This window comes from Amycolatopsis sp. NPDC104819 (genome assembly GCF_055583145.1).
The window spans coordinates 498332-556002 of record NZ_JBVJON010000004.1 but is presented as its reverse complement, the minus strand read 5'-3'; the positions used below and the strand labels follow the sequence as shown (position 1 = coordinate 556002).

46 protein-coding genes (1 of these 46 cut by a window edge) are annotated in these 57671 nt (G+C 72.2%); 16 read left to right on the top strand and 30 right to left on the bottom strand.

Features of this window, described 5'->3' with window-relative positions; all coding sequences use genetic code 11:
* The first annotated feature begins 201 nt into the window (after positions 1 to 201).
* The 5 genes from ACZ63E_RS15460 to ACZ63E_RS15440 all read left to right on the top strand — a co-directional run bounded on the left by ACZ63E_RS15460 (position 202) and on the right by ACZ63E_RS15440 (position 6003).
* Positions 202 to 894 (top strand): hypothetical protein, encoded by a 693-nt coding sequence (locus tag ACZ63E_RS15460; protein WP_465336562.1) that lies wholly within the window; start codon positions 202 to 204, stop codon positions 892 to 894.
* Positions 895 to 974: 80 nt separating this feature from the next.
* Positions 975 to 1751, top strand: coding sequence for an ArsR/SmtB family transcription factor (locus ACZ63E_RS15455; RefSeq protein ID WP_465336561.1), 777 nt, complete (start codon positions 975 to 977; stop codon positions 1749 to 1751).
* Positions 1752 to 1949: 198 nt separating this feature from the next.
* Positions 1950 to 3119: an EfeM/EfeO family lipoprotein gene (locus ACZ63E_RS15450; RefSeq protein ID WP_465336559.1), complete on the top strand. Its 1170-nt coding sequence runs from the start codon at positions 1950 to 1952 to the stop codon at positions 3117 to 3119.
* A 74-nt stretch (positions 3120 to 3193) separates the two neighbouring features.
* Positions 3194 to 4351, top strand: coding sequence for a Dyp-type peroxidase (locus ACZ63E_RS15445; protein WP_465336721.1), 1158 nt, complete (start codon positions 3194 to 3196; stop codon positions 4349 to 4351).
* A gap of 29 nt (positions 4352 to 4380) precedes the next feature.
* Complete coding sequence (locus ACZ63E_RS15440; RefSeq protein ID WP_465336558.1) at positions 4381 to 6003, top strand: phospholipase C; 1623 nt, start codon at positions 4381 to 4383, stop codon at positions 6001 to 6003.
* 334 nt (positions 6004 to 6337) lie between these two features.
* Here ACZ63E_RS15440 and ACZ63E_RS15435 read toward each other — a convergent pair whose 3' ends face one another.
* From ACZ63E_RS15435 to ACZ63E_RS15405, 7 genes are all read right to left on the bottom strand, one after another.
* Positions 6338 to 6754, bottom strand: a complete 417-nt coding sequence (locus ACZ63E_RS15435; protein ID WP_465336557.1) for an ATP-binding protein — start codon at positions 6752 to 6754, stop codon at positions 6338 to 6340.
* A gap of 26 nt (positions 6755 to 6780) precedes the next feature.
* Positions 6781 to 7140 (bottom strand): STAS domain-containing protein, encoded by a 360-nt coding sequence (locus tag ACZ63E_RS15430; RefSeq protein WP_465336556.1) that lies wholly within the window; start codon positions 7138 to 7140, stop codon positions 6781 to 6783.
* Between the two features lie 34 nt (positions 7141 to 7174).
* Positions 7175 to 7615 (bottom strand): response regulator, encoded by a 441-nt coding sequence (locus tag ACZ63E_RS15425; RefSeq protein WP_465303295.1) that lies wholly within the window; start codon positions 7613 to 7615, stop codon positions 7175 to 7177.
* Entirely contained in the window at positions 7599 to 9134 is a 1536-nt protein-coding gene (locus tag ACZ63E_RS15420; protein ID WP_465336555.1) for a sensor histidine kinase, read from the bottom strand. Before ACZ63E_RS15420 ends, ACZ63E_RS15425 begins: the two co-directional genes overlap by 17 nt.
* On the bottom strand, positions 9134 to 10327 hold the full coding sequence (locus ACZ63E_RS15415) for a PP2C family protein-serine/threonine phosphatase (RefSeq protein WP_465336554.1): 1194 nt from the start codon (positions 10325 to 10327) through the stop codon (positions 9134 to 9136). Before ACZ63E_RS15415 ends, ACZ63E_RS15420 begins: the two co-directional genes overlap by 1 nt.
* Before the next feature lie 222 nt (positions 10328 to 10549).
* Complete coding sequence (locus ACZ63E_RS15410) at positions 10550 to 11617, bottom strand: DUF6801 domain-containing protein (protein WP_465336553.1); 1068 nt, start codon at positions 11615 to 11617, stop codon at positions 10550 to 10552.
* A gap of 65 nt (positions 11618 to 11682) precedes the next feature.
* Positions 11683 to 12909 (bottom strand): DUF6801 domain-containing protein, encoded by a 1227-nt coding sequence (locus tag ACZ63E_RS15405; protein ID WP_465336552.1) that lies wholly within the window; start codon positions 12907 to 12909, stop codon positions 11683 to 11685.
* A gap of 318 nt (positions 12910 to 13227) precedes the next feature.
* Between ACZ63E_RS15405 and ACZ63E_RS15400 the strand changes: the two genes are divergently transcribed.
* Positions 13228 to 13791, top strand: coding sequence for a hypothetical protein (locus ACZ63E_RS15400; protein WP_465336551.1), 564 nt, complete (start codon positions 13228 to 13230; stop codon positions 13789 to 13791).
* Complete coding sequence (locus ACZ63E_RS15395) at positions 13788 to 14975, top strand: lipase family protein (protein WP_465336550.1); 1188 nt, start codon at positions 13788 to 13790, stop codon at positions 14973 to 14975. Before ACZ63E_RS15400 ends, ACZ63E_RS15395 begins: the two co-directional genes overlap by 4 nt.
* On the opposite strand, the gene ACZ63E_RS15390 is transcribed toward ACZ63E_RS15395, so the two are convergent.
* Positions 14976 to 15578, bottom strand: a complete 603-nt coding sequence (locus tag ACZ63E_RS15390) for a hypothetical protein (RefSeq protein WP_465336549.1) — start codon at positions 15576 to 15578, stop codon at positions 14976 to 14978. It abuts the gene before it with no gap.
* 39 nt (positions 15579 to 15617) lie between these two features.
* Here ACZ63E_RS15390 and ACZ63E_RS15385 point away from each other — a divergent pair, with 39 nt between their 5' ends.
* The gene (locus ACZ63E_RS15385) at positions 15618 to 16148 is read left to right on the top strand and encodes a GtrA family protein (RefSeq protein ID WP_465336547.1); all 531 of its coding nucleotides are present in this window, start codon (positions 15618 to 15620) and stop codon (positions 16146 to 16148) included.
* Here the strand turns inward: ACZ63E_RS15385 and ACZ63E_RS15380 are convergent.
* Together ACZ63E_RS15380 and ACZ63E_RS15375 are read right to left on the bottom strand one after the other, a co-directional pair.
* Positions 16038 to 16748, bottom strand: a complete 711-nt coding sequence (locus ACZ63E_RS15380) for a GNAT family N-acetyltransferase (protein ID WP_465336546.1) — start codon at positions 16746 to 16748, stop codon at positions 16038 to 16040. The genes ACZ63E_RS15385 and ACZ63E_RS15380 overlap by 111 nt on opposite strands.
* Before the next feature lie 79 nt (positions 16749 to 16827).
* A complete protein-coding gene (locus tag ACZ63E_RS15375; protein WP_465336545.1) occupies positions 16828 to 18024 on the bottom strand; it encodes a PucR-like N-terminal domain-containing protein in 1197 nt (398 codons plus the stop codon).
* A gap of 198 nt (positions 18025 to 18222) precedes the next feature.
* On the opposite strand from ACZ63E_RS15375, the gene ACZ63E_RS15370 reads away from it, so the two are divergent.
* The 4 genes from ACZ63E_RS15370 to ACZ63E_RS15355 all read left to right on the top strand — a co-directional run bounded on the left by ACZ63E_RS15370 (position 18223) and on the right by ACZ63E_RS15355 (position 23485).
* Positions 18223 to 19419, top strand: a complete 1197-nt coding sequence (locus ACZ63E_RS15370) for a PucR family transcriptional regulator (RefSeq protein WP_465336544.1) — start codon at positions 18223 to 18225, stop codon at positions 19417 to 19419.
* 339 nt (positions 19420 to 19758) lie between these two features.
* Positions 19759 to 20691, top strand: coding sequence for an alpha/beta fold hydrolase (locus tag ACZ63E_RS15365; RefSeq protein WP_465336543.1), 933 nt, complete (start codon positions 19759 to 19761; stop codon positions 20689 to 20691).
* Between the two features lie 216 nt (positions 20692 to 20907).
* The gene (locus ACZ63E_RS15360) at positions 20908 to 22263 is read left to right on the top strand and encodes a PucR-like N-terminal domain-containing protein (protein ID WP_465336542.1); all 1356 of its coding nucleotides are present in this window, start codon (positions 20908 to 20910) and stop codon (positions 22261 to 22263) included.
* 28 nt (positions 22264 to 22291) lie between these two features.
* Entirely contained in the window at positions 22292 to 23485 is a 1194-nt protein-coding gene (locus ACZ63E_RS15355; RefSeq protein WP_465336540.1) for a PucR family transcriptional regulator, read from the top strand.
* A 57-nt stretch (positions 23486 to 23542) separates the two neighbouring features.
* On the opposite strand, the gene ACZ63E_RS15350 is transcribed toward ACZ63E_RS15355, so the two are convergent.
* The 13 genes from ACZ63E_RS15350 to ACZ63E_RS15290 form a co-directional block, all read right to left on the bottom strand.
* Positions 23543 to 28297 (bottom strand): acyltransferase domain-containing protein, encoded by a 4755-nt coding sequence (locus tag ACZ63E_RS15350; RefSeq protein ID WP_465336539.1) that lies wholly within the window; start codon positions 28295 to 28297, stop codon positions 23543 to 23545.
* Between the two features lie 40 nt (positions 28298 to 28337).
* On the bottom strand, positions 28338 to 28922 hold the full coding sequence (locus tag ACZ63E_RS15345) for a hypothetical protein (RefSeq protein ID WP_465336538.1): 585 nt from the start codon (positions 28920 to 28922) through the stop codon (positions 28338 to 28340).
* The gene (locus ACZ63E_RS15340; RefSeq protein ID WP_465336537.1) at positions 28919 to 29416 is read right to left on the bottom strand and encodes a hypothetical protein; all 498 of its coding nucleotides are present in this window, start codon (positions 29414 to 29416) and stop codon (positions 28919 to 28921) included. Before ACZ63E_RS15340 ends, ACZ63E_RS15345 begins: the two co-directional genes overlap by 4 nt.
* Positions 29413 to 30519, bottom strand: coding sequence for an MCE family protein (locus tag ACZ63E_RS15335; protein WP_465336536.1), 1107 nt, complete (start codon positions 30517 to 30519; stop codon positions 29413 to 29415). The genes ACZ63E_RS15340 and ACZ63E_RS15335 overlap by 4 nt, the downstream gene beginning before the upstream one ends.
* A complete protein-coding gene (locus ACZ63E_RS15330; protein WP_465336535.1) occupies positions 30519 to 31490 on the bottom strand; it encodes an MCE family protein in 972 nt (323 codons plus the stop codon). Before ACZ63E_RS15330 ends, ACZ63E_RS15335 begins: the two co-directional genes overlap by 1 nt.
* The gene (locus ACZ63E_RS15325; RefSeq protein WP_465336534.1) at positions 31487 to 32485 is read right to left on the bottom strand and encodes an MCE family protein; all 999 of its coding nucleotides are present in this window, start codon (positions 32483 to 32485) and stop codon (positions 31487 to 31489) included. The genes ACZ63E_RS15330 and ACZ63E_RS15325 overlap by 4 nt, the downstream gene beginning before the upstream one ends.
* Complete coding sequence (locus ACZ63E_RS15320) at positions 32485 to 33495, bottom strand: MCE family protein (protein ID WP_465336533.1); 1011 nt, start codon at positions 33493 to 33495, stop codon at positions 32485 to 32487. Before ACZ63E_RS15320 ends, ACZ63E_RS15325 begins: the two co-directional genes overlap by 1 nt.
* Entirely contained in the window at positions 33492 to 34508 is a 1017-nt protein-coding gene (locus tag ACZ63E_RS15315) for an MCE family protein (RefSeq protein WP_465336532.1), read from the bottom strand. The genes ACZ63E_RS15320 and ACZ63E_RS15315 overlap by 4 nt, the downstream gene beginning before the upstream one ends.
* Positions 34505 to 35701 (bottom strand): MCE family protein, encoded by a 1197-nt coding sequence (locus ACZ63E_RS15310; protein ID WP_465336531.1) that lies wholly within the window; start codon positions 35699 to 35701, stop codon positions 34505 to 34507. The genes ACZ63E_RS15315 and ACZ63E_RS15310 overlap by 4 nt, the downstream gene beginning before the upstream one ends.
* Positions 35698 to 36516 carry an MlaE family ABC transporter permease gene (locus tag ACZ63E_RS15305; protein ID WP_465336530.1) on the bottom strand — a complete coding sequence of 273 codons (819 nt, stop codon included), beginning with the start codon at positions 36514 to 36516 and terminating at the stop codon, positions 35698 to 35700. Before ACZ63E_RS15305 ends, ACZ63E_RS15310 begins: the two co-directional genes overlap by 4 nt.
* A complete protein-coding gene (locus ACZ63E_RS15300) occupies positions 36517 to 37302 on the bottom strand; it encodes an MlaE family ABC transporter permease (protein ID WP_465303245.1) in 786 nt (261 codons plus the stop codon).
* The gene (locus tag ACZ63E_RS15295) at positions 37299 to 38027 is read right to left on the bottom strand and encodes a hypothetical protein (RefSeq protein ID WP_465336529.1); all 729 of its coding nucleotides are present in this window, start codon (positions 38025 to 38027) and stop codon (positions 37299 to 37301) included. The genes ACZ63E_RS15300 and ACZ63E_RS15295 overlap by 4 nt, the downstream gene beginning before the upstream one ends.
* A gap of 109 nt (positions 38028 to 38136) precedes the next feature.
* Positions 38137 to 39723 carry a DUF6801 domain-containing protein gene (locus ACZ63E_RS15290; RefSeq protein ID WP_465336528.1) on the bottom strand — a complete coding sequence of 529 codons (1587 nt, stop codon included), beginning with the start codon at positions 39721 to 39723 and terminating at the stop codon, positions 38137 to 38139.
* Positions 39724 to 39975: 252 nt separating this feature from the next.
* Here ACZ63E_RS15290 and ACZ63E_RS15285 point away from each other — a divergent pair, with 252 nt between their 5' ends.
* The gene (locus ACZ63E_RS15285) at positions 39976 to 40911 is read left to right on the top strand and encodes an ATP-binding cassette domain-containing protein (protein ID WP_465336527.1); all 936 of its coding nucleotides are present in this window, start codon (positions 39976 to 39978) and stop codon (positions 40909 to 40911) included.
* On the top strand, positions 40908 to 41741 hold the full coding sequence (locus tag ACZ63E_RS15280) for an ABC transporter permease (protein WP_465336526.1): 834 nt from the start codon (positions 40908 to 40910) through the stop codon (positions 41739 to 41741). The genes ACZ63E_RS15285 and ACZ63E_RS15280 overlap by 4 nt, the downstream gene beginning before the upstream one ends.
* Before the next feature lie 3 nt (positions 41742 to 41744).
* Here ACZ63E_RS15280 and ACZ63E_RS15275 read toward each other — a convergent pair whose 3' ends face one another.
* From ACZ63E_RS15275 to ACZ63E_RS15250, 6 genes are read right to left on the bottom strand one after another with little or no spacing between them, the layout of a single operon-like run.
* Positions 41745 to 42248 (bottom strand): GNAT family N-acetyltransferase, encoded by a 504-nt coding sequence (locus ACZ63E_RS15275; protein ID WP_465336525.1) that lies wholly within the window; start codon positions 42246 to 42248, stop codon positions 41745 to 41747.
* A 14-nt stretch (positions 42249 to 42262) separates the two neighbouring features.
* On the bottom strand, positions 42263 to 43369 hold the full coding sequence (locus ACZ63E_RS15270; protein WP_465336524.1) for a glycosyltransferase: 1107 nt from the start codon (positions 43367 to 43369) through the stop codon (positions 42263 to 42265).
* Complete coding sequence (locus tag ACZ63E_RS15265; protein WP_465336523.1) at positions 43366 to 44142, bottom strand: alpha/beta fold hydrolase; 777 nt, start codon at positions 44140 to 44142, stop codon at positions 43366 to 43368. Before ACZ63E_RS15265 ends, ACZ63E_RS15270 begins: the two co-directional genes overlap by 4 nt.
* A complete protein-coding gene (locus ACZ63E_RS15260) occupies positions 44130 to 44420 on the bottom strand; it encodes a phosphopantetheine-binding protein (protein WP_465336522.1) in 291 nt (96 codons plus the stop codon). Before ACZ63E_RS15260 ends, ACZ63E_RS15265 begins: the two co-directional genes overlap by 13 nt.
* A complete protein-coding gene (locus ACZ63E_RS15255; RefSeq protein WP_465336520.1) occupies positions 44417 to 48229 on the bottom strand; it encodes a beta-ketoacyl synthase N-terminal-like domain-containing protein in 3813 nt (1270 codons plus the stop codon). Before ACZ63E_RS15255 ends, ACZ63E_RS15260 begins: the two co-directional genes overlap by 4 nt.
* Positions 48223 to 54036, bottom strand: coding sequence for an SDR family NAD(P)-dependent oxidoreductase (locus ACZ63E_RS15250; RefSeq protein WP_465336519.1), 5814 nt, complete (start codon positions 54034 to 54036; stop codon positions 48223 to 48225). The genes ACZ63E_RS15255 and ACZ63E_RS15250 overlap by 7 nt, the downstream gene beginning before the upstream one ends.
* Before the next feature lie 220 nt (positions 54037 to 54256).
* Between ACZ63E_RS15250 and ACZ63E_RS15245 the strand changes: the two genes are divergently transcribed.
* Both ACZ63E_RS15245 and ACZ63E_RS15240 read left to right on the top strand, forming a co-directional pair.
* Positions 54257 to 55045: an SDR family oxidoreductase gene (locus ACZ63E_RS15245; protein ID WP_465336518.1), complete on the top strand. Its 789-nt coding sequence runs from the start codon at positions 54257 to 54259 to the stop codon at positions 55043 to 55045.
* Between the two features lie 3 nt (positions 55046 to 55048).
* Positions 55049 to 56014 (top strand): aldo/keto reductase, encoded by a 966-nt coding sequence (locus ACZ63E_RS15240; RefSeq protein WP_465336517.1) that lies wholly within the window; start codon positions 55049 to 55051, stop codon positions 56012 to 56014.
* On the opposite strand, the gene ACZ63E_RS15235 is transcribed toward ACZ63E_RS15240, so the two are convergent.
* Positions 56006 to 57671, bottom strand: partial view of a CHAT domain-containing protein gene (locus ACZ63E_RS15235; RefSeq protein WP_465336516.1) — the 3' portion only. 950 nt of this gene lie beyond the right edge of the window; 1666 of the gene's 2616 nt are visible here — the last part of the coding sequence; its start codon lies off the right edge, out of view; it ends in the stop codon at positions 56006 to 56008. The genes ACZ63E_RS15240 and ACZ63E_RS15235 overlap by 9 nt on opposite strands.

The following is a 57671-nucleotide window of genomic DNA, read 5'->3' as shown; positions in this document are numbered from 1 at the left end:
ATGAGAATCGTGGTTCGGCTGTTTTTCGGCGCCGTGGCCGGAACGGTGCTGCTGCTGGCCTTTGCGGGCAACGCCAACGCACAATACACTTCTTCGGTTGGTTTGAAACCGTCGAGCGGTAAGGCCGGAAGCTCGTTCACCATTTCCTGGAGTTTCTATCCGTGCGGCACCCCGATCACATTCTCGTGGAACGGCACCCCGATGTGGACGGGGAACGCGACCCTCCAGCAGACCAGCGGCACGGTCGCGGCGACCGTGCCCGCGGGCGCCCAGCCCGGCACCTACCCGGTCACCGGCACGTGCACCAACGCCCGGACCAAGCAGCCGCTCACCGCGAGCAGCCGCTTCACCGTGACCGGCTCGCCGACCACCACCCCGCCGCCGGTGACGACCACCCCGGTGACACCGCCGCCGGTGACCACCCGGCCGACCACCCCCGGCACCACGACGACCCCGCCGTCGACGACGACCACCGCCCCGCCGACCACCACGACGACCCCGCCGACGTCCACCACCCCGACGACCCCCGGCACGCCGGTGACCACCAGCACCGAGCCGAAGCCGGGTGAGCTGGTGCTCGACCGGCCGAGCATCCAGCCCGGCGACACGCTGTCGGCGTCCGGCAAGGGGTGCGAGCCGAGCCGGATGGTGCGGCTGACCTCCGACGGCGCCGAGGTCGGCTCCGCCTACACCGACAGCTCGGGCGGGTTCACCGCGCCGGTCCAGTTCACCCGGATCGAGGCCGGGCGGCACACCGTGGTCGCCGAGTGCGGGGTGCGGCTGACCGGGGCCGTCGACCAGGTGGTCACCCGGTCCTCCGGCGGGCAGACCGGCACGCTGGTCGTCCTCGTGTTCTTCGTGCTGGCCGGCATCGCGGTGATCCGCTTCCCCTGACGCACCCGGTTGACATGCAGCCGTCCGGCTGCCTATCGTGAATAGGCAGCTGGACGGCTGCATGTCATGGAGAAGACGTGATGGACGAGGTTTTCAAGGCACTGGCCGATCCCAGCCGCCGCCGGCTGCTGGACGCGCTCAACGAGCGCAACGGCCGGACCCTGCGCGAGCTGTGCGCGGGGCTCGACATGGCCCGCCAGTCGGTGAGCAAGCACCTGGCCGTGCTCGAAGCGGCCGGGCTGGTCACGACGACCTGGCGCGGCCGCGAAAAGCTGCACTACCTCGACGCCGCGCCGATCAACGCGATCGCCGAGCGCTGGATGACCCGCTACGACCGCAAGCGGGCCGGCGCGCTGGCCGATCTGAAACGAGCCCTGGAGTCGACACCGATGAACGAATTCGCCTACACCACCTACATCAACACGACCCCGGAGAAACTCTGGCAAGCGCTTACCGACCCGGCTTTCACGAGCCGGTACTGGGGCGTCTCCTTCACCACCGACTGGAAAAAGGGCTCGCCGATGACGTGGGCGGAAAGGGGCGCGGAAACGCGCGACCCCGACCAGGTCGTCCTCGAATCCGACCCGTTCCACCGGCTCGCCTACACCTGGCACACTTTCACGCCGGAATGGGCGAAGAGCAACGGCATCGACGAGGAAACACTGGCGAAACTGCGCTCGGAAAGCCGGACGAAAGTCACGTTCACCCTGGAGCCGCACGGGGAAATGGTGAAGCTGACGGTGCTGCACGACGGTTTCGACGACGGCAGCACGGCGCGCGAGATGTGCAGCCAGGGCTGGCCCGCCCTGCTGTCCAGCCTGAAGACGCTCCTGGAGACCGGCGTCCCCCTTCCGTGAGCGGGACCAACCGGACCAATCGTCCCAAGCAGACAGAACCGGCACAGGGAAACGTCTGAATTCTCCCCCTTTCGTGGGCGCCGGGTTGAAGTCCGGGTGAATTCCCTCCTTTCGACGCCCTCCGGTGCGGTTTTCCGGGCGTTAGGCTCGCATAATCCGTGACCGGTGATGGTCCGATCGAGTGACGGGAGAGTGCGCGTGCCGGGGTCAGTGCGTGCCCGCTGGATCGTGGCGGCCGTGGTCGTGGCCGTCGCGGCGGGAGCCGTCGTGGCGTTCTGGCCGGACAGCGCGGACGCGCAGGATCCCGAGATCGCCGTCTCCCGCTCGGCGTGCGGCACCGGCTGGACGGACCCGAAACCCGGCCCGCAGACGTTCCGCCTGCACAACACCGGCTCGGTGACCGCCGAGGTCGACCTGATCGACCCGGCGACCGGCGTGATCTACGGCGAGGTCGAAGGCCTCGGCGCGGCGACCACCCGGCCGCTGCAGGTCAACCTCGGCAACGGCAGTTACGCCTTCCGGTGCCTGCCCGACGACGCGAGCGCGATCGTCGGGCCCGCGGTGCAGGTCAGCGGCGGGGCCGAGCGGTCCGGGCCGGGTGTCGCGCCGGTGACGCACAACGACCTGCTCGGCCCGCTCAAGGCCTACCAGCAGCACGTCGTGACCGGGCTCGGCGAGCTGGTCGCGAACACCGGCGCGCTGAAGAACGCCGTCCACGGCGGTGACCGCGCGGCGAGCCAGGCCGCCTGGCTGACCGCGCACCTGACCTACGAGCGGCTCGGCGCCGCCTACGACGCGTTCGGCGACTCCGACGGCGCGCTCAACGGCACCACCGACGGCCTGCCCGGCGGCACCGCCGACGCGGGCTTCACCGGCTTCCACCGGCTCGAACAGGGCCTCTGGCACGGCGAGGACCTGGGCGCGCTCGGCGCCGTCGCCGACCAGATCGACACCGACGCCCACACGCTTCAGACGTCCTTCGGCGAGAGCCAGGTCGACGGCAACGACCTCGGGCTGCGCGCGCACGAAATCATGGAGAACACGCTGCAGTTCGAACTGACCGGCCGCACCGACTACGGCAGCGGCACCAACCTGGCCACCGCCCGCGCCAACCTCGACGGCACCCGCGCGGTGCTCGACGTCCTCCGCCCGCTGCTCGCGCCGCGCTACCAGCAGCTGCCGAAGCTGGACACCTGGCTGACGCGCACGCAGACCGTGCTCGACGCCGCCCACCGGCCGGACGGCAGCTGGGTCCCGCTGACGCAGCTCGACCCGAAGCAGCGGCAGAAGCTCAACGCCGACGTCAGCGAGCTGACCGAGCTGCTCGCCCCGATCGCGGCCATCGCGGAGCCGAGGAGGGTTTCGTGACCGAGCAGCCTCGCTGCCCCGTGCCGCACCCGGCCGCGGGCCTGCCCCGCCGGTCGTTCCTGCGCCGGGCCGCCATGGGCGCCGGCCTGACCGTCGCCGCGGGGGCCGGGCTGGGCGCGTCCGCCGCCGTCACCGACAGCACGGCGCCGGTGGTGTTCCACGGCGCCAACCAGGCCGCGATCCTGCGGCAGCCGCCCACGCAGACGATCGTCGCCTCGTTCGACGTCGTCGCCGAATCGAAGGCCGACCTGACCGAGCTCTTCCGCGAGCTCACCGACCGGGCCCGGTTCCTCACCGGCGGCGGCGCGCCGGCCGCGCTCGGCATCACCGGACCGCCCGCCGACTCGGGGGTGCTCGGCCCGGTCGTGCCGGGCGGCGACCTCGGGGTGGTCCTCGGCGCCGGCGCGTCCCTGTTCGACGACCGGTACGGCCTGGCGAAGCTCAAGCCCGCCAAGCTCAAGCCGATGCAGATGTTCCCGAACGACGCGCTCGATCCGGCGCAGTGCCACGGCGACCTCAGCCTGACGCTTTCGGCGAACTCCACCGACACCGTGCTGCACGCGCTGCGCGACATCACCCGCGCCACCCGCGGCGGCATGCAGCTGCGCTGGCGCATGAACGGCTTCAGCTCGCCGCCCCGGCCGTCCGGCACCCCGCGGAACCTGATGGGGTTCAAGGACGGCACGGCGAACCCGGAAGGGTCCGAACTGGACAGTCTGCTGTGGACGAACGGCGGGGGCGAGCCCGCGTGGACGACCGGCGGCAGCTACCAGGTCGTCCGGCTGATCCGGATGCTGGTCGAGTTCTGGGACCGGGTTTCGCTGACCGAGCAGGAGAACATGTTCGGCCGCCGCCGCGACACCGGCGCCCCGCTCGACGGCGCCGACGAGAAGGACGTCCCCCGCTACGCCGAGGATCCCGTCGGCACGGTGATCCCGCTGACCAGCCACATCCGCAAGGCCAACCCGCGCACCCCGGAGACCGACAACAGCCGGATCCTGCGCCGCGCCGTCAACTACGACCGCGGCGTCGACAGCAACGGCAACCTCGACATGGGCCTGCTGTTCGTCTGTTACCAGCAGGACCTCGAGCGCCAGTTCGAGGCCGTCCAGACGCGGCTCGCCGACGAGCCGCTCACCGACTACATCTCCCCGTTCGGCGGCGGGTACTTCTTCGCGCTGCCGGGCGTCACCGGCCCGGACGACCACTTCGGCCGCGCTTTGCTCGCCTGACTGCGAACCCACCACGAAAGGAATCCACTGTGGACACGAGAATCCGCCGCCGTCGGCGCGGCCTGCTCGGCGCCGGGGCCCTGGCCTCGGTCGCCGTGCTGGCCGTCGTCACCGGTTCCGCGGCGAGCACCGCGGAAGCCCAGCCGCTGAACCTGTTCCCCGCCCACTGGATCCCGACCTCGACGCCGATCAAGCACGTCGTGGTCATCTTCGGCGAGAACATCTCGTTCGACCACTACTTCGGCACCTACCCGAACGCGGCCAACACCGACGGCACCCCGTTCCAGGCCGCGCGGAACACCCCGAAGGTCAACGGCCTGGACCACAAGCTGCTGACCGACAACCCGAACGCGTACAACCCGAAGCGGCTCACGCACGAGCAGGCGCTGACCTGCGACCAGAACCACAACTACGGCGCGGAACAGGCCGCCTTCAACGGCGGCAAGATGGACAAGTTCGTCGAGAAGACCGAGACGGACAAGTGCACCGGCCAGCCGGTCCTGTTCGGCGAGCCCGGCCTGGTGATGGACTACTTCGACGGCAACACCGTCACCGGCATGTGGAACTACGCCCAGCACTACGCGCTGAACGACAACTCGTTCGACACGAACTTCGGGCCGTCCACGCCGGGCGCGCTCAACCTGATCTCCGGCAACACCCACGGCGTCCAGGCGGTCGACCCGGTGACGCACGATCCGGTCAGCGACGCCTACGCCGTCCAGTCACCGGACGCGAACGGCATCGGCACGATGATCAACGACCCCGACCCCGCCTGGGACGACTGCTCGGACAAGAACCACACGAGCAAGGACAACCTGGCCACGATGCACGGCCGCAACGTCGGTGACCTGCTCAACCAGCGTCACGTGACGTGGGGCTGGTTCCAGGGCGGCTTCCGCCCGACCGGGTCGGCCAACGGGTACGCGGTCTGCGGCGCGACGCACGCCAACGTCGGCGGCAACGCGTCGGTCGACTACAGCCCGCACCACGAGCCGTTCCAGTACTACCCGTCGACGGCGAACCCGAAGCACCTCCCGCCGTCGTCGGTGCAGGCGATCGGCCAGACCGACCGCGCGAACCACCAGTACGACGTCTCGGACTTCGACGACTCGCTCAAGGCCGGCTCGATGCCCGCGGTGAGCTTCCTGAAGGCCCCGGAGTACCAGGACGGCCACGCGGGCTACTCGGACCCGCTGGACGAGCAGCAGTTCGTGGTCGGGGAGATCAACAAGATCCAGCAGTCCCCGGACTGGAAGTCCACGGCGATCGTCCTGGCCTACGACGACTCCGACGGCTGGTACGACCACCAGGCGTCGAAGATCCTCAACGGCTCCCACGACGCCGCGCAGGACCAGTCGGTGTGCACGGCCAAGCCGACGACGCAGGGCAAGTACGCCGACCGCTGCGGCTACGGCCCGCGGCTGCCGCTGATGGTGATTTCGCCGTACAGCAAGGTGAACCACGTCGACCACACGCTGACCGACCAGACCTCGGTGCTGAAGTTCATCGAGGACAACTGGTTCGCCGGCCGCATCGGCGACACGTCGTTCGACAGCCGGGCCGGGTCGCTGAACGGCATGTTCAGCTTCTGGTGGCCGCAGGCGAAGCGGGTCACGCTCGACCCGAAGACCGGCGCTGTGCAGCACAGCTAGCGGTCTTGCCGACCGGCCTTACAGCGCCCGATGTGGCGTGCGTCCGACGCACACCGCATCGGGGCGCTTCGGTCAGGACCGGACGGCGGTCTGCCACCGATCCGGCCCGACCGACCGCGTCCAGACGCCATGAATGACCCATTCACTTCGTCCAGCGACATGAATGAGTCACTCACGACGTCCGGGCCGCCGCCGGCGCCGCGCCGCGCCCCCGCCAGGTCGACCGGCGGGCTTCAGGACCGGGTCGCTGAACGGCATGTCCAATTTCTGGTGGTCGCAGGCGAAGCGGACCTCGCCGACCGGCGCAGACGCACACCGCATCGGGGCGTTTCGGTCAAGGCCGGACCGGGGCCAGGTCCCAGGCCAAGGTGACCACCGTGCCCGACTCCCCCGACGAAATGTCCGCCCGGTCCGCGCTCGCCCGCAGCAGCATCAGCCCGCGCCCGCGCAGGGAGACCGGGCGGGGGTCCGGGACCGGGGTGCGCCAGCGGCCGTGGTCGGTGATCACCACCTCGAGGCGGTCCTCCAGCAGCGCGGCCTCCAGGTCGACCATTCCCGGGCCCGCGCCGTCGTACGCGTGGTCCGCCACGTTCGCCAGTGCCTCGTAGCTCGCCAGGACGATGTCGCCGGCCCGGACCGGCTCGACGCCCGCCGCCAGCACCCAGGCCATCAGGTCGTGCCGCAGTCTCCGCAGCTCCTGGGGCGTGGCCTGCACCTCGCGACGGCGGAACGGGCCCACGGGTTCGGGCATCGGGGCTCGCCTCTCTCCGGGGGCCGTCACGGGGCCAGCGCTTCGTCGACCGTCGGGTGGATGCCGATCCACGTGTCGAGCCCGGTGGTCTTCAGCGGCCCCGACGTCACGGCGGAGTCGCTCACCACCCGCAGCGCGCGCTCGGCCAGCTTGCGGTGCGCCGCCGCGAGCACCTGCAGCCCCGCCGAGCAGAAGAACGTCACCTCGCGCAGGTCGACGACCAGGGTCTCCGGCTCGTCGGCCAGCACCACCGCGACGACGTCTTCGAACTCGGGCGCGCTGAGCAGGTCGATCTCCCCCGCCACGGCCAGCACCGCGGCCCGCCCCCGCCAGCCGAGCGTGACCGTCAGCTCGGTGGCGGGAAGATCCCGGGGGGAAGAGGTCACGGTCCCTTATCGTGCCCCAATCACCGGGCCGCCGCTACCGGTGCGGGAGCTGGACGACGGTGACCCAGAAGTCGTCGATCTTCCGGACCACCTCGACGAACTTCTCGAAGTCGACCGGCTTGGTGACGTAGGCGTTGGCGTGCAGGTCGTAGCTGCGCAGGATGTCCTCGTCGGCTTCGGACGTCGTCAGCACGACCACCGGGATCGTGCGCAGGCCCGGGTCCGCCTTGACCTCGGCGAGCACCTCCCGGCCGTCCTTGCGGGGCAGGTTGAGGTCGAGCAGGATCAGCCCCGGCCGCGGCACCGTCTCGAAGCGCCCCCGGCGGTTCAGGAACTCGAGCGCCTCGACGCCGTCGCTCACGACATGCAGGGCGTTGCGGATCTTGTGGTGCTCGAAGGCTTCCCGCGTCATCAGGACGTCGCCGGGGTCGTCCTCGACGAGCAGGATGTCGATCGGGTCAGCGGTCTGCGTCATGCGTCCCCACAAGGGTCTCGGTCGCCGGGAGGGTGAAGCGGAACGTGGTGCGCTCGGCCTCGGTGTCGAGCCAGATCCGGCCGCCGTGGTGCTCGACGATCCGGCGGCACATCGCCAGGCCGATGCCGGTGCCCGGGTACGCGCTGCGCGTGTGCAGCCGCTGGAACAGCGCGAAGACGCGTTCGGCGTACTCCGCTTCGATGCCGATCCCGTTGTCCGACACCGCGAACACCCAGTCGTCGCCGTCGCGCTCCGCGGTGATCCGCACCTCCGGCGGGGTCTCGCCCTTGAACTTCAGCGCGTTCCCGACCAGGTTCTGGAACACGGCCGTCAGCAACGCCGGTTCGACGCTGACCTCGGGCAGCTCGCCGCGGTCGACCTTGCCGCCGCTCAGCGAAAGCGCGACCTCGAGGTTCGCGACGGCGTCGTCGACCAGCGTGCCGGCGTCCACCGTGACGTGCTCGCCGGTGCGGCGGCCGACCCGGGAGAACGCCAGGAGGTCGTTGATCAGCACCTGCATCCGCTTCGCGCCGTCGACGGCGTACTCGATGTACTGCTCACCGCGCTCGTCGAGCAGGCCCTGGTAGCGCTTCTGCAGCAGCTGGCAGAAGCTGGCCACCTTCCGCAGCGGCTCCTGCAGGTCGTGCGAAGCGACGTACGCGAACTGCTCCAGGTCGGCGTTCGACCGCTCCAGCTCGCGCGTCCGCCGGTCCAGCATGGCGTGCGCCCGCTCGAGCTCGGCGACCTCGTCGAGGATGCGCTGCCGCATGGCCTCGACGTCGACGCCGAGCTGGGCGATCTCCTGCGGCCCGCTGCCGTGCACGGGGCGGTGGACGTCCTGGTCGGCGACGTGGCGGACCTGCCCGGCCAGCTGCAGGATCGGCCGGGTGATGACCTGCCGCAGCCCGAGGAACAGCACCAGGAACAGCAGGACGACCAGCACCGCGACAGCGACGAGCATCGCGGTCAGGAAGTTCGCCGCGGAGTCGAGGTCGGCCCGGCCCTCGGCGCGCAACGCCGTCAGGTGCGCGGCCTGCGTGTCCAGGGCGCCGCGGACCGCGTCGAACTGGGTGCGGCTGCGGTCGGCGAGCGCCGCGGTGGGCGCGGGCGCGGCCGGCGTGATCGACGGCGCCACCGTCGCCTGCCAGGTGGACGCGGCCCGTAGCACGCGGTCGAGGTCGTCGCCGATCTGGGTGCCCGGGGTGGCCCCGAGCTGCCTGAGCTGGGCGGCCGCGTCGGCCTGCGAGCGGACGCCGTCGGTGTACGGGGTGAGGAAGTCCGGCTGCCGGCCGAGCTGGTAGCCGCGGACCCCGGTCTCCTGGTTCAGCAGGGCCGTCGACAGCTGGATGGCGGCGAGCCGCTGGGCGCCGATGACGTCGAGCAGGCGGTTGCGGGCTTCGGTGAGGTTGTTCAGCGCGACACCGCCGCCGACCAGGGCGGCGAGCAGCAGCACCGCCTCGGCCACCGCGAGCAGGGTGAGCCAGCGGCGGATGGGCCAGCCGCGTGCGTCAGCGCTCATCACACCGCGCCTTCCGGGTCGTGGCTGAGCAGCGCGAGGGCGACGTCGTCGTCGAGCGGGCCGGAGTTGAGCCGTTCGGCGCGGGCGATCAGCTCGTCCAGCAGGTCGGTGCCGGCGAGCCCGGCCTGGTGCTGGATCTCGAGCACGATCTCCGCCATCCGCTCGTGCCCGAGCCGCTCGGACCCGGCGCCGACACGGCCTTCGAACACACCGTCGGTGTACAGCAGCAGCGACCAGCCCGGTTCCAGCGGCACGTCGAGCGCCTCCCACTTCGTGCCTTCGACCACGCCGAGCGGGACGCCGAGGCGTTCGCCGGAGAGCAGGTGCCCGTCGCCGGGGGTGAGCAGCAGCGGCGGCAGGTGGCCGGCCAGCGACAGGCGCAGGGATCTTCGGTCCGGCGCGATCACGACCATGCAGACGGTCGCGAACAGCGGCTCGATCCGCTCGTGCACCAGGACCCGCTCGACCATGCTCAGCACGTCGGCCATCGGCAGCCCGGCCATCACCAGCGAGCGCCACGCGATCCGCAGCGCGACGCCGAGTGCGGCCTCGTCCGGGCCGTGGCCGCAGACGTCGCCGATCATCACGTGCACGGCGCCGTCGGCCAGCTCGATCGCGTCGTAGAAGTCGCCGCCGAGCAGGGAGCCGTTGCGGCCGGGGCGGTAGCGCGAGGCCAGTTCGAGGTGCGGGTCGCGCAGCAGCGGGACGGGCAGCAGGCCGCGTTCGAGCCGCGCGTTCTCCCGGGCGAGCAGCTGCTGCTGCAGGAACTGCTGCTCGACGTGCTCGGCGCGCTTGCGTTCGCGGGCGAAGCGCAGGGCCTTGACCAGCAGCGGCCCGTCCACCTGGTCCTTGACGAGGTAGTCCTGCGCGCCGGCCGCGACCGCGGCGACACCGGTGGCCTGGTCGTGCTGCCCGGTCAGGACGACCACCGCGACGCCGGGCGCGTGCTGGCCCAGCTTCGTCAGCCCGCTCAGGCCCATGGCGTCGGGCAGCTGCAGGTCGAGCACGACGCAGTCGGCGGTGAGCGGCCCGGCCAGCGCGGCGGCCAGCGTGTCGACGCGCTCGAGCGAGAAGGGCACCGACGTGTCCGCAAGCATCTCCTCGACCAGCAGCGCGTCGCCGTCGTCGTCCTCGATCAGCAGCACGCGCAGGCGGGTACCGGGGTCCCACGTTGACTCGTGCGCGGCGGTCACCGGCGTCTCCCCGTTCGGCTGCCTGGGCCAGCACATTTCCGACGATCACCCTAGCGGCACCGGCGGCGGCCGCCTACGCCCGTGGAACCGGTCCCACGAGGTAGCGATTTATAGCATTCGGGGGGACACCGGGTGGGTAACGGTTCGGGTGCACTCCGCAAAATGCCGCCGAGCCGCCCCGTCATCCACAGTGGACGATACGGCGGCTCGGCGGCATTCGGCTCAGCGCGCGGCCAGGGTCAGCGCGAACGTGTTGCCCTCCCCCTGGACCAGCGAGCTCAGCGACGCGGTGAACGCGCCGCAGCCGGTCAGCGGCGGGATCGTGTACGTGCCGGTGACCGGGCCACCCGAGGCCGGCACGAACCCGCTTCCGGTCCGGAGGTCGGCCGGGATCGGCGCGCTCGCGCGGCAGCCCGCGTCCGCGACCGGCAGCCCGAAGAGCGTCACCTGCGGCAGGGCCAGCGCGAACGCCGAGTGCACGACGAACCCGGCGCCGTCGAACTCGCCGGTCTGCGGGCCGTCCGGGGTGAACCGCAGGTCGGCGGCGCCGGGCACGAACCCGAAGACCTTGAACTCCGCCCGCGTCCGGTCGAACACCGCGCCGAACGCGGGGCCGGCGGTGACCGAGCCCGTGAGCGGCGCGGCCGCCCCGAGCGCCTTCACCAGCGTCGAACCGGTGACGCCGTAGTCGTACGACGGCGGCGCGCCGCCGAGGTCGAAGCTCAGCAGCACCGGGTCCTGTCCCGGGTCGAGCGTGCAGTCCGAGGTGAACGAGCCGAGACCGGTGAACGAGCCGTCGGCCTTCTTCGGGGTCAGCCGGGTGCTGAAGTCCCCGATCGTCAGCGCTGTGCGGCCCGCGTTCGGCAGCTGCACCGGCGGCACGGAACCGGTCGCGTGCGTGGTGAACGCCCCCGACGCCGGCACCGCCGTCTTGGCCACGATCAGCGGCAGGGCGAGTGGCAGCGTCAGTGAGCCGTTGGCCAGCGTCACCCCTGCGGACGCCGTCCCTTCGATGCTCGCCGCGCCGACCAGGGCCAGGCCGCGGGTGGACTTGTCCGGCACGATCACCGCGACCGTGAGGTCGGTTGTCGTGAACGTGCCGCCGGGCGCGGACGGCACCTCGAACGACGCCTTGACCTCGACGTCGAGCCGCTGCTCGCCGATCAACGGGAACGGGCAGGTGAAGCTCAGCCGCTTGTCGATCACCGTCGACGCGTCCGCGGGCGGCGCGGCGAACGGCAGCACCAGGCAGGCGAGGCCCGCCGCGAGCACCAACCGGGCTTTCCGCACGGGCACTCCCTTCCCAGGCGTGGCACCGGCCCCCGCCGCAGCGCGACGGGGGCCGGCAGTCGGGGTCACTTCTTGGCGAGCACGAGGTCCAGCGTGTTGCCGTCACTCTTGGCGAACGCGCTGATGATGTCGTTGAACGGGCCGCAGTTCTGCAGCGCGGACAGCGAGTACGTGCCGGCCAGCTTCCCGCCCTTGAGCAGGTCGAAGTCGGCGCCGGTGGTCATCTCGCTGGTCGACGACGTGGTCGTGCCGCACTTCGGGTCGGTGCTGATCGGGATGCCGAACAGGTTCACCGTGGTGAGGAACGTGTCGAACTTGATGTGCGCCTTGAAGCCGGTGCCCACCAGCTCACCGGTCTGCGGGCCGTTCTGCACGACCTTGACGTCCGAGCTGCCCTGCAGGAACCCGAACAGCTTGAAGTCGGTGTGCGTCGGGTTGAGCTGCAGGTTGCCGGTGAACTTCTTCGCCGCGAGGTCCACGTCGGCGTCGAACGAGCCGGTGATCGGCGCGGTGCTGCCGAGCGACTTCAGCGACGTCGACCCGGTGATGCCGAAGGAGTACTTGATGCCCCCGCCCGGCGGGGTCGTGGTGGGCGGGGTGGTCGTCGGCGGCGTGGTGGTCGGGGGTGTGGTCGTCGGCGGCGTGGTGGTGGGCGGGGTCGTGCCGCCCCCGCCGGCGATCGTGATCGTGGCCAGGGTGTTGTTCTGGCCGGCGTCCTGCGTGCAGGGCGCGTCGATCGTGCCGTCCGGGGTGATGCCGGTGACCGAGCCGTCGGCCTTGCGCGGGGTGACCTTGAGCTGCAGGTCGCCGACCGTGATCTTCGCCTGGCCGGGCTGGGTGAACGTCAGCGACGGGGTCTTGCCCGAAGCGTTGATGTTCAGCTCGCCCGACGCCGGGATGTTCGTCTTCTCCAGCGTGATCGGGACGTTCACCGGCAGGTTGAGGCTCGGCGCGGCGACGGTCGCGGCGGCGGTCGCGGTGCCCTCGATCGTCGTGGCGCCGATCAGGCTCAGGCCCGCGACGGTGTCCGCGTTGATGGTGGACACGGCCTTGATGTCGAACGCGCCGGTCGGCTGGCCGGTGTTCACCGTGGTCGGCAGGTCGGTGTTGATCACCACCTTCAGCGACTGCGAACCCACCAGCGGGAGGGTGCAGTGGTAGTTGAGGGTCAGCGAGATCGGGTCGGCGGCACTGGTCTGCGCCCCGAGCACCAGCGCGGTGGCGACCAGCCCCACCGCGGCCGTGGCCGCGGTGGCCGCGACCGTCTTCTTCTTGCCTCTAGGGTGATTCACGATGGTCCTTCCGTGTATCAACAGTGATACGAAACGGCGCGCACATTCTCGATAATCGCGACCGAACGTAAGCTAACGAGCGCCGGCCGCGGCAATCAAGGGCTTTTGGTGAAAACGTCACGCCCCGGCGGCAAATTGTCACCCCGGCGCGTCACCCGGCTCGGGTTCCTAGCAGGCGGGGGAAGGTTTCCCCAGCACAGCGTCATCGGCGAACCGCTGACGCACGTGACAAATCCCCGCCGTGGAATGTTGACGCGCGTGCCAACCGGCCATTCTCTTCTTGCTCGCGCACAACCGCGCCGCGTAGCTTCGAAACCCATGAAAAGAATGCACAGCGCGGTGCTCGTAATGGCGGCGGCCACGCTCCTGTCGTGCGCCGCCTGCTCGTCGGACGCCCCGGCCGACCCGGGCCGGCACGCCGACCCGGCGGCGCTCGCCTGGGTCGACAAGGTGTGCACCGGGGTGGCCGCGGGCTCGGCGAAGCTCTCGCAGCCGCCGGCCGTCGACGACGCCGACCCGGTGAAGACCCGGGACGCGATGGTCGACTTCCTCGGCCGGCTGGGCGCGGCCCTCGACGACATGGCGGGCGGCCTCCGCACGGCCGGCGTCCCGCCCGTCCCGGATGGACAGTCCGCCGTGGACAAGGCGACGGGCAACCTCACCGAGACCAAGACGAAGCTGTCCGAGACGAAGACGAAGATGGAGCAGGCGAAGGTGACCGACGAGCCCAGCCTGCGTCAGGTCATCTCCGAAGCCGACTCGACGATGGGGCAGCTCTCCGACCCGGAAGGCCCGATCAAGGAGCTCAAGGCGAACCCCGAGCTGAACCTGGCCTTCGGCGAGTCCGCCACCTGCAAGCGGGTCTACGGGACCGGCTCGTGACGCGGCGCACGCTCGCCCTTCTCGTCGCGCTGGTCGTCACGGCAGCGCTCGCCCCGGCGGCTTCGGCGGACGCGGACCCGGCGCCCGGCCCGTCCGGCGACGCGTTCTACACCCCGCCGTCCCCGCTGCCCGCGGGAAAGCCCGGCGACGTCCTCCGCTGGCGGCCGTCGAACGCGGGGCCGCGCAAGGCATCCGTCGACGCGTGGCAGGTGATGTACCTGTCGACGAACGCGCTCGGGCAGCCGGACGCGGTCACCGGCACCGTGCTCGTGCCGAAGAACGCCGACCGCGCGAACGCGCCGATCGTCTCGTTCGACCCCGGCACGCACGGCCCGGCGTTCGGCTGCACCCCGTCCAAGATGATCGACATCGGCGCGTTCTACGAGCAGCCGGGCCTCGACGACCTGCTCGACGCGGGGTACGCGGTCTCCGTCCCGGACTACGAGGGGTACCAAAGCGACCCGAAGACGACCTACGTCGTGGGCCGCTCGGAAGGCCCGGCGGTGATCGACGGGGTCCGCGCGGCCCAGCGGCTCGCGGCGGCCGGGCTCTCGGCGACGTCGAAGGTGGTCTTCCGCGGGTACTCCCAGGGCGGCGGCGCGGCGGCGTGGGCCGGCGAGCTGCAGCCGACGTACGCGCCGGAGCTGAACCTCGTCGGGATCGCGGCCGGCGGGGTGCCGGCCGACCTCGTCCAGGTGACCCTCCAGCTCGACGGCAAGTTCGGGTTCGGCGTGTTCGCCTACGCCCTGCTCGGCCTCGACCAGGCCTACCCGGAGCTGAAGCTCGACTCGTTCCTCAGCGGGAACGGCCGCGCGAAGCTCGCCGAGATGCGGCAGAGCGCGTGCACGTTCGAGCTGCTCACGACCTACGCGAACCAGAAGATCGCGGACTACACGACCAGCCCGGGGTACATCCAGCCCGCGTGGGTGGCCCGGCTGACCGAAAACAAGCTCGGCGGGCACCCGCCGCGCGTGCCGGTGTTCCAGTACCACGCCACCGGCGACCAGCTGGTGCAGTTCGCGCAGGCCGACGCGCTGCACAAGGCGTACTGCGCGGCCGGGGTCCAGGAGACGTGGAAGACCTACGACACCGACCACATCACGCTGGTCTACACCGGCAACGCCGACGTCCTGGCCTTCGTCAAGGACCGGATCGCCGGGAAGCCGGCGACGTCGAGCTGCTGATCAGCGGTTCGGCCTGCCGTGCGGGTGCTGCTGCTGCCACGAGCTGACGACCGAGCTCACGTACTCCTGCCACTGGTCCTGCGCCGGCGGCGCCGACGTCGTGGGGCGCGCGGGTTTGCGTCCCGCGGCGGCGGCCGGCGCGCTGGTGGTGGTGTGCACCGGCGAGTCGTGCACCTCGGCGGTGAGCGGCGGCGCGCTGGCCGAGGCGCTCATCGTCTCGACCGCCTCACTGGACGTCGGCGGCGCCGGAGCGGTCGCGCCCGGCGGCGGCACGGCGGTCCCGCCGACCTGGTGCGGCTGGAACAGCACCACGGCGGCCAGCCCCAGCGCGACGGCTCCGCCGGCGGCGAGCACGTACGGCTTCGTGCGGCGCGACCCGGCCGGCGGCGCGTCCAGCGGACGGTCGGCCTCGGGTTCGGGCGCGTTCAGCTCGGCGTCGAGGACGGCCAGCGGGTCGGGCTTGGGGTCGGGCGTCGGATCGAGCGCGGGTTCCGCGGTGAGCATCGCGTCGAGGTCGCCGCGGATCATCAGCGGCTTCGTCTGCGAGAGGTTCACCAGTTCGGCGACCGAGGGGAGCTCACCCTCACCGCCCGTGCGTGCCATCGAAAGACCTCCACCCTGTCGGCGTCACCTGGAGGAACCATGCCCCAGCCGCGAGAGCTGCTCCGCTTCGCCATCGTCGGCCTGGCCGCGTACGGGGTCACCCTACTGGGCGACTACAGCCTGAAGCTCACCGTGTTCCGTGAGAAACCGGTAACCGCGCTTTTCCTTGCCACGGTGGCCTCGACGGCGTTCGCGTACCTGCTCTCCCGGCGCTGGTCGTTCGCCGGCCGCGGCGGGCACCGCCGGGTCCGGGAGGCGGTGTTGTTCTTCGCGGTCAACGCGGGCGCGGTGGCCGTCAACCTGGTGCCGCCGCTGGTGTCGCGGTACGTGCTGCACCTGGCGGAGCCGCAGGTGAGCTACCTCGCGCAGGAGATCGCGGACTTCGTCGCGGGGATGGTGCTGGGGACACTGGGCGGCACCGCGTTCCGCTGGTTCGGCTACCGGCGGTGGGTGTTCCCGCTAACGCCACCAGTTCGCGTCGCCAAGGCTGACGAAGCCGAGCTTCTCGTAGAGCGGCCGGCCGGCCCGGGACGCGCTCAGCGTGACGGGCAGGTCGTCGAAGTGCCGTAGCACCGCGTGCGTCAGCGCGCGCCCGATGCCCTGCGACCGGCGCTCGGGTTTTGTGGTGACCCAGTAGACCCCGCCGACCCCGCCGTGGGCCATGGTGAGGCAGGCGCCGGCGTCGCCGTGGAGGAAGAACTCGAGGCTGCGCTGCTCCCGGAGCGCGGGCGGGAAGACGGTTGCGGGGGCCAGCGGCTGGTATTCCTCCAACGGAAAGCCGTGCACGACGATGTCCTCGGCCCTGGCCAGCTCGGCGTCCGACTCGACCCGGCGGACTTCCGGCGCCTCGGGAACCGGCGCGGGTTCCCGCGCCATGACGGGCAGCTGCCCGGCGGTCATCCCGGCACTGAGGTCGAGCACGCGGAAGGGATCCTCGACGACCACGGTCCGGCCGTCGTTCACCCGGTCCCGGGCGAGCTCGGCGAGCCGGCCCTTGTCCGCTTCGGCCGGCGCCGGGGTCCGCAGCATGATCCGGAACCGCCGTCCGTCGATGACGGTGAAGGCGGGCTCTTCGACAACGGCGTCACCCCGGGCGCGGGCCAGGGTGGTCCACATCGCGATGGCGTTGTCGGAGGCCTGCCGCAGGCGCTCGGTGAGCAGTCCGGTCATGCGGGGCAGCTTATGGCGGGATTGGCCCTTCTCCCAGGGCCAATCCGACGCGGGTGGACCGGTCCACTCGGCGTCCGCCTCAGTCGCGCCCGGGCAACGCCCGCTCCGCCAGCAATGCCAGCTCCAGCCGCAGCCGCTCCCCCGGATCGTCCAGCCGCGCCCCGAACAGCTCGGCCAGCTTCTTCAGCCGGGCCCGGATCGTCTGCGGGTGGAGCTCCAGCATCCGCCCCAGCTCCGGCGCGCTGCCGCGGGTCTGCACCAGCGCCAGCAACGTCTCCGCCAGCTGCTCCCGCCGCCGCTCCGGCAACCCCGTCAGCGGCGCCAGCGTCGTCGCGGCCAGCTGCGCCGCCAGGAACTCGTCCGCCAGCAGCAAGAGCGAGGTCACGTGGTCGCGGCACCACACCACCGGACCCGGGACGTCCAGCAGGCCGCGCGACGCCAGGTCGGCCGCGCGCCGGGCGATGCGGAACGACTCCGGGGCCTGGGCCAGTGGGACCAGCGGGCCGACCGCCGCCGTCCAGCCGGCCGGGAGGTCGCGCAACCCCGTCAGGTCCGGGTCCGGGGCCGGGGTCAGCGCGGCCGGCGGGTCACCCGCCGGGTCGGCCGGGACGTGCTCGGGCAGCAGGTCCGGCGGGAACTCCGGGGCGCCCGGCAGCGCCCGGAACGCCACCGCGGCCACGTGCGAGGGCACCGGGAGCCCGGACGCCGCGACCAGACCGTCCACTTCGGCCGGTGTGCGGCCGCCGAGGAGCGCACGCAGGAGACGGCGGTGGCGCTCGCCCGTGCCGGACATCGCCGCTTCGGCCGCGCGGTAGCCCTCGGCGACCGCCGCCATCGACGTCTCGACGTCGGCGAACATCCCTTCCGCCGCGCCGTAGAGGACGTCGCCGGACAGGCGCGCTTCCCGCGCGATGTCGGCGATCCAGCGCCACGTGACCCGGCTCGACACGCGAACCGCCGCCTGCACGGCTTCGCGGCTGAGACCATTGTGGAACGCCTCGCGCCCGTGGCCGCGGAACTCGGCCAGCCGGTCGGCCTGCCACATCGCGGGGGTGCCGACGCGGTCGATGTCGCGCTCGATCCCCCGCCGCGTCTGCTCGATCGCGGCGACCCGCTCGGGGCCGTGGCCGAAACTCCGGGAATATTCCGGAATCTCACTGGCGATGCCGTCGACGCAGGCCCGGGCGATCTCGGGGATCCGCGGGCGCACCGCGTCACCGAGCTCGTGGGGCAGCCGGGACCACACGGAGCCGTCCGAAGCAGCGGAACCGCGCATCGGGAATTCGGTCCTCCACTCGGGAATTGGCGCCCAGAAATTTCTCCGCCATCTGACACGGAGCGTAGAACGCGCACCCGTCCGTGTCAAAAGGATGTGTCCGCGTCACCCTTTCAGGGAACTCGTCGTTGATTTTTCAGTGACACGTGCTTCGGATACGCTCTGCTCCCGCCCGGACGAGAACGCGAAGGGGGATTCGTGGTCGAGTACCGCAGCTTCCGCCTGCTGGCCTCGCTGCCGCGCGCGCTGGGCGCGGGCCTGCGCCCGCACGTCGGGCACGCCGCGGCGTCGATGATCCAGGAGGTCCGGCGCACGGTCCCCGCCTACGGCAGGCCGCTCACCGGCGTCTTCGGGAAGGTGCTGGTCAAGAGCGTCGAGTACGCGGTGCAGCACTGCGTCGACTCGATGGGCGAGCCCGGCCTGTCCCACGACCACTGGGTCGAGTTCTACCGCGGCCGCGGTCGGATCGAGTTCGCCGAGGGCCGTGACCTCGACGCGCTGCAGGACAGCGCCACGATCGGGGCCCGGGTCGCCTGGCGGGCGATGCACCCCGGGGTGGTCGCCGCGGGGGTGGACCCGGCCGTCATCTCGGTCGCCGCGGAAGCGATCTTCGCCTACGTCGACGAGCTGTGCGCGACCGCGATCGAGGGGTACCAGCAGGCGCAGGCCGAGGCCGAGGGCGCCGTCCCGGTCCGGCGGCGGCGCCTGCTGGAGCTGATCGTCCAGGGCCCGGAAGGCGCCGCGAGCAGCATCGCCGGGCTGGCCGGCGGCGCGGGCTGGCCGCTGCCGGAGACCGCCGCGATGGTCGCCCTCGAACGCGGGCCCGACGCCGGCGACTTCCCCGCCGACCTGCTCGGCGACGGTGTCCTGGCCGACCTCGAGAGCGCCGAGCCGCACCTGCTGACCCGCGACCCCGACGCCGACCTCACGCCGCTGGAGCCCAAGCTCGGCGGCTGGCGGGCCGCGGTGTCACCGACCGTGCCGCTGGCCGACGCCCCCGCCGCGCTGCGCACCGCCCGGCGGGCACTGCTGCTCTCCGGCCCGGACACCGGCCCGGTCATCTGGTGCCGCGACCACCTCGCGACGCTCTGGCTGCTCGCCGAGGACTTCCTGGCCGCCGAGCTCGCCCGCCAAAGCCTCGACCCGTTCGCCTCGCTCGGCGAGAAGCAGCGCGAGCGGCTCAGCGAGACACTGCTGGCCTGGCTGGAGACGCGCGGCGGGGCGCCCGAGATCGCGCAGCGCCTCGGCGTCCACCCGCAGACCGTGCGCAACCGGCTGCGGCAGCTGGAGGAGCTGTTCGGTGACCGCCTCAAGGACGCCGACGACCGCCTCGGCATGCAGCTCGCCCTGCGCGCCCAGCGGCTCATGCGCGCGCACCGGCCCACGGACGGCTGACCGGCGCGGTGGCCCGGCGGCCAGCCGGCTCATCGGCACCGGCAGCACCCGCCGCCACGGCCGGCCCGCCCGTCGCGCCGGCCCGGGCTCGCCGGAAAAGAAACTCGCGCGGCAGGACATCAGCGCGCCCGGTGCGTCATAACGGCCATGTCCGAGGAATACCCGGATACCGGCGGAATGTCGATACGCATTACCGGCGCCCCCGCGAAACCCCGTACGCAGGGCCGCCTTTCGGCGGCCGTTCTTGTCATGCCCGGCGCGGATTTCGTCGCGGTAGCGCTAACACATCCGGCGCGAGTGGTCGGATGCCCTATTTTCGGTCCGCGAGAAAGGTGGCCGATGACCTTCGAGACCTACACCCTGACCCTGCACGGCCGGCGCGTCCGCCTGCACGAGCACGATCCCGAGACGGCTCCGCGCGACGAAGCGATCGTGCTGCTGCACGGGATCGCGGGCAGCGCGCGCACGTGGGCGCCGGTGCTGGACCGGTGTGCGGCGCTCGGCAAACGTGTTCTCGCACCGGATCTACCCGGCCACGGCGAATCGGAAGCGCCGCGGGCGGACTACGGCCTCGGCGCGCTGGCGAGCATCGTGCGGGACGTGCTGGCGGTGTCCGGCGTCCGGCACGCGACGATCGTCGGCCACTCCCTCGGCGGCGGGATCGCGATGCAGTTCGCCTACCAGTTCCCGGAAATGTGCGACCGGCTGGTGCTGGTCGGCAGTGCCGGGCTCGGCCCGGAGGTGAGCCCGGTGCTGCGGGCCGCCGCGCTGCCGGGGGCACCCGCCGTCCTGGCTCTGACGGTGAACCGGGTGACGCTCGCCCTCGCGCGGGCGGCGGCCCGGCTCGGCCGGCGGTTCGGCGGGTCGCTCGAGACGGAAAACCGCGAGCTGGCACGGCATTTCGGCTCGCTGGCCGACCCCGCGCGGCGGCGGGCGTTCCTCTTCATCGCCCGCAGCCTCATCGACCTGCGCGGCCAGCGCGCGAGCGCCGTGGAGAAGCTCTACCTGGCCGAAGCGGTGCCGATGCTGCTGGTCTGGGGCGCGCGCGACCCGCTCATCCCGGTGCGGCACGGGCGCCGGACCGCCGAACTGCTGCCGAACAGCCGATTGACCGTGCGGGAAAACGCGAAACACTTTCCACATGTGGCCGACCCGGACGGGTTCTGCCTGCTGCTGAACGAGTTCGTCACGGGGACCGAGCCCGCGCGGCTGACCCTCGACGACGTCGTCGCCCGGCTGACGGCCGCGACGGGCGGGAAAACGCCCGCCTGAAAAGTTGTCATCCGCGCACCATGCGCCCCCGGCGGAAGTGTCACCTCGCGCCGCGCCGTTCCACCCGTTCGGGTGTAGTCCGGACGGGTTACCCCGAAGTCAGCGGAGAACCCGTTGACAGTGCCGTTCGCGCGAAATTATGTTGCCTGAGCCACAAAATCCGGACCGGCTTCGACGACGAAGAGGCCAGTTTTGTTGCCAGCAAGGATAAAACACATGACCGACGTGGACACCGGGTTCGCCGCCCCCGCCCTGCGCGCGGGACGGCCCAACCCCGGCGAGCGCTCTTCCGGACCGGCCCACCGGCAGCAGTCCGTGTCGGCCGACCGGGTCCGGCACCCCTACCCACCCGCCCCGCGGACCCCGGCGGAACCCCGGCCCGTACGCGCTTCCGGCGCCATCGGGCTGTGGGCGTCCCTGCCCCGCGAGCTGGCGATCCGCTTCAAGCCGCGGGTCGACCCGCTCGCCCGCGCCATTCTGCAGGAGGTCCAGCGGGCGGTGCCCGAGTACCGCCAGCCCCTCGAAGGCGCGTTCGGGCACATCATCACGCAGGGTGTCCGGCAGGCGATCATCCAGTGCCTCGACAGTGTCGGCACCCCCGGCGCCGTGCCGCTCGAGACGTGGACGACCGTGTTCCGCAACCTCGGCAAGATCGAGTTCAACGAGGCCCGCAGCCTCGACTGCCTGCAGACGGCGTACCGCGTCGGCGGGCGGGTCGCGTGGCGGCACATCTCGGAGTTCGGGCAGGCCGCGGGCGTGTCCGCGGACACGCTGTGCACCTGCGCCGAGGCCATCTTCGCCTACGTCGACGAGATCTCCGCGCTGTCGATCGAGGGGTACACGGCGGCGCAGACCCGCGCGGCCGGCACCCGCGCCCGACGGCGCAGGCGGCTGCTCGAACTGCTGCTCGCCGACCCGCCGTCCGCGCCGCAGACCATCAGCGCCCAGGCCGCCACCGCGCAGTGGGCGCTGCCGGCCGAGGTCACCGTCGTCGCCCTCGAACCCCGCGCCGACCAGCACAGCCTCGCCGCGCCCGACCTGCATTCGGACGTCCTCGTCGACCTCGAGGGCGGCGAGCCGTGCCTGGTCACCGGCGACCCGGACAAGCACCTGAAGAACCTCACCGAGCGGCTGGGCGGCTGGCGCGCGGTGATCGGCCCGACCGTGCGGCTCACCGACGCGCCGCGGTCCCTGCTGTGGGCGCGGCGGACGTTGAAGCTCGTCCAGCGCGGGGTGCTGCCGGACGCGCCGGTGACCCGCTGCACCGACCACCTGTCCACGCTGTGGCTGCTCGCCGACGAGTTCCTGGTCCGCGAACTGTGCTCACGCAGCCTGGAGCCGTTCAACGACCTCACGCCGAAGCAGCGCGCGCGGCTCGGTGAGACGCTGCTGATCTGGCTGCAGTCCCGCGGCAGCGCACCCGAGATCGCGAAGAAGCTCAAGGTGCACCCGCAGACCGTGCGCTACCGCATGCACCAGCTCATCGACCTGTTCGGCGACCGGCTCAACAACGCCGACGACCGGCTCGACATGGAGATCGCGCTGCGCGCGGAGGCTCTGCTCGGTTCCTGAAAACTCCCCTTCGACGATGAGGTGGGCGATGACGGGACCGCCCGTCGAATCGGCCTTCGGGCCGATGCTGAGCGGCGACGGCCGGCCGGGACAGCTGTGGACCCTGCTCCCCCGCGAGCTGGCCGCGGTGTTCCGGCCGCGCATGCTGGACGTCGCCGACGAGGTGCTGCGCGAGATCCAGCGGACCATCCCGGACTACGCCCGCCCGCTCGACGGCGCCTTCGGCAAGGCGCTGCGGGCCGGGGTGCAGGCGGCGATCCTGCAGTTCATCGACCGGATCGCGGCGGCGGGCACGGTGTCGGACGAGCGACGGCGGGTGTTCGTCGGGCTCGGCGTCCACGAGCTGGCGCAGGGCCGCAACCTCGACGTCCTGCAGGCGGCCTACCGCATCGGCGCGCGGGTCACCTGGCGGCGGATGGCCGAGGTGGGCACGCGCGCCGGCGTGCCGTCGGCGACGTTGTGCCTGCTCGCCGAGGCGATCTTCGCCTACATCGACGAGCTCTCGGCGTTGTCGATCGAAGGGCACGCGGCCGCGCAGGCCCGCGCGGCCGGCGCGCGGGAACGGCGCCGGCGGCGTCTGCTCGACCTGTTGCTCGCGGACCCGCCGTCCCCGTCCCGGACGGTGCAGGAAGCCGCGACGGCGGCGGACTGGCCGTTGCCACACCGGCTGGTCGCGGTGGCCCTCGACGGGCCGGCCGACGTCACCGGCCTGGACGCGCTGGAGGACCTCGAAGACGGCACCCCGCGGCTGCTGCTGCCCGCGCCGGCGGACCGCGCCGCGCTGACGACGGCGCTGGCGGGCCACCGGGCCGCGGTCGGCCCACCGGTGCCCCCGCGCCAGGCGGCGCGTTCGCTGGCGACGGCCCAGGAGGCCCTGCGCCTGGTGCCGGACGTCCTCCCGGACGAGCCGCTGACCTGGTGCGAAGACCACCTCGCGACGCTCTGGCTGCGCAAGGACCCGTTTCTCGCGACGGAGGTGTCCCGGCGCCGGCTGGCCCCGCTGACGGCACTGACCCCGAAGCAGTACAGCCGCCTGGCCGGCACGCTGCTGGCCTGGCTGGAGACGTGCGGCAACGTCCGCGAGGTCGCCGACCGCCTGGCGATCCACCCCCAGACGGTCCGAGCCCGGGCTCAGGAGCTGGAAACCCTCTTCGCGGACCACCTCCGCGACCCGGACGACCGCTTCGAGATGATCCTCGCCCTCCGCGCCACCCTCACCTGACCCCGTGTCGACCCTCCAATCACGCGTGATGCCCCTTCAATCACGCGTGATGCCCGCTCAATCACACGTGATGCCGCCCCGGTCACGGCTGGGGGTCACCTCCGGCCGCTCGGCGTCGTCGTGCGAGGCTCCCGTCACGTGCTCGGCGAGGTCGTCCAGGGTCGCGCCGCGCAGCAGCAGGGACACCGGCAGCTCGACCCCCAGCTCGCGCTCGGCCGCGGCCCGCGCGTGGTTGGCCGTGAGGGAGTCGAGGCCGAGGTCGATCAGCGGCACGTCGCCGGTCACCTCGACCGGAGGGCAGCCGAGCAGCCGCGCGAGGAGGCCGGCGAGCCGCTCGTACATCGTCGGTGACGGCGTCAGCGCCGAGAAGAACGGCCGCTCCGGCAGCGGCCCCGCGCCGAGCCGCGCGATCCCGACCGACGGCAGGTCCGAGGCGAGCACGGCGGGCAGGGCGTCGAGGGCTTCGGCGAGCGGCATCGGCTCCAGCACCGGGTCCGCTGTCCACGGGCCCCAGTTCACGGCCGTCGCGGGCAGTCCCCGCGACCGGCGCCATGCCGCGAACGCGTCCAGCCAGGCGTCCGCCGTCGCCGTGGCCGTGCGCCCCGGCGAGCCGAACAGCGTGTCCGACGACGAACACAGCAGCCACCAGTCCGGCGGGGTGTCGGCCGTCGCCTCGTGCAGCCGGCGCGCGCCGAGCACCTTGGGCCGCCACGCCGTCTCGACGTCGTCGGTGGGCACCCCGGCCGCGTGCACGATCCCCCGCAGCGGCAGACCGTCCGCGACGGCGGCGGCGACCAGCCGCTCCGCGACACCGGGTTCGGCGACGTCGCCGACGTCGACCACGACGTCCACTCCGGACAGTTCGACCACCGCGCCCCGCCGTCCGGAAAGGACGATCCGGGTGGCGCCGTGACTCGCCAGCCAGCGCGCGGTGGCCAGCCCGAGCGCGTCGAACCCGCCGGTGACGATGTAGGCGCCCGGCCCGGCCGCCACACCGTCGACGAGCGGCACGCGCGCCAGCCGCGCCGCGTACCGGACGTCATGGCGCCAGCGTACTTCGTCGTCCGGTGCGTCCGAGCGCAGCTCGCGCACCAGGACGTCCACAGTGGACCGTGAGTCGAAGTCGACCAGGCTCGCCCGCAGTCCCGGCCGGTCGAAGGCGAGCACGCGCACCAAGCCGCGCAACGCCACCAGTCCCGGCTCACCGCTCGACTGCGTGACGAGGTGGAACCGGACGCCGGGGCCGAGCCGGGTCACCACCGAGAGGAGCGAACGCAGCAGGTCCCGGGCATCTTCCGGATCGTGGTACGCGTGCGGCGCCCCGGTGAGGAAGACAACGCCGCGCACCGGCCGGCCGGTCAGGAACCCGGGCAGCTCGTCGAGGTCGTCCTGGGGCAGGGAAAGCGCTTCATCACCGGCTTCGGCCAACGCCACGGCCAGCGCGACGGCCCGGCCGAGCGCGGCCGGGTGCTCGTCGGTCAGCAACAGCCAGGAGCTCGGTCGCGGGACGGCGTTGACCGGCAGCGGCACCTCGGGCCAGGTCGTGGTGAACGCGCGGGCGGCGAGCGGGACACCCCCGAGCGCCTGGCGGCGGACGTCGCCGAACTCGGCCACCACCTCGCCGTCCGCCGCGATCAGCTGGACCGCATTGCCCGCCACCGTCGCCTCGCACCGCACGCCCCGGCGCGGATCACCGAGCAGACGGACCCGGCCGAACCCCGTCGGCAGGTCGATCGGGCCGGTCGGGCGCGCCGCGGCCGGCACCTGCAGGCAGGTGTCGGCCAGGACCGGGTGCAGGGCGTAACCCGGCGGTGACGGCGTCACCGTGGCGGAGACCCGGCTGACACCATCCACTTCGGACATCACGACCGGCGGCGGTTCCGCGTCGGCCGACACCCACGCCGTCGCGTGCCGCACCCAGCCCGACCCCGCCTTGGCCCGCACGACCGCCGTGCCGTCGGCCCGGATCTCCGTGCTGAGCAAGGTTTCGCCGGTCACCGCAAGCATCCGGTGGACTTCGAGGCCGTCCACGCGGACGCGGTGAGTGCCGAGCAGCTCGCGCGCCCCCGCGAGGAAGAGCTCCAGGAACCCGGTCGCCGGGAACACCGGCACGTCGTGCACCCGGTGTTCGCCGAGCCACGCGGGTGCATCCGGCGTGATCACCGCCTGCCACAGGTGACGGCCCTCGTCCGGCACCTCGACCCGCGTGCCGAGCAGCGGGTGCCCGTCCTCCCGCCGCGGCGGCCGGAACGTCCGGTGTGTCCACGGCGGCGGGGGCAGGTCGAGCACGGGCGCCTCCGGGTACCTCCGGTCGAGCACCGCGGGGTGCCCGGCGGTGTGCAGCTCGGCGAGCGAGCGCGCGTAAGCGTTTTCTCGACCGTGACGACGACTCAGGGTGGCCAGCGTCCGCACCTCGCGCGCGGTCTCTTCGACGGCGGCGAGCGCGATCGGGTGCGGAGAGATCTCGACGAACCAGCGGTGCCCGTCGGCAACCGCGGCGGCCACTGCCTGGCTGAACCGGACCGGGCCGCACAGGCTGGAAACCCAGTAATCTTCGTCGAACGCAGGCAGGGCACGCGGGTCGTCGAGCACGCTCGAATACCACGTGGTTGCCAGTACCTGGGGCCGCAGCGCCCCCAGCTCGGCCCGGAACCGCGCGAGATCCGTTTCAACAGCAGGAAAATCCGCCGTTCCGGATGTCACCGTCCTACCACGACTCTCCACATAAGACACCAGAGCAGCGAGATCCTCTGGAGCACCGGAGACCGTGCACCGCGTAGGCGAGTCGTCCACGACGACCGTGACCCGCGGGAACCGCGCCTCGACCTCGGCCGCCGACAGCTCGACGACGACCGTCGCGCTGGAGGGCAGCTTCGCCCGGGCGACAACGAGCTCCAAGCCCGCCCCGGCGTCCAGCGCGCCCGCGAACACGGCCGCAGCGACCTCACCCGTCGAGTGGCCCAGCACGGCCGCGGGCTCGACACCGTGCGCCCGCCACCACTCCGCCAGGGCGACCTGCATGCCGAACAGCAGCGGCCGGACCGTCGCCGGACCACCGAGGTCCCGCGGCCGCCGCAGCGCGCCCCGCAGCGAGAACCCGGCCTTGGCCAGGAACAGCGGCTCCAGCGCGGCGACCGCGGCGCGGAACTCCGGTTCGGCGCTCAGCAGCCGGCGGCCCATCGCCGGCCACTGCGAGCCGTCCCCCGAAAAGACGAAGACCGGACGCGGCAGCTCGCGCCCGGCCGTGCCCCGCACGACGTCCACTGTGGTCTCACCGCCCGAGAGCGCCCGCAGGCCCGCGGCGAGGGCGGCCCGGGACGACGTCACGACGGCGGCCCGCAGCGGCAGCTGCTCCCGGCGCCGGGCGAGCATCGCGGCCAGGTCCCCCGGCGTGGTGGTCCGGCCCGGTCCGGCCAGCCAGTCGGCCAGGTCACCGGCCCGGCGGCGCAGGGCCGGTTCCGACCGGGCCGACACCGTGAACACCTGCGGCCGGCCGTTCCACCGCGAGCCCGGCGACGCGGGGTCGAGCGGCCTCGGCCATTCTTCGAGCACCACATGCGCGCCGGTCCCGCCGAGGCCGAACGCCGAGACACCGGCACGCGCGGTGCCCGCGTACCGGGGCCAGTCCACAGTGGACAGTCCAGTCAAGCGCGGGAGCCGCCCGTGCCAGAGCGCCAGCACCACCTTGACCAACCCGAGGATCCCGGCCGCGGCGCCGAAGCCGATGCTGGCCGAACCGAGCAACAACGGCCGGAGCGGGTCACGGTGGCGGCCGAGCACCACGTCGAGAGCCTGCGCTTCGTCCGGCGAGGTCCCGTGCGTCTCGACGTAGTCCACAGTGGACGTATCAGAGCCGGCGACGGCGTGCGCGTCGGCCAGCACCTGTTCCTGCGCAGCCGACCCGGTGGCCCGGCCGGCCGAGCCGACGGCACTGCCCCGGATGACGGCCAGCACGCGGTCGCCGTCACGGCGGGCGTCGGCGAGCCGCTTCAGCACCACAACACCACAGCCCTCACCCGGCACCACGCCCTCGGCGACGATCGGCGGTGTGAGCAGCAGGTGGACCCCGGCGGCCAGCGCCAGGTCGGCCTCCCCCGCGGCCAGCGCGCGGACCGCCTGGTGCACGGCGACCAGCGCCGCGGAGTCCGCCGTGTCCACGGCCAGGCTCGGCCCGCGCAGGTCGAACCGCTCCGACACCCGGTTCGCGATCATCGACGCCGGGCCGCCACCAGCCCCGGCGAACACCCCGGTGCGGCTGCCGCGCACGGTTCCGGGCGGAATCCCGGCGTGTTCGAACGCGGCCCACACCACCTCCAGCACGATCCGCTCCCGCGGGTCCATCACCGCGGCTTCGGCCGCGCCGATCCCGAAGAAGGCGGCGTCGAACCCGGTGACGTCGGCGAGGAACGCCCCGCGGGCCGGGAACCACGGACGGCGGTCGGCGGGCGCCGGGCCGGTCACGTCGGCGCCGGCCAGCAGCGCACGCCACAGCGCGTCGGGCGACTCGACGCCGCCGGGCAGGCGGCAGCCGAGGCCGATCACCGCCACCGGATCACCGGACCGGTGCAGGGGCGGGGAGCCCACCTCCAGCGCCTCGACCAGCGCCGTGATCGACGGATACCGCCAGAGCAAGCCGAGGTCGGGGGCCCGGCCGAGCCGTTCGCCGAGCTCGGCGGCCACGGTGACGGCGTCGCGCGACGACAGTCCCAGCTCGGCGAGCGGCACACCCGCGTCGACCAGCTCCACCGGCAGCCCGGCCAGCCGGGCGATCCGCTCGGTGAGCCACCGGCGCAGCTCTTCCGGCCCGGTCATCGCCGGCCGTCCGCCGTGTCCTCTTCGGACGGAGAGACGGTCACGCGGCGGACATCCCCGTGACGCGCCACTTCCCGGCGACCCGCTCGGCCGTGACGCTCAGCTGGGCGGCGCCGGTGCTCTGCTGCCCGTCCCCCCGGGTGCCGGTCTGGTCGAGGAACACGAGCAGCGCTGCCCGGTCGCCGTCGAGCAGTTTCACCCCGGACACGACGGCGGTCGAGGTGACCACGAGCTTCTGGTCCACGGCCAGCTTGCGGACCTGCCCGAAGAGCTGGTCGTACTGGGCGAGCGCCGGCCCGCTGAGCAGCTCCTTCGCCGCCTCTTCACTCTTCGCCGGGTCGTCGTAGCGGTAGGAGAAGACCGTGCCGAGCGCGGCGCTGACCTGCTTCCCGGCGTCCGCCGTGCCCGCGACGTCGGAGAGCGCCGTGTTGTGCGCGACCACGGCGTTGGTGTCCCGCGCCTCGAGCGTGAACCACACGGCGAGCCCCGCCGTGACCACCACAACCACGACGGCCACCCACGGCACCCGGCGCTTCGGTTTCACCACCGGGGCTTCGGGCTCGGGCGCCGAGTCGTGGTGGCGACCGGCGACCTTCACCAGGCGCTTCTTCGTCGGCGTGGTCATGGCGCCTCCCCGGTCGGGACCTGGCCGAGCCCGGTGACGTGCCAGCCGTCGGGTCCGCGGGTCAGGTCGGCTTGGAAGCGGTTGCGCTTCGTCACGGCGTCGCCACCGTCCGGGGTCACGACCAGCTCGACCGCGGCGATCAGCTTGGCCGTGCCCGCGCCGGTGTCCACTTCGGTCACCGCCGCGTCGGTGACCTTGCCGGTGGTGACGGTCTTCGCCTGCGCGATCCGGTCGAGACTGCCCTGGCGGTCGGCCGCGAGCTCGTCGTGCAACGCGCCGCCGGACAGCTCCAGCCAGTGCTGGTACCCCGGCGCCGCCTGCCGGTAGTCCAAAGTGGTCAGCCCGGCGACCGCGGTCCGGCCGGCCTGCAGGGCCTCCTCCCGGACGACCGCACGCGCGACGCCGTCGTCGTGCGCCGCCTGCCACCAGGTGAACCCGGACCAGCCGGCCGCGACGGTCGTCACAACCACGGCCACCCACACGAAGATCCTCACGGCCGTCCTCCCGGTGCATTCTGCGAACCCCGCACGTTGGTCGGATCGCCCTTCGGCAGCGCGCAGCGCGCGGCCGTGTTCAGCGGGCGGACCGAGGTGTCGAGGCCGTTGTGGTACGGCGTCGTGTACCCGGTGGTGCACGGCGGTGGGTCGAAGAAGGTCAGCGACAGTCCGAAGTGGGCGCCGTCCGCGCGCACCACCGCGCTGCCCGCGGCGACCGCCTGCGGCGCGGTAACGAGCAGCTGCCGCAGCCCGTCCCGGCGGGCTTCGAGCACGTCCGCGGTGGTGAGCAGGTTCGCCAGCAGCACACCCAGCTGCGGCCCCGAGTCGCGGATCAGCGCGCCGACCTCGTTCGCCGCCGCGGGCACCGCCGGGATGAGGGTGCGCAGGTCCCCGTCGGACTGCTTGAGCGTCGCCGCGAGCAGCTTCGCGTTGGCGCCGAAGCTGCGGATCGCGTCGGCCTGCTGCACCTGCGTGTCGAGCACCGTGTGCGCGTCGGTGACGAACCGGGTCAACGGCGCGACGTGCGCGCTCGCCGCCTGCACGAACTCGATGCCGCGGCCGATCAGCTGGTCGAGCGCCGGGCCGGCGTCGGACGTCGCGTTGTACAGCTCGTCGACAACCGTGCGCAGCGCGGGCTTGGGCACCGACGCGGCGAAGGAGTCCACTGTAGACAGCACGACGTCGACCGGCAGCGGGATCTTCGTGTCGGCCTGGGCGATGACGGACCCGTCGTGCAGCTCCGGCCCGCCGTCGACCCGCGGCCGCAGGTCGACGTACTGCTCACCGACGGCCGACCGGTCGGCGACCACGGCCTCGGTGTCGGCCGGGACCGGCGTGGTGCCGGAGTCGATCTCGAGGTCGGCTTCCATCCCCGCCGGGGTCAGCCGCAGCTCGCCGACCCGGCCGATCGGCACCCCGCGGTAGGTGACCTCGGCGTTCGTGAAGATGCCGCCCCCGGTCGGGAACTGCGCCTTGACCGTGTACCCGCGGTCGAAGAACACCTTGTCGAGGCCCGCGTAGGTGGCCCCGACGTACGCGACGCCGAGCACGGCGATGACCACGAAGACCGTCACCTGGACACGCACGAACCGGGTCAGCATCAGTGGCCCACCTTGAGGAACCCGTTGAGGTAGTCACCGCGGATCGTGTCGAGCGCGGCGTCCGGGAACGGGAAGGTGAAGATCATCTCCATCGCCTTGGGCAGCTTGTCCCCGGAGTCGGCCAGCCGCCGCAGCAGCGGTTCGAGGGCCTTGAGGTCCGCGACGAGGTCGTCCTTGCTCTTGTTCACCGTGTCGACGGCGACGGACGTCAGCCCGTCCAGCGACTTGAGCATCCCGACCAGCGCCTCCCGCTGCTGGTTGAGGACGCCGATGCCGGGGGTCAGGCCGTTCAGCGTCGTGGTGATCTGGTCGGTGTGGGCGTTGAGCGTCTCCGCGAGCTTGTTGACACTCTCGATGGCGCGGGTGATCTCGGTCCGGTGCTCGTCGAGCCCCTGGACGAAGGTGTCCAAACTAGACAGCAGGCTGCGCGCCGCCGTCTCCTTGCCGCCGAGTGCCGCGTTGAGCTCGTGGCTGATGTTCTGGACCTGCGCGACCCCACCACCGTTGAGCAGCAACGACAAGGCCCCGAAGACCTCCTCGATTTCCGGGGTCAGCGTGGACCGGTCCAGCGGGATGGCCGCGCCGTCGAGGAGCCGGCCGGACGGCGTCGCATCGTCCGGCGGGGCCAGCTCGACGAACTTCTCCCCGAGGATGCTGGCCTGCCGCAGCCGCGCGACGGCGTTGCCCGGCAGGGCGACGTCGCCGTTGAGCAGCAGATCGACGAGCGCGCTGTGCCCGTCCGGCGCCAGCTCCACCTTGACGACCTGCCCGACCGGCACGTCGTTGACCTTCACCCCGGACTGCGGCACCAGGTCGAGCACGTTGGTGAAGCTCGCCGTGACGTGGATCGGGTGGTCGCCGAGCGCGGCGCCGCCGGGCAGCGGGATGTCGTAGACGCTCACCCCGCGCCCGCAGCCGGTGGTGACCAGCGCGAGGGTCACCACCGCGGCGAGTTTCAGCAGCGACTTCATTTGGGCTCCGCGAACTCGAGCAGGTTGCCGCGACCGTCGATGGTCCCGGTCGCCTGGTCGTACGCGCCCAGCAGGTTCGTCAGCGCGTTCGGGGCCGCGTCGAGGGCTTCGGCGAGCGAGTCCTTCTGGTTCACGAGCACCTTCGTGACGCCGGCCAGCTTGTCCACATCGGACTGGACCTGGCCGCGGTTGTCCTTGATGAACCCCTGCACCACCCCGAGCGCCTGGGTCAGCTCGGTCAGCGCGCCGGAGAACTGGTCCCGCTGGTCGGCGAGCACCTTGCTGAGCGACGCGATCTGCGAGATGGCCTGTTTCACCTGGCCGTCGTTGGCGGCGAGCATCGCGGTGAACTTGCTGATGTTGTCGACGGAGGTGAAGAGGTCGTCCTTGGCGTCGCTCGCCGTGCGGGCGAACTCGCCGAGGTTCTTGATCGCCTCGCCGATCGTCTTCCCGTTGCCGTCGAGGTACTCCGCCGACTTGGTCAGCACGTCGCTGACCGCGCCGTCCTTGTTGGCGCCCTGCGGCCCGAGCGCCGACATCAGCTGGTTGAGGCTGTGCAGCAGGTCGTCGACCTCGACCGGGGTCGCGGTGCGCTCGCGCGGGATCGACGCGCCGTCGGCCAGCTCCGGCCCGCCGCGGTAGACGGGCGTGATCTGGACGTACCGGTCGGCGACCAGGCTCGGGGTGATGACCACGGCGCCGGCGTCCGCGGGCAGCTGCGCGTCCGGCCGCAGGGTCATCGTCACCTTGACGTCGGTCCCGTTCGGCTCCACTTTGGACACCGAACCGATCGCGACGCCCAGCACCCGGACGTCGGAGTTCGGGTAGATGCCGACGGCGGCGGTGAAGTACGCGGTCAGCGTGCGCTCGCCCGGCGCCATCACGAGCGGCCACACCGCCGTGACCAGCAATGCGAGCACCACCCCGAGCGCGAGCGCCCGGATCCGCGTGCGACGCCGGGTCCGGGCGCCGAGGTCGATCAGCTGGTGCGCCATCAGCGTCCCCCGTTCTTCGGCGGCAGGCAGCTGCCCGGTGTGGTCCCGGTCGGGACCAGCCCGCAGATGTAGGTGTCGATCCACCGGCCGTTGCCGACGGCGTTGCCGAGCAGCCGGTAGAACGGGCCGGCCAGGCGCAGGCTGTCCTCGAGCTTCCCCTGGTTCTGCTGCAGCACGGTGGCGACGCGGTCGAGCTGGGCAAGCGCCGGGCCGAGGGTCTTCTGGTTGTCCGCGACGAGCCCGCGCAGCTGGATCGAGAGGTCCTTGATGCCGGTGAACAGCTTCGCGATCGCGTCCTTGCGGGCGTTGAGCTCGGTGAGCAGCGTGGAGCCGTCCCGGATCAGCGCCTGGATCTGGCCGGACCGCTCCCCGAGCGTCTTCGAGACCTGGTTGGTGTTCTGGAACAGCTTGACCAGCTCCTCGTCGCGGGACGCAAGCGTTTGCGACAAGGCGGCGATGCCGTCGAACGCGGTCCGGACGTCACTGGGCGCCGACGCGCCGAGGGTGTCCGACAGCGTGCGGAACGCCTGCGCGAGCTGGTCGGTGTTGATCGCGCCGACCGTGCTCGCCAGGTCGTTGAAGACGTCGGTGACGTCGTAGGGCGAGCTGGTCCGGTCGACCGGGATCGGCTGACCGGGGTTCAGCTCGCCGTTGCCGACCGGGTCGAGCACCAGGTTCTTCTGCCCGAGCAGGGTCTTGATCTTGATCGCCGCGGTCGTCCGGTTGCCCACCCAGGTGTCCTTGACGCGGAACAGCACCTCGACGTGGTCGCCGGCCAGCCGCACGTCGCTGACCTCGCCGACCTTCACCCCGGCGACCCGGACCTCGTCGTTCGGCTTCAGCCCGGCGGCCTCGTGGAACTCCGCCTTGTACGTGGTCCCGCCGCCGATGAGCGGCAGGTCGTCGGAGAAGAACGTCGCGCTGCCGATCAGGGCCATGACCAGCGCGGTCACCGTGCCGACGGCGATCGGGTCGCGGCTGCGGAACGGCTTGATGCGGGGCGGTTTCACCGGCACCTCCCGGCGGTCACGGGGATGCCCGGCGGCGGCCCGCCCGGCGCGGGTTTGGCGTCGGTTTGCACCGAGCAGAGGTAGAAGTTCGCCCACGAGCCGTAGGAGAAGAGCGTGCCGATGCGGTCGAGCTTCTTCGGCAGGTTGTCGACGAACTGCTGGAACACCGGGGTGTTGTCGGCCAGGTTCTTCGACAGGTCGCCGAGCGCGGTGATGCTGTCCTTGAGCGGCTGACGCCCTTCCTGGAGCAGCCCGGCCGTCGCGGTGGTCAGCTCGCCGAGCCCGCCGATCGCCTGCCCGATCGGCTTCGCGTCCGCGGCCAGGCCGGTGACCAGCTGCGCCGTGGTGTCGACGAGCGCGTCGAACTGGTCACCTTGGGCGTTCACGGTGTCGAGCACGGTGTTGAGGTTGCCGATCACCTGGCCGATGACCTGGTCCTTCCCGGCCAAAGTGGACGTGAGGGACGCCGTGTGCCGCAGCAGGTTCTCGATCGTGCTGCCTTCCCCTTGCAACACCTGGATGATCTCGAACGACAGCTGGTTGACGTCGTTGGGCGACAGCGCCTGGAAGAGCGGCTTGAAGCCGTTGAACAACGCGGTCAGGTCCAGCGCCGGCGTGGTCTTGTCCGGTGGGATGAGCGCACCTTCGGCCAGCGTCGGCGACGTGTCGGCCGCGCCCGGGTCGACCGAGAGATACCGCTGGCCGACCAGGTTGCGGTAGCGGATGGTGACCGACGCGGCCGCGGTGAGCCGGTGGGCCCGGTCGACGGCGAAGGTGACGTCGGCCAGCCGGTGCTCGACGACGTGCACGTCGTCGACCTGGCCGATCCGGACGCCGGCCATGCGGACCTCGTCACCGGCGTTGACCGACGTCGCGTCGGTGAACCGGGCGACGTAGCCGATCGTCGCGCCGACGCTGGAGTTCGCGATGGTGATCGCGAGGATCCCGGTGGCCACCGCGGTGACCAGGAAGAAGATCAGGCCCTTGATCGCGGGCCCGGTGACGCTCCTCATCGGACGGTCACCTCCGTCCCGCGCAGCGCGGGTCCGATCAGGACACTGCTCCAGTCCGGCACGGCTCCCAGCGTGGGCTTGAGCAGTTCCGCGACGAGCTGCCGTTCACCCGGGGAGTTCGCCGGGCCGAGGTCACCGTCGGTCGCCCCGGACGCCGCCGCCCCGCCGCCGTAGCACTTCGGCCCGCCGGTGGCGTCGAACCTCGGGGTGTCCCGGCCCGGCACGTACTTCTCGCGCGGGTCCTGGACGGTGAGCGTCACGTGCAGGCCCGGTTCGTTCGTGCCCTTCCCGAGGGCCTTCTCCATCAGGGGCTTGAGCCGGTTCACCGCGTCGAACAGGCACGGGAACTCCGGCGAGTACTGCGACAGCAGCTCCAGCGACGGCCGGCTCGCCGCCGAGACACCGATGATGTTGTCCTTGTTCTTCCGCAGGAAGTCGTTCAGGTGCCCGGTCGCGCCGGTGACGCTCGAGTAGAGGTTGTCGAGGTCGGCGCGAGTGTCCACAATGGTCTTGGCGGTGGTCGAGAGGTCGGTCAGCGCCTGCAGGATGTCCGGCGCGGCGCCGGTGTAGACGTCGGCCGCGTTCGCCAGCCCGGTGATGTCCGCCTTGAACTGCGGCATCAGCGGGTTGACCCGGCCGAGCAGGTCCTGCAGCTGCACGATGCTGTCCCCCAGCGGCTTCCCGCGGTTGTCGAGCGCCAGTGAGATCGCACCGAGGGAGCTGTTCAGCTTCTGTGGCTGGACCGCGCGCAGCAGCGGCAGCAGGTCACCGAGCACGCGTTCCAGCTCGATCGCGCTGGAGGACCGGTCCTGCGCGATGACGTCGCCGCCGCGCAGGGTCCCTTGTGGACTGTTCGGGAGCACGAGGTTGACGTACCGCTCACCGAACACCGTCTTCGGGAGCAGCCGCGCCGAGACGTTCTCGGGCAGCATCCCGATCTTCGCCGGGTCGAGCGCGAGGTCGATCTCGGCGCCCGTGCCCGTGCTGCGCACCGCCCGGACCTCGCCGAACGGCACACCCTTGACCTTCACCTCGGCCGTCGGGGCGAGCTGGTTGCCGACGCGGTCGGCCCGCAGCGTCACGAGCTCGGAGTCGTCGAAGTCCTTGTCGTAGATCGCCACGGCGAGATAACCGAGCAGGACCAGGACGCCGAGGAACACCACTCCGGCGAGCTGCGTGCGGAACCGGCTCATCCGGACACCTTCACCGTGGTCGTCGCGCCCCAGATGGCCAGCGACAGGAACAGGTCGAGCACGCTGATCAGCACGATCGACGTCCGCACCGCGCGGCCCACCGCGACGCCGACCCCGGCCGGGCCGCCGGACGCGCGGTAGCCGTAGAAGCAGTGCGTCAGGATCACGCCGACGCTGAAGACGAGCACCTTGCCGAACGACCACAGCACGTCGCCGGGCGGCAGGAACAGCGTGAAGTAATGGTCATACGTGCCGCCCGACTGTCCGAAGAAGACCACCGTGGTGAGCCGCGAGCCGAGGTAGGAGATCAGCAGCCCGATCACGTACAGCGGGATGATCGCGATGAACCCGGCGACGATCCGCGTGGTGACGAGGTACGGCATGCTCCGCACGGCCATCACCTCCAGCGCGTCGATCTCCTCGGAGATCCGCATCGCCCCCAGCTGCGCGGTGAACCCACTGCCCACAGTGGACGAAAGCGCGAGCCCGGCGACCAGCGGCGCGATCTCGCGCGTGTTGAAGTACGCCGTCAGGAAGCCGGTCATCGCGGAGATGTTGATCTGGTTGAGGGCGCTGAAGCCCTGCAGGCCGACGGTGACCCCGGTGAACACGCACAGCCCGACCATCACGCCGATGGTGCCGCCGATGACCGCGAGCGCGCCGCTGCCGAAGGTGACCTCGGCCAGCAACCGCACCACTTCGCGGAAGTAGCGCGTCACTGCGAGCGGGACGGCGGCGAGCGCGCGGACGTAGAAGAGCAGCTGGTCGCCGAGGTCGAACAGCCGGTTGCCGGGTTTGCGCAGCAGGCTGGTCACTCAGGTTCCTTTCGCCGGGACGAGCTGCAGGTACAGGGCGGTGAGCACGGTGTTGACGAAGAACAGCAGGAGGAAGGTGATGACGACGGACTGGTTCACGACGTCGCCGACCCCCTTGGGCCCGCCCTTCGGGTTCAGCCCGCGGTAGGAGGCGACGACCCCGGCGAGGTAGCCGAAGATCACCGCCTTCACCGAGCTGACGACGAGGTCGGGCAGCTGCGCGAGGGCGTTGAAACTGGCCAGGTACGCACCAGGCGTGCCGCCCTGGATGATGACGTTGAAGAAGTACCCGCCGAGCACCCCGACCACGCTGACCAGGCCGTTCAGCAGCACGGACGCGCAGACCGCCGCCTGCACGCGCGGCACGACCAGGCGCTGGATCGGCGAGACGCCGAGCACCTCCATCGCGTCGATCTCCTCGCGGATGCTGCGCGCGCCGAGATCGGCGCAGATCGCGCTGCCGCCGGCGCCGGCGATGATCAACGTCGTCACGATCGGGCTCGCCTGCTGCACGACGGCCAGCACGCTCGCCGCGCCGTTGAACTGCTGCGCGCCGATCTGGCTGGTGAGCGAGCCCAGCTGCAGCGAGATCACCGCGCCGAACGGGATCGAGACGAGGATCGCCGGCGCGATGGACACACTGGCGATGAACCAGAACTGCTGGACGAACTCGCGGACCTGGTACGGCCGGCGGAACATCGCGAGGATGATGTCTAGACCCATCGCGCACATCCGGCCGAACTCGCGCAGGCCGTTCGCCGCCCGCTGCTGCACCTGGATCGTCATGCCTTGCACCCGGTGCTGAAGCAGCGCAGCGTGAGGTTCGAGACGAAGGTGTTGCCCGGCCCCGAAACCAGACCGGTCAGCAGCCGGCTGACGTCTTCGTGCCCGACGCAACCCGCGAAGGACGGCGCGGTGAAGGTGGAGGTCACCTTCACCGGCGGGGCCGGCAGCGAGATCGGCACCAGCGCCTTGATGGTCACCGCCGCGGGGGCCGCGGTCCGGCAGCCCGGCCCGACGTCCAGGGTCCGGCCGTCCACTTTCACCTCGGAGAGCTTGATGAACACCTTCGCGGTCACGTCCGTGTCGGCGCAGATGTTCGTCTGGGTGGCCTTGCAGTCCTTGTCCTTGCCCGTGTGCACGGTCGCCGTGCCGGTGGCGTCGCCGTCCGGGACGATCTCGACCCGGCCGGTGGTGGCCATGAACCGGAACGCCACGAAGTAGCCGGACGTCGGCGGGATGCTCAGCTTTCCGGTGATCGGCACGGTGTTGGTGAGACCGCCCAGCGCGCCGTCGAAGGTGCCCGGCGGGAAGGCGATGTCGGACCCGAGCTTGGCCACGTGGCTCGTGGTCGGCTGCTGCGCGTCCCCGAGGGTGAACCCGAAGGGGATCTGGGTGGCCGCGGCCTGCGGCCGGGCCGCCGGCTCGCTGGGCGCGGCTTCCGCCGCACCCAGCGAGAACGCGGTCAGCACCAGCACGAGCGGCAGCGAAAACCGGGTCAGCAGCGCCATGCGGACTTCCTCATCGAAGGGGTCCCTTCCGAAGCTACTGACGATTCTCGTTGCCACACAAGGGTTTTCATATTCTTGTCACGCGGGTCTGCGTTTCCGCGGCCCCACTTCACTTCTTGGTGAGGGTCACCTCGAGCTTGTTGCCCGGACCGGAGGTGATGCCGGAGATCAGGCCGGTGAGGAAACCGCACCCGGTGAACTGCGGGATGCCGTACGTCGCGGTGAGCTTGCCGCCCTTGAGCGGGTCGAACCCGGGCGCCGAGACGAGCGGTACGTCGGCCGGCTTCACCGTGTGGCACGAGTTCGACGACAGGATCGGGAACCCGAACACGCGGACCTTGGTGAGCCGGACGTCCATCTGCGCGGTCGCCTTGACCGCGCCACCGGCGAGCGTGCCGTTGATCGGGCCGATCTGGCCGAGCTTCACGGTCGCGGACGCCGGGATGAAGCCGAGCACCCGGAAGTACACGTCCGACTTCGGGAGCTCGAGCTGCGCGCCGAACTTGCCCGAGGCGGCGTCGAGCTTCGCGTCGAGCGTGCCCGGGCCGAGCGGCAGCGTGGCGTGCAGCTGCTTGAGGGCCGACTTGCCCTTCACCGAGTACTTGACCTGGACGCCGTCCGGCGGCGTGGTCGTCGTGGGGGTGGTCGGCTGGGTGGTCGGGGTGGTGGGCTCGGTTGTCGGCGTGGTCGGCTCCGTCGTCGGAGTTGTGGGTTCCGTCGTCGGGGTGGTCGGCTCGGTGGTCGGAGTCGTGGGTTCCGTTGTCGGCGTGGTCGGCTCGGTGGTCGGAGTCGTGGGTTCCGTTGTCGGCGTGGTCGGCTCGGTGGTCGGAGTCGTGGGCTCGGTGGTCGGGGTGGTCGGTTCCGTCGTAGGAGTCGTCGGAGTGGTCGGCTCCGTCGTCGGCGTGGTCGGCTCGGTCGTCGGAGTGGTGGGTTCCGTGGTCGGAGTGGTGGGTTCCGTGGTCGGAGTCGTGGGCTCCGTCGTCGGAGTCGTCGGCTCCGTGGTCGGAGTAGTGGGCTCGGTCGTCGGGGTGGTGGGCGTGGTCGGGGTCGTCGGAGTGGTCGGCGTCGTGGTGCCGCCCGCCGGCTTGATCTCGAAGGTGCCCAGCTGCTGGTTCTGGCCCGGGACGGCGACGCAGTCCGACGTGAACGTGCCGAGGTCGGTCGGCTGGCCGTCCGCGGTGCGCGGGGTCATCGTGGTGCTGAAGTTCCCGACCGTCACCGACGCGGTGCCGGGGCTGGGGAACGTCACGGCCGGCGCCTTGCCGCTGCTCTTGACGTGGAACGCGCCGGACGCCGGCACCGGCGTCGAGGCGATGGTCAGCGGCAGGTTCAGGTTCAGCGTCTTGTCGACCGGGTACTTGAGCGTCGCCGCGGCCTTCGCGCTGCCGTCCAGCGAGGTCGCGCCGACCAGCGCCAGGCCCTCGGTGGCGGTCTCCGGCACGGTGACGTCGACGTCGAAGGTGATCGGGGTCGACGCGGCGCCCGCGACGGCGTTGTCCGGCAGGTTGGTGTCGATCTTGACCGTCAGCACCTGGTCGCCGATGAGCGGGAACGGGCAGTTGTAGTTCAGCGTCAGGCTCACCGGCGCGGCCTGGGTCGGCCCGGCCCCGACGAGCGCGACGGTCGCCGCGACCCCCGCGACGGTCACCGCCGCCAGGCCGTAGGCGGGCTTTCTCGACTTCCACGAAAACTTCACGGCTCGTCACCTCGGGGAATGGGGGAATTTCAGCAGAAAGTACCTCCGGGATTTCCGCCGAACAAGCGACACAACATTCTTTGTCACGCGCATCGGATAGCCACCACCCCGAAGGGTCACGCAGGTCAGGGCTTATCACGCGCAGACGAACCGCTGTCCCGAAAATTGTCACGCACACGGCCGACGGAACGTGAATCCTTGCTTCCGCGCAGCCTATCCCGTTACCTTTTCCCGGGAGGGAAAGGAGCGGCCATGAACCAGCCGGTCATCGCCGTGACGGACCTCGCGAAGAACTACGGCGAAGTCACCGCGCTCGCCGGGATCAGCCTGACCGTCGCCCGCGGCACGGTGCTGGCGGTCCTCGGCCACAACGGCGCCGGGAAGACCACGCTGATCGACATCCTCAGCACCCGGACCCGGCCCAGCGCCGGCGTCGCCCGCGTCTGCGGTTACGACGTCGTGCAGCGCGGGCGCGCGGTCCGGCGCCGGATCGGGGTGACCGGGCAGTTCGCCGCGGTCGACGACGCGCTGTCCGGGCGCGGGAACCTCGTGCTGATCGCCCGGCTGCTGGGCGCGAAACCGCGGCAGGCGCAGGCGCGGGCCGCCGAGCTGGTCGCGTCGTTCGGCCTCGAAGACGCGGCCGACCGCCCAGCCGGCACCTACTCCGGCGGCATGCGACGGCGCCTGGACCTCGCTGCGGGCCTCGTCGGCGCGCCGCAGGTGCTGTTCCTCGACGAGCCGACCACCGGCCTCGACCCGGTGAGCCGGGCGGGGTTGTGGACCGTCGTCGAAGGGCTCGCCGCGCGCGGCACCACCGTCGTGCTGACCACCCAGTACCTCGAAGAGGCCGACCGGCTGGCCGACCACGTGGTGGTCCTCGGCTTCGGGCACATCACGGTGTCCGGGACACCGGCGCAGCTCAAGGCGCGCCTCGGCGACCGGACGGCGACCCTGATCTTCGGCACCGAACTGGCGTTGCGCCGCGCGGTGGACGCGCTGTCCCGCTTGGGGATGGCGGCGGGCCGCAACGGGCTGGTGCTCGCCGTGCCGCTGTCCGGCCCGGGTGACGTCCCGGTGCTGGTGCGCGCGCTGGACGCGGCCGGCGCGCCGCTGCGGGACCTCACGGTCACCGAGCCGACGCTCGACGACGTTTACCTTTCCCTGCACCAGACGGCGGTGGGCTGGTGACGCAGGCCCGGCACCGCGCGGCCGTCAGCGCGCTGGCCGACCCGACGGCGTGGCCGGAAGCCGGGTTCTGGACCCAGGTCCGCGTCCTGGCGGCCCGGTCCCTGCGGACGGCCTTCGGCGACCGCCGGCTGGTCTTCTTCGGACTGTTGCAGCCGGTGGTGCTGCTTCTGTTGTTCAGCCAGGTGTTCAGCGGGGTCGGGGCGCTGCCCGGCGTCGCGGCGTACCAGGGTTACGTGAACTTCCTGGTGCCGGCGACGCTGGTCAACATCGCGATGACGACGGCGATGAGCTCGGGCGCGGGCCTGCTGGCGGAGATCTACGGCGGCTTCACCGGACGGCTGCGGTGCCTGCCGATCTCGCTGTTCTCGGTGCTGGTCGCCCGGACCCTGGCCGACTCCGCGCGCCTGGCCGTCCAGCTGGTGGTGACGGCGCTCGCGAGTGTGCTGTTCCTCGGCTTCCGCCCGGCGGGCGGGGTGGCCGGCCTCGGGCTCGCCCTGGTGGTGACGCTGGTGGTGGGCTGGTGCCTGAGCTGGGTGTTCGTGGCGATCACGACGTGGCTGCGCAAGGCGGAAACGCTCCAGGCGGCGTCGTTCGTGGTGATGTTCCCGCTGATGTTCTCCTCGAGCGCGTACATGCCCTTGGACACGATGCCAGCGTGGGTCCGTGCGGTCTCGGCGGTGAACCCGCTGACGTACGCGATCGACGCGACCCGCGCCCTGGCGCTGGCCCGCCCGATCGGCTGGTCCCTGACGGCGGCGCTGCTGATCGCGGCGGTGGCAGCGGTGGCGGGGTCGGCCCTGGCCGCGCGCACCTTCCGCGCCCGGGCTTGAGCGTCACCGGAGCAAGCGCGTCAGCCACACCACTTCGCCGTTGTCCTCTGTGGACACATGATCACGTTCGAAACCGAGCTTCTCGAGGACTCGGAACGACGGCGCGTTCCCCACGCCCACGGTCGCCCAGAGCCGGTTCCGCTCGGTCGCCTTCGCAGCCTCGACCACCGCGGCGGCGGCCTCCGTGGCGTACCCACGTCCGTGCGCACGATGGAACAGCTCGTAGGCGATCTCGGGCTCTTCGATGCTCGCGCGGCCGATGATCAGCCCGCAGTAGCCGATGAAGTCGCTTTCCGCACGGCGTTCCACGGGCAGTAAGGCGATCCCGGTCTCCGCCGTCGCGGCGAGCTGTTTCGTGATCAGCTCCCGGATGTGCTCGACCGTCGGGGTGCCCTTGCCGCGCTCGGCGTGCAGGGCGCGCAGGTCGCCGGCATCCGATGCGGCCCAAGGCCGCAAGATCAGCCGCTCGGTTTCGAGGTGGCACGTCATCGTCGGGTACGCGGACATGACTCCACTCTGCCTCAAGCCAGCGACTCCAGGCGTGTAACCGCCTCTTCCACCCCACCCGCCGCTTCGAACGACGCACGGATCTTCGCCGCGCCCGGGCGGTACCGGCCAGCCGACTCGATCGCCCTGCGGATGTCCACCGACTTCGCCCGGTCGAACCGGACCCGCACCCCCGCCGAAGCCGTCACCACCTGCTGGGCCAGCATCGACTGGTCGTCCCGGATCGGGGCGACCACCAGCGGCACCCCGGCCGACAACGCTTCGCACACCGTGTTGTGCCCGCCGTGGCACACGACCACCGACGCGTGCGCGAACACCGCCACCTGCGGGACGTGCCGGGCCAGCAGCACGTTCTCGCTGACCAGGCCGCCGGACGGATCCACCACCAGCCCCTGGACACCGGGCATGCCCGCCAGCGCGTCGACACTCTCGGCCAGGAACCGCGATCCCGCCGTGGCGTTCGACGTCCCGAGCGTCACCACGACCAGCGGCCGACCGTCCGAACCGGACCAGTCGCCGGACGCCGCGGGCAGCGCCGGGCCGACGTAGGACACCGGCACCGCCAGCCGGGAGCTCCCCGCCAGCGCCTGCGTGGTGAACGCCAGCACCAGGTGCGGTGAGAACCGCAGGTCGCCGAGCAGGACGCCGTGCCGGGCCCGCAGTCCGGCCTGCAGGTCGCCGACCCAGGACGCGATCTTCGGCAGCGAGCCCAGCGGGTCGGCCAGCTCGGTGGACGTCGACGCCGACGTCGCCCACGGCAGCCCGCACCGGGTCGCCACCAGCGCGCCCGCCATCGCCTGCTGGTCGGCCACCACGACGTCCGGCCGGAACGCCGAAACGGCCGAAGCCACGCCCGGCACCATCGCGTCCGCGAGCGGGACCAGATAGGACTCCCACAGGTACTTCAACGCCGCGAACCCGCGCAGCTCCGGCGGCCGCAGCGCCACCGAGAACGGCGCGGAGTCCCCCGCCGGGAACACCCGTCCGGCGACTAAAGTGGACACTTCCGGCTCAGACCCGCACCAGGCCACGGAATGACCCCGCGCCACCAGCGCGGCCGCCACCCCGCGCAACGGCGCGACGTGCCCGGCCAGCGGCGGCACGACCAGCAGCACCCTCACGCCGCGTGCCGCTCGATCCAGCGCAGCACCAGCTCACGCACCTCCCGGTGCTGCTCCACCAGCACCGAGTGCCCCTGCCCCTCGAACACGTGCAGCTCGCCGCGGGGCAGCAGCGACGTCAACGCCTCGAGGTCGTCGGCCTGGTACCCGTGACTGCCCAGGATGGACAGCACCGGGCAGCCGATCCCCGCCACCTGCTCCCCCGTGAGCAACGGTCCGAGCGGCACCTCCTCGGCCATCTTCGTCGCCGTGATCCGCTCGGCCGCCATCCGCGCGAGCCGGCGGTGGTGGGCGCTGAAGTTCGCCTCGATCCAGTCGAAGCTCTCCTCCACCTGCAGGAACCGCATGGTGTGCGCGAGGATCTCGCTCATCTTCCCGGCCCACACCTCGGTCGCGGGTTCGGACTCGATGCACACGATGCTGCGCACGCGTGACGGCTGGGCCACGGCGTAGCTGTAGGCGAGCGTGCCGCCGAAGCTGTTGCCCACCAGGTGCACCGGCCGGTCGACCCCGAGCTGCGCCAGCAGGTCGTCGAGGTCGGCGACGAAGTCGCTCAGCAGGTAGCCCCGCACCGGCCGCTCGGTCTTGCCGTGCCCGCGCAGGTCGTAGCTGATGACGTTGACGCCGGCGGCCGCGACCGGCGGCGCCAGCGTGAGGTAGAAGCTCGCCAGGCTGTCGGTGCCCATGCCGTGCAGGAACACCACGGTCTCGGTGCCGCCGGCGGCGACGAGCTGCACATTGGTGCGCAGCCCGTTCACGGTCATCGTGGGCACGTGCGCTCCCCCACGAACCGGGCGATGTCGCCGACGGTCAGCCCGATGACGTCGTCGAGGTCCTTCTCCGCCAGGTGTTCGGCGAGGTTGACGTCCGCGCCGAAGTGCTCGGCGAGGATGCTCGCGAAGGTCACCAGGTCGATGCTCTCCAGCTGCAGGTCCTCGTGGAACGTCGTGGCGGGCGTGATCTTGATGCCGAGCACCTCGGCGTCGCCGACGAGCTCGCTGAGCAGCTCGGCGACGACGTCGAACGTCGCGGACGCGTGGTCGATGGTCATGGCTCGCTCCTGAGTTGTGCGATGGCGGTGTCGCCGTCCAGTTCGACCGTGACGGCGAAGCCCGGCAGCTCCCGGCCGCGGCCGGAGATCCGGCCGTCGTCGTGCACGCGGATTTCCGCCGGGTAGACCGGTTCGGCGAGCCGGGCGCGGACGGCGTCCTTGGCAGCGATGCGCTCCAGCAGCCAGCCCCGCTGACGCCGTGGTTCGAGCGCGGCGAACTCCGCGCGTTCCTCGGCGGCGAGGTAGACACCGGCGTAGATGTCGCGTGCGGCGACGGTCGGCCAGCGGTCGGTGACCCGCACGCCGTCGCCGTCGGGCTCCGCGAGCAGGTATCGGTCGGGGAACGCGTACACGCGATGAGCCGCGCGGTCACACGGGAACCGGACGTCGCGCCAGCCCTCGATGGTCGCGAGCACCCGGCCGTCCCGCACCAGTTCGGCGTCCATCTCCAGGACGTCCGGCCGCGGCAACCGGACCCGCACCAGGCACTCGAGCCGCGTGCCGGGCGCGGGTTCCGGGCCGTGCCAGGTGAGCCGGCCGATCGAGCGCGGGAACGCGAGCAGGTTGTCCGACCGGGTGGCCATCAGCCAGCAGCCGAGCAGCTGGCCGACGTTGTCGAGCAGCCCGCCGGGCGCGGACGGCACCACCAGCTCACCGCGGATGTGGTGCTCGCCGAGACCGTCCAACCGGGACAGTCCCCGGTACGCCGGGCCGTGGAACATCTCACGCCGCGCGTAGATCTCGGCCGCGCTCAGCGGCGGCGCGGTCTCCGGCCCCGGCGGCCGGGTCCGGGACGGCGGTGGGGCAGCCGTCCCCAGCTCGACGTTCATCAGCGCGTACGGTCCGATCTCGACGGTGACGTGCTCGCCGTCCCGGCTCAGCGACAGCGGCACGCGCTGGGCGGGCGAAGCGATCAGCCAGCGGGAGAACACCGCGTCCCGCACCGCGACCGCCGTGGTGCCCGGCCAGGTGCGTTCGACGGTCCGGCAGGCGAGGTCCACCAGCGTGGTCGCGGGCACCACCGGCCGGAAGTCCGACTCGTCGGGCCAGTCCGCGCGCTGCCGGAAGAACCGGTGGTCACGCAGGTACGGCATCACGTCCAGCGAGACGTCTACAGTGGACTGAACCCGCTGCCGGGCCGCCGCCGCGACGACGTCCGCCGCGGTTTGACGGGTCTCGGTCAGCAAGGCGGTGAACTCGGCGACGATCGTGTCCGGCACCCCGGCGGGCAACACCGGCTCGACGTCCAGGAGGCTGCGTGCCGATTCTCCCAGTGACAGCAGGGAGTTCCCGGTGTTGAGCCGGATCCGCCGCGGCTCCAGGGCGGCGAAGTCCGGGCTGCCACCCTCGGTCCACAATGCCGTCGCGACGCGCCGCAGCTGGGCGAGCCCGGACCGCGTCCCGGACGCCGCGGCGACCACCAGGTGCCGCCGCTCGCCGAGCGTGTCGGTCAGATAGGAGCCGACCTGACCGGCGCCGACCTGCACGAACACCCGGAACCCGGCGTGGTGCATCGCCTCGGTCAGCGCCCGGAACCGGACCTGCCGCACGAGGTGGTCCAGGTACAGCTCGCGCACCGCGGCCGGCTCGGCGGGATAGGGCCGCGCGGTCGTCGCCGACCACACCGGCAGCGTGGGGGCGCGCAGGTCGAGCTCCTCGACGAGCCGGGCGAACGGCGCGAGGTGCGGGCGCATCAGCGGGGTGTGGAAGCCGGACCGGAACGGCAGGGTCCGGGCCACGATCCCCTGGCCGCGGCAGGTCACGGCGAAGTCCGCGACCGCGTCCGGCGGGCCGCACACGATCGTCTGGCTGGCCGCGTTCTCGTGGGAGATCACCAGCTCGTCCGGGAGCATCCCGGCCACGCGCGCGGCCGGACAGCCCAGCACCAGGTAGTCGGCCTCGGGCAGCTCGAACTCGAACCGCGCCGGCGCCGCCCGGTACATCCCGGCGGCCTGCATCGCCGTCCACTCGCCGACGCTGTGCCCGGCGAGCGCGTCCGGCCGGATCGCCAGCCGCCGCAGCGCCTGGTCGAGGACCAGCCCGGCCGCGGTCACGCTCGCCGCGCGGTCGAGCACGGTCTTGGTGGACCACTGTGGACGGTCGAAGCCGAAGTGCCGGGCCACGTCGGCGAGCCGTGGTTCGGCGCCGTCCTCCAGTCCCGGGTGGACAAACGCGGTCTTCCCGCCGGGCAGCAGCGGGTCGACCGAGCACCAGACGTCACCGCCGCCGTGCCACGACCGGCCGTCGGCCGCCACCTTGGTGAGCACCCGGCGAGCGGTGGCGAGCTTGCGTTCGTCGACGCCGACGATCCCGATCCGGCACCGGCCGGTACCGGGCTCCCCTCGTCGGTCGAGCCGGTCCAGCAGCTCCGACGGCGAGTCCGCGGCCAGCCGCAGCACGCGTTCCGGCTCGTCGACCCGCATCCGCCGCTTCGGCGCCGGATCCCCGGCTTCCAGCACGACGTGCGCGTTCACCCCGCCGAAGCCGAACGCGTTGACCGCGGCCACGCGCGGCAGCGCCCCCCAGTCCTCCGCCTCGGCCAGCACCCGGAACCGGGTCTTGTCCAGCAGCGGGTTCGGGTCGGCGCAGTTGAGCGTCGGCGGCAGCACGCCGTGGTGCAGCGCGAGCGCGACCTTGACCAGCCCGGCGACGCCGGCCGTCGGCAGGGTGTGCCCGATCATCGACTTGACCGAGCCGATCACCGACCGGGTCCCGCCGGCCTGGCCGAACACGTCGGCGATGGTGGTCAGCTCGGCGGCGTCCCCGGCCGGGGTGGCGGTGCCGTGGGCCTCCAGCAGGCCGATCTCCGCCGGGTCGAGCCCGGCCCAGGCCCGGCGCAGCGCCAGGGTCTGGCCGGCGACGGACGGGCTGAGCAGGCTCGCGCCCCGCCCGTCGCTCGACGTGCCGCTGCCGCGGACCACGGCGTACACGCGGTCGCCGTCGTGCCGGGCGTCGGCCAGCCGTTTGAGCACGACCACCGCGGTGCCCTCGCCGATGAGCATGCCGTCCGCGGCGCGGGACAGCGGGCTGATCCGCTGGCTCACCGACAGCGCGCCGAGCTGCGTGAACAGCGACCAGAGTGTGTCGTCCTGGGTCTGGTGCACCCCGCCCGCCAAGACGACGTCGCAGCGTCGCCGCGTCAGTTCTCCGATCGCCTGGTCGACCGCGACCAGCGAAGACGCGCACGCGGCGTCCACTGTGTACGCCGGGCCGCCGAGGTCGAGCCGGTTCGCGACCCGGGCCGCGGCGAGGTTCGGCACGAGCCCGGCGGCCGTCTCCGGCCGGAACTCGCCGAGCGGTTCGAGCAACGCCGTCCGCAGCCGGTCCAGCACCTCGGGCCCCGCCGAAGGCATCAGCTCACCGACTGTTCGGGTGACCTGCCGGACGGTGCGTACGCGCTGGTCGAAGCCCTGCAGCCCGGGCGAGAGGTAACCGCCCCGGCCGAGCACGACGCCGATCCGTTCGGGGTCGCCGAGCCGGCCGAGACCACCGGCGTCGTCGACCGCGGCCACGGCGACGGCGAGCGCCGTCAGCTGGTCGGGCTCGGTGCCGTCGAGGGAAGTCGGCGGCACACCGTGCGCGACCGGGTCGAACTCGAGGGTGTCCGGGGCGAACCCGCCGCGGCGGCCGTGCGTGCGGTCCGGCGCGGTGCCGTCGTGGCCGTGGAACGCCGGATCCCGGCGCTGCGGCGGGATCTCGGTGATCGCGTCGGCGCCTTCGACGAGGTTGTGCCAGTACTGGTCCACTGTGGATGCCCCGGGCAGGAACACCCCCAGGCCGACCACCGCGACCGGCTCGTGGCTCACCACAACGACGCCGTGTACAGCACCGCGCGGTCCGTGCCGTAGGCAAGCTCGCGCAGCAGCGCCGCGACACCCTCGTCGGCGTCGAGCAGGCTGACGTCCCGGCGCTCGTACTCGCGGGCGAGCTCCGGCGACACCATGCCGCCGTGGTCGTCCGCGGGCGCCCACGGTCCCCAGTGGACGGTCACAGCCCGCCCGGGCCAGCTTGCGCCCAGCGCCTCGAGCGCGTCGTTCGCGGCGGCGTAGTCGGTCTGGCCGCGGTTGCCGAGCACCGCGGCGATGCTGCCGAAGAACGTGACGAACCGGGGTTCGATCCCGGACTCCGCCAGCGAGGCGAGCAGCGCCTGAGCGCCGTCCACTTTGGTCTCGAAGACGGTTCGGAACGACTGCTCGTCCTTGTCGGCCATCAGCTTGTCGTCGATCACCCCGGCGGCGAAGACCACCCCGTCGACGCGGCCGGCCAGGTCCTTGACCAGGTGGTGTACGGCGTCGGGGTCACGCACGTCGAGCGTCCGGTAGGCCGGGTCACCACCCGCGGACCGGATCTGGTCGAGCGTGCGGCCGATCTCCCGCTGGGCCAGGACAGTCCGCACCCGCCGTTCGATGTCGGCGACCGAGCCGCCGCGCCCGGCGAGCACGGCGCGCATGGCCGTGGGGTCTTCGGGCAGGTCGTCCGGCTCACCCGGCCACGGGGTGCGCCCGGCGAGCTCGAGCCGGCACCCGGAGGCGGCGAACGCGACGGCCGCGCGGGCGGTGATGCCGCGGGCCCCGCCGACCAGCAGCACGACCGAGTCGCGGCCGAGGCCCAGCGCGGCCAGCTCACCCCCGCCCGGCCCGGCGCCGGAGTAGGCGAGGGAGCCGAGGTCCGCGGGCCGCGGTTCGACGGTGAACCGGCCGGTCTCGTCGTGCCCGACGACGGACGGGCCGTCGCTGAGGGCTTCGTCGACCAGCACCTTCGCGACGTCCTGCGTCATCTCGACGAGCCGGGTGACCCCGTCGCGTTCGAGCGCCGCCGCGCGGACCAGGCCACGCAGGCCGGGAGTGCGCGGCTCGGCCGCCACCAGGACAGTACCGCTCAGCGCCTTGAGCAGCAGGAACACGTCCGGGACACTGCGGCCGGCGGCCAGGACGACGGTGACGTCCGCGGCTTCGGCGACGATCTCCGCGCCCGCGCCGGTGAAGGCCGCACGCACGGACTCGTCGTCGCCCAGCACCGCGACGGTCTTCCCGCGCAGTCTCGCGGGATCCGGGGCGAGCGGCACCGGGACGCGTTCGAGCCGGTAGCGCGTCGGGGCGACGGCCCGGGGTGTGGGAGTCAGCCAGCTCTCGAGGTGCGCGGTGAGCGCGTCGGCCGTGCGGTCGCGGCTGAGCTGGTCGGTGCGGTCGTCGGCGGGCAGACCGAGGCGGCTCAGGAGCGTGCCGGCGATCTCGGTGCGTTTGATGGAGTCGATGGAGAGGTCGGCTTCGAGGTCGAGGTCGCCGGCGATCATGTCGGCCGGGTAGCCGGTGCGCTCGCTGATCACGCCGATGACGGTGGTGAGGACGTCGGCCGGAGCCGCCTCGACCACCGGCTCGGGTTCGGGTTCGGGCGCCGCGACCACGACCGGCGCGGGCGCGCTGCCGAGGTACCCGAGCATCACCTCACGCTGGGCGGCGACGAGCTCGCGGGTGGTGCGCAGGAAGTCGACGACCGCCTGGTCGCGGCCGGGGGCGGGCTGGGTCATGGCGGTACTCCGGATTCGTCGGGCCGGGGGCAGGGCGGGCGCCGCGGCACCGGGCGCGCGCACGGACCGCCCGTCAACGTCCCAGGCGGCTTTCACGGGCGGCTTCGGCCGGGTCAGCCGCTCGGTGCGAACGTCCACACCGGCTTGTGCAAGACGGGAAAGCGCGGTCAGGAAGGCATTGAGATCGGGTCCGCAGGCGACCACGGTGTGCGGGCGGTCGCCGAGGATGTCCGCGACGAGCCGGGAAAGCACCCGCCCGGGGCCGACCTCGACAAACGTCCGCGCGCCGGCCGCGTACATGGCTTCGATCTGGTCGAGGAACTTGACCGGTGCGCTGATCTGCGCGGCCAGTTCACTTCGGACGTCCTTCTGGTACGGCTTCGCGGTCCGGTTCGCCCACACCGGAAGCTTCGGTTCCACAATGGACTGTGTGCGGAGTTCGTCCGCGAAGACCGCGCTCGCGGCGGCGACGAGCGGACTGTGGAACGCGCAGGCGACGGGGATCCGCTTGGCCGCGATGCCGGTCTCCCGCAACCGCCGGATCGCGCGTTCGATCGCCGGAACCGGTCCGGAAAGGACAACCTGTTCGGGCCCGTTGTGGTTGGCAACAACAACATCGGGCCCGACGAGGGTAGGAGTGAGAGCGTCCCGCGACGCTTTGACGGCGGCCATCGTGCCGGGCTCGGCAGCGTCGGCGATGGCCTTCGCCCGGGCCCGGCTGAGCTGCAGGAGGGTATCGGTGTCGAAGGCTCCGGCGACGGCGAGGGCGACGAGTTCGCCGTAGCTGTGCCCGGCAAGGAAGTCGGGGCGGACGCCGACCTGGTCGAGCAGCCTTGCCACGGCGGTCTCGACGAGCCCGAGCGCAGGCTGCGCGACTTGGGTGTCGGTGAGGGCGCGTTCTTGCGCCTCCCGTGTTTGTGTGTCGAAGGCGGCGGGAGGGAACGCGGTGGCGGCGACGTCGGGGGCGAGCTGAAGGAGATCGGCGAGCTCGGGGAAGTGCACAAACAGCTCGGCGAGCATACCTGGGTGCTGGCTGCCTTGGCCGGAGAAGAGGAAGGCGATCTTGCCGGGTCCGCCGGTGGCGTGGTCGATGGCGGTCGTCGGCCGCTCGAACGGCCCGCTCACGCCTGGCTGTCGGTCCGGAGCAGTCGAACCCGACCGCCCGCCTGCGCCGCGACCGATGCCTGCCAGGATCTTCTCCGCCTCCGGATTCCAATCCCGCAGACCATGCCGCCGGTCCGGGGCCACCGGGCCTGCTGCCAGCACCGCGTGGAAGTTCGTGCCGCCGAAGCCGAAGGCGCTCACCCCCGCCAGCCGCGATGGGTTTGCCCATGGGCGGGCGGCCGTCGTGAACGTGAAGGGGCTCGTGGCCACGTCCCACGCCGCGTTCGGCTGGGTCAGGTGCAGCGTCGGCGGTACCACCTCGTGCCACAGGGCCAGCGCCGCCTTGATCAGCCCCGCCAGGCCGGCCGCGCACTTCGTGTGGCCGATCTGGCTCTTCACCGAACCGAGCACGCACGAGCCCGGCGACGCACCGGCCTCGGCGAAAAAGCCGGTCAGTGTGCGCAGCTCCGTCGCGTCGCCGACCACCGTGCCGGTGCCGTGCGCCTCGACCAGGCCGACCTCCGCCGGGGAAACGCCCGCGTCGCGGTACGCCCGCTCCAACGCGCGGTGCTGGCCCTCCGGGCGGGGCGCCGTCAGGCCTAGTGCCTTGCCGTCGCTGGCCGCGCCCACTCCCTTGACCACCGCGTAGATCCGGTCGCCGTCGCGTTCGGCGTCGGACAGGCGCTTCAGCACCAGGCACGCCACGCCCTCGCCGAGCGCGATGCCGTCGGCCGCCGCGTCGAACGGGCGGCAGCGGCCGGTCGGGGACAGCGCGCCCGCCGACGTGAACATCAAGTAGTCGTGGATGCCGTTGTGCAGGTCGACCGCGCCGCACAGCACCAGCGAGCTCGTCCCCGCGCGCAGCTCCTTCGCCGCGAGGTCGAGCGCGGCCAGCGACGACCCGCACGCCGCGTCCACCGTGTAGTTCGCGCCGCCGAGGTCGAGCCGGTTCGCGATCCGGCCGGAGATGACGTTCGCCAGCGTGCCGGGGAACGTGTCCTCGGTCGGTTCCGGCAGCTGGGCGAGCAGTTCGGGCGGCACCTCGTCGAGATAACCACCGAGCAATGACCGCAGGGTGCCCGCGTTGGCCAGGTCGCCGCCCGCTTCCGCGCCGAACACAACACTCGTGTTCTCGCGGTCGAACTCTCGCTCGGCGTACCCGGCGTCGGCCAACGCCCGGCGCGCGGTCTCCAGCGACACCAGCTGAGCCGGGTCGATACTGCCCATCGCGGCCGGCGGGATGCCGTAGTCCAGCGGGTCGACGTCCAGCGCGGGCAGGAACCCGCCCCACTTCGACGCCGACTGTCCGAAGTAGACGTCCGGGTCCCAGCGGTCACGCGGAACCTCGGTGACGGCGTCCACCCCGCGCAGGACGTTCGACCAGAACGCCTCGAGATCCGGCGCACCGGGGAACGCGCAGGCCATGCCGATGACCGCGATGTCCCTTGTGGACTCTTCCGAAGCCAAGACATCCCCACGGGCAAACGTTTTTCCCGAGGTGACATCGGCGTGCAGCTCGGCGATCGTCGTCCGGCTGTCCCGCAGCACGGCGACCTCGCCCGCCATGTACATCCCCTCGGCGAGCTGGGTCGCCTCGTCGAGCCGCTCGCCGTCACGCCGGACACCCTTGCTCGCGACGCGCAGCCGTCCGGTGTTCAGCTCCTCCAGCCGTTGCCACGCCTCCTGCGCGGGAACGTCCCGCAGGCTCGCCTTGACCTGCTCGAACTCCGTCGTGTACGGACTCGGCAGACAGCGTGTACGGTGCCCCGGCGCGGTTTCGAGCGTGACCGTGGCTTGGGCGGCGAACGCGCGTTCCTGAAACAGGCCGGTGATCGCGCCGTGCGTCACGGCTTCTTCGGTGAACAGGTACGCGGTGCCCATGAGAATGCCGACACCGTCGAGCGGCGCCGCCATCGCGGTGACCATCGCGGCCGAACGAGCGTCGTGGATCCCGCCCGCGAAAAGCACCTCGACGTCCTTGGCCGCGCCGAGAACCGCCAGCTGCTCTTCCCACAGCTCAAAACTCGACCGCGGACCGACGTGCCCACCGCACTCGGCGCCCTCGAAGACGAACCGGCGGACCCCGGCGTCGAGGTACTGCCCGAGCAGGATCGGCGACGGCACGTGCAGGAACGTCGCGATGCCCTCGGCCTCCAAAGCCTTGGCCTGTCCCGGTTTCCCGCCCGCGATCAGCACGCACCGCGGCCGCGCGGCCCGGATCGCGGCGAGCTGTTCGGCTCGCAGGTCGTCGGGCACGAACCCGAGGATGCCCGCGCCCCACGGCCGGTCGCCGAGGCGCTCGGCGGTGCGGCGGAGCAGCTCGGTGGTACGCGCGCCGTTCGCGGTGGCCACGGCGACAAACGGGAACCCGCCCGCTTCGGCGACCGCGGCAGCGAAGCCCGGCTGGTCGCTCACCCGCGTCATCGGGCCCTGGACGACCGGCAGCGCACTGCCCAGCGTCCGGCACAACCGGGTACCCAGCGCGGCCGCGGGCACCTCGGCGCCGACGATCCGGCGCACCTCGGTGTCCACCGCGGACGGTGTGACCACTCCCGCCGCGCCACCGGCGAGCGCACCCACCGCCGTGCGCGGACCGGCCACCGTGCCCCACACCGGGACGTCGAAGCTGTTCAGGAGTTGTTGCAGCAGAACGAAGTCGCTCAGCTCACCACCACGTGCGACCAGCCCGAGCGCGCCGCCGCTGACCGCCTCGGCCGCGGTGGTGACGTCCGCAACCTCGGCTAGCGCGCCCGTCCACGGCGCCTTCGTCCGGACAGCGAAGGCCGCGCCCGCGGGCAGCGGGCCGTCGGTGCGCACGCCGTAGGGCACCCGGACCCGGGCCGCGACCAGCCGCAGGTCGGCCGGGTCGGCGCCGTCGAGCACACCGAGGCCACCGCCGCGCGCGACCGCGGCCACCTCGCCGGGGTCGCCGAAGCCCAGGCACCGCAGCCGTCGAGCGTGCGACGGCGGGACGAGCTCGGCCATCGGCTGACCTCCTGTGCGCGGGACGGGGGTGATCTTCACCGGGACTGGTTCCAGGAATAACGCACCAGGCCCGGAAAACGCAATACTCGTGCTAGGCTCCGAAAGTGTTGAACACCGCGTGATCATGACCCTGACCAGCACTTTTATCACCCACGTCGCAATCAGGAAATACATTTTTCGCACGTGGATGACAATGGCGCCCGAATACCTGGAGAACCGCGTGGAACTGACCGGACGGGTCGTCGTGCTGACCGGCGCGGCGCACGGGATCGGAGCCGCCATGGCGCGCCGCTTCGCCGCCGAGGGGGCGGCCGGGATCGTCGTGTCCGATGTCGACGGCGCGGGCGCCGAGCGGGTCGCGGGCGAGATCACGGCCGCGGGCAGTCGGGCCGTCGCGCTGACCGCCGACGCGACGTCCAAAAAGGACCTGAAGGCGCTGGTCACGACGGCGCGCGCGGAGTTCGGCCCGGTGGACCTGTTCTGCGCCAACGCGGGCGCGGCCTACGGCACCGGGGTGCACGCGGCGGACGAGCAGTGGGCGAAGTCGTGGGAGCTCAACGTGATGCAGCACGTCCACGCCGCGCAGGTCGTGCTGCCCGAGATGCTCGCGCGCGGCGAGGGTTACCTGCTGCTCACGGCGTCGGCCGGCGGGCTGCTCGGCACCCCCGGCGACGCGCCGTACTCGGTCACCAAGCATGCGGCCGTCGGCCTCGCCGAGTGGCTGGCGATCACCTACCGGCCGCGTGGCGTGCGGGTCAGCGCGCTGTGCCCGCTCGGCGTCCGGACGGCGCTGCTCGAACCCGGCATCGCCGCCGGCCACCCGGCCGCGCTGGCCATCGCCGCGGCGGCGCCGCTGCTCGAGCCCGAAGACGTCGCCGAGGCGGTCGTGCGCGGGCTCGGCAAGGAGGAGTTCCTGATCCTGCCGCACGAATCCGTGCGGGAGACCTTCGCGCGCAAGGCACGCGCGGTCGACGCGTGGATCGACGAGATGGCCGTCCAGGGAGGCTGAGAAGTGGAGTACCGCAGGCTCGGCGCGAGCGGGCTCGCCGTGAGCGAGATCGCGTACGGCAACTGGCTGACGCACGGCGAGGACGGCTGTGTCGCCGCCGCGCTGGACGCCGGGGTCACGACGTTCCACACCGCGGCGGCCTGGGCCGGCGGCGCGGCGGAATCGGCGTACGGCAAGGCTTTTGCGGGGATGCGCCGCGACGAGCTCGTGCTGTGCACCGGTGTCTTCTGGCCGGAGGGCCCGGGGCCGAACGACGCCGGGCTCAGCCGGAAGCACGTGATCGCGTCCCTGGAGGGGTCACTGCGGCGGCTGCGCACCGACCACGTCGACGTCTACCAGCTGCTGCGCTTCGACTACCGGACACCGGTCGCGGAGACGTTCCTCGCGCTCTCGGACCTGGTGCGGCAGGGGAAGATCCGGTACGTCGGCACGTCGGAGTGGACAGCCGAGCAGCTGCTGCAGGCGAACGAGGCGGCGGCGCGCCACGACGTGCCGTTCATCGCCAACCAGCCGCATTACTCGATGCTGTGGCGGGTGGCGGAGGCGCAGGTGATGCCGGTGGGCGAGCGGATCGGCGTCGGCCAGTTCGCGTCGGTGCCGCTCGCTCAGGGCGTGCTGACCGGCAAGTACCGGGGCGGGCGTATCCCGGCGGGCTCACGCGCGGCCGGGCCGGCGCACGCCCGGCCGTTGCTGATGCCGGAGCTGCTGGAACGGGTGGAGCTGCTGCGCGGCGTCGCGGACGACGCCGGCCTGACGATGGCCCAGCTGGCGCTGGCGTGGGTGCTGCAACACGAGACCGTCGCCTCGGCGGTGGCCGGCGCGAGCACGCCGGAGCAGGTCACGGAGAACGCCAAGGCCGCCGGCGTCCGGCTGGACCTCGACGTGCTCACCCGCGTCGACCACCTGCTCGGCAGTTTTGTCCAGACCGATCCGCGGCTGGTGTGGTCGCCCCCGGCGTTCTCAGCCTGAGCCGAGGCAGACGAACGGGCGGCGGAACGGGTCGACGGCGATCGCGTCCGCCAGCGCCAGCGCCGGGCTGTCGCGGACGGCGAGGGCCCGGTAGTAGTCGTCCATCGCGGCCGCCGACGCGAGGTCGCCGACCCGCGACAACGGCGCGATCACCGTGCGCGAGCCGCTCGCCAGCAGGGCACTGGCGAACCCGAGGGCCTCGTCCCCCGGCCGGATCCGGTTGAGCGCCAGCTCGCACGCGGCGAAGACGACCTGCCGCGGCGGCTGCCGCAGCCCGGCCATCTCGTGGCCGAAGAGGGCACCGTCGGCCAGTTCGAGCCGGGAGAACAGGGCGTTCTCCGGCTCGTGCGCGCCGTGCGCGGCGAAGTGCGCGAGCTTCGCGCCGTCCATCGCCCGCAGCACGGACTTCACGGTGGCCTTGGCGCCGGTCATCGTCGTCGCGGTGCGGTAGTGCGTGGTCAGCTTCTCGAGCTCACCGCGCGCGCCGGCCAGCCCCGGCCCGCGGACCAGCACGATCTTGCGCGCCCGCGGCGACTTCGTCAGCTCGGCGGCGAGCCATGCGGTCGCCGACGGCGCGACGACGGTCGGCCGCCCCCGCAGACCCGGCAGCACGCCCCACGGCACGGCGTAGAGCGGCCCGGTGGGAACGACGACCAGCCGGCGGTCGCCGATCAGCTCGGCCAGCGGCTCGATCAGCAGCGCGTCGAGCTTGTCGGCCTGCTTGCGCGCCGAGGCCATGACCACCTCGGCCAGCCGCTCGGGCAGGTTGTCCGGCGCGAGCGCGTCGAGATCGACGTTGAGCACCCGCGCCGACTCGCCGGCGGCCTCGGCGGACCCGAGCCGCACGAGCCGGCACTCACCCCCGGCGACCACCACGGCGACCAGCTCGTCCCCGGAAGCGGCGAAGCTGACCAAGGCTCGTTCACCGAGCTGCGCGACCACCTCGCTGAGCCCCGCCACCGGCCGCGGCCGGCCCCAGCGCCCGGTGTGCCACCCGAGCCGCTGGGCCTCCCGCAGCCGTTCGTTGTACTTCGCCCGCAGGCCGGCGATCGGGTGGCCGTCGTGCTGGGCCTCCTGGATGGCCTGCCCCAGACCCCGCACCTCGGCCACACGCGCGGCGAGCTCGGGATCGGTCCCGGCGGACAGCGGCTCGTAGCGGTAGGTCTGCGCGCGAGTCCGTTCGAGCCAGACGAACAGCCGCCGGGCGTCGTTGCGTTCCAGCACGAGCTTGACGGCCAGATCGGCGAGCTCCTGCCCGTGCAGGGCGGTCCCGGAGACGAGGTCTAGCCCGCCCATCCGGTCGCGGACGGCGTCAAGCTCGGTGAGCCCGGACCGGATCTCGGTGAGCGCCCGCGCCCGGCTCCCCTGCGCGACGGCGAGCTCGGCCCGGCAGAGCCGGCGAAGCATCCGGTAGTCGATCGGGGTGAGCTGCCCGGGACGCGGGACCTTGCGCAGGGTTTCGATGGCGCGCTTGAGGTTGCCCCGCCGGATGTCCAGCCGGACGGCGAGCATCCGCGCGGTCGCGGCCTGGTCGGTCAGCTGCGGGGTCGGCATCTTGTCGGCGGCGCGCAGCGCCTTGGTCGGCAAGCCGGCGGGGATGCTGCCGCTTTCCAGCGCGTCTCGCGCGTCGGCCTTCAGCCCCATCAGGGTCGCGTTG

Excerpts from the sequence above, each read along its gene's own strand:
- ACZ63E_RS15295 (WP_465336529.1), bottom strand. The coding sequence starts at position 38,027 with ATGGCGCTGCTGACCCGGTTTTCGCTGCCGCTCGTGCTGGTGCTGACC.
- ACZ63E_RS15310 (WP_465336531.1), bottom strand. The coding sequence starts at position 35,701 with ATGAGCCGGTTCCGCACGCAGCTCGCCGGAGTGGTGTTCCTCGGCGTC.
- ACZ63E_RS15330 (WP_465336535.1), bottom strand. The coding sequence starts at position 31,490 with ATGAAGTCGCTGCTGAAACTCGCCGCGGTGGTGACCCTCGCGCTGGTC.
- ACZ63E_RS15380 (WP_465336546.1), bottom strand. The coding sequence starts at position 16,748 with ATGACCGGACTGCTCACCGAGCGCCTGCGGCAGGCCTCCGACAACGCC.
- ACZ63E_RS15460 (WP_465336562.1), top strand. The coding sequence starts at position 202 with ATGTGGACGGGGAACGCGACCCTCCAGCAGACCAGCGGCACGGTCGCG.
- ACZ63E_RS15455 (WP_465336561.1), top strand. The coding sequence starts at position 975 with ATGGACGAGGTTTTCAAGGCACTGGCCGATCCCAGCCGCCGCCGGCTG.
- ACZ63E_RS15315 (WP_465336532.1), bottom strand. The coding sequence starts at position 34,508 with ATGAGGAGCGTCACCGGGCCCGCGATCAAGGGCCTGATCTTCTTCCTG.
- ACZ63E_RS15350 (WP_465336539.1), bottom strand. The coding sequence starts at position 28,297 with ATGACCGGGCCGGAAGAGCTGCGCCGGTGGCTCACCGAGCGGATCGCC.
- ACZ63E_RS15375 (WP_465336545.1), bottom strand. The coding sequence starts at position 18,024 with ATGCGCGGTTCCGCTGCTTCGGACGGCTCCGTGTGGTCCCGGCTGCCC.
- ACZ63E_RS15385 (WP_465336547.1), top strand. The coding sequence starts at position 15,618 with ATGCCCCAGCCGCGAGAGCTGCTCCGCTTCGCCATCGTCGGCCTGGCC.
- ACZ63E_RS15260 (WP_465336522.1), bottom strand. The coding sequence starts at position 44,420 with ATGACCATCGACCACGCGTCCGCGACGTTCGACGTCGTCGCCGAGCTG.
- ACZ63E_RS15250 (WP_465336519.1), bottom strand. The coding sequence starts at position 54,036 with ATGGCCGAGCTCGTCCCGCCGTCGCACGCTCGACGGCTGCGGTGCCTG.
- ACZ63E_RS15335 (WP_465336536.1), bottom strand. The coding sequence starts at position 30,519 with ATGCTGACCCGGTTCGTGCGTGTCCAGGTGACGGTCTTCGTGGTCATC.
- ACZ63E_RS15345 (WP_465336538.1), bottom strand. The coding sequence starts at position 28,922 with ATGACCACGCCGACGAAGAAGCGCCTGGTGAAGGTCGCCGGTCGCCAC.
- ACZ63E_RS15435 (WP_465336557.1), bottom strand. The coding sequence starts at position 6,754 with ATGCCCGAACCCGTGGGCCCGTTCCGCCGTCGCGAGGTGCAGGCCACG.
- ACZ63E_RS15300 (WP_465303245.1), bottom strand. The coding sequence starts at position 37,302 with ATGACGATCCAGGTGCAGCAGCGGGCGGCGAACGGCCTGCGCGAGTTC.
- ACZ63E_RS15285 (WP_465336527.1), top strand. The coding sequence starts at position 39,976 with ATGAACCAGCCGGTCATCGCCGTGACGGACCTCGCGAAGAACTACGGC.
- ACZ63E_RS15445 (WP_465336721.1), top strand. The coding sequence starts at position 3,194 with ATGGGCGCCGGCCTGACCGTCGCCGCGGGGGCCGGGCTGGGCGCGTCC.
- ACZ63E_RS15275 (WP_465336525.1), bottom strand. The coding sequence starts at position 42,248 with ATGTCCGCGTACCCGACGATGACGTGCCACCTCGAAACCGAGCGGCTG.
- ACZ63E_RS15325 (WP_465336534.1), bottom strand. The coding sequence starts at position 32,485 with ATGGCGCACCAGCTGATCGACCTCGGCGCCCGGACCCGGCGTCGCACG.
- ACZ63E_RS15425 (WP_465303295.1), bottom strand. The coding sequence starts at position 7,615 with ATGACGCAGACCGCTGACCCGATCGACATCCTGCTCGTCGAGGACGAC.
- ACZ63E_RS15400 (WP_465336551.1), top strand. The coding sequence starts at position 13,228 with ATGAAAAGAATGCACAGCGCGGTGCTCGTAATGGCGGCGGCCACGCTC.
- ACZ63E_RS15420 (WP_465336555.1), bottom strand. The coding sequence starts at position 9,134 with ATGAGCGCTGACGCACGCGGCTGGCCCATCCGCCGCTGGCTCACCCTG.
- ACZ63E_RS15355 (WP_465336540.1), top strand. The coding sequence starts at position 22,292 with ATGACGGGACCGCCCGTCGAATCGGCCTTCGGGCCGATGCTGAGCGGC.
- ACZ63E_RS15390 (WP_465336549.1), bottom strand. The coding sequence starts at position 15,578 with ATGGCACGCACGGGCGGTGAGGGTGAGCTCCCCTCGGTCGCCGAACTG.
- ACZ63E_RS15360 (WP_465336542.1), top strand. The coding sequence starts at position 20,908 with ATGACCGACGTGGACACCGGGTTCGCCGCCCCCGCCCTGCGCGCGGGA.
- ACZ63E_RS15365 (WP_465336543.1), top strand. The coding sequence starts at position 19,759 with ATGACCTTCGAGACCTACACCCTGACCCTGCACGGCCGGCGCGTCCGC.